Origin of the sequence: Saccharothrix saharensis (genome assembly GCF_006716745.1) — a bacterium.
In the GTDB taxonomy this organism is placed as follows: Bacteria; Actinomycetota; Actinomycetes; order Mycobacteriales; family Pseudonocardiaceae; genus Actinosynnema; species Actinosynnema saharense.
In genome coordinates this window covers 1-57,671 of the sequence record NZ_VFPP01000001.1, presented here as the reverse complement: position 1 = coordinate 57,671, position 57,671 = coordinate 1, and the positions used below count along the sequence as shown (strand labels likewise).

Genomic DNA, 57,671 nt, shown 5'->3' with positions numbered 1-57,671 from the left:
CCGTGGTCGGTGCCGGCGGGCACGGTGCCCGTCCGCACCGCGCGAAGGACCCGATCCCGGCGGCGTGCGAGATGGTCACCGCGTTGCAGACCCTGGTCACCCGACAGCACGACATCTTCGACCCGGTGGTGGTGACCGTGGGGTCGTTCCACGCGGGGACCAAGCGCAACGTCATCCCCGACAGCGCGCGCTTCGAGGCGACCGTGCGCACGTTCTCCGCGCCGGCCAAGGCCAGGGTCGAGGACGCCGCGGTCACGCTGGTCCGGTCCATCGCGCGGGCGCACGGCCTGCGCGCCGAGGTGGAGTTCCGCGACGGCTACCCGATGACGGTCAACGACGCGCACGAGACGGCGTTCGTCACCGACACGATCACCGACCTCTTCGACCACCGCTTCCGCCCGTTGCGCAACCCGATGCCTGGCGGCGAGGACTTCTCCCGCGTCCTGCGCGAGGTCCCCGGCGCGTTCATCCCGTTCGGCGTGGGTGACGGCACCACGGACAACCACTCCCCTCTCGCGCGGTTCGACGACGCCCTCCTGGCCGACGGCGCGACCGTGCTGGCCGAGCTCGCGCTGCGCCGGATCGGGCGGTGAGACCGGTCAGGCGGGCGGGAAGCCGAGGGCCGGGAGGAGGGCTTCGTCGACGATCGCGGCCACGTCGGCGGCCGTCGGGATGCGGCCGAGGTCCAGGGTCAGCTTGAAGACCAGGGCCTCCCCGATCTGGGTGGTGATCGGGGTTAGCCGGCGGCGGTCCAGGCCGCCGTGGGCGGCGTAGTGCCGCAGGACCGTGGCGGTGAACGTGCCACCCCTGGGGTCGAAGACGTCGCGGTAGAGGGCTTCGGCGAGATCGGGGTAGCGGTGGCGTTCGGACATGACCGCCAGCACGGCGGTGGCCGCCGGTGTCGCCATCCAGTCGGTCAGCACGGTGAGCGCCGCGACCAGGTCTCCGCGCAGGTCGTCCGCCGCCGGGGTCGGCACCTCCACCGGGTGCGCCCGGGCCACGGCGTCGACCAGCAGCTCGTGCGGGCTCGCCCAACGGCGGTAGAGGACGGTCTTCGCGGTGGCCGCGCGGCGGGCGATGCCCTCCATGCTGAGCTGGCCCAACCCGACCTCGGCGAGCTCGGCGAGCGCGGCGTCGTGGATGGCGCGCACCAGTGCCTCGCCGCGCCGCCGTTCCGTCGTCCTGGCAGCCGCTTTCTCCATGTCACTTCCACTTCAAGACACGGTGCCGTATCTTATCGGCCAGATAAGCTACGGTCTCGTATCCAATTGAGGTGTTCTGTTGTCCACATCTTCCGCCATGGTCGACCGGCCGCTCGCCGGCGGACGCGCACTGGCGCCCGACGTCGCACGCGGCGCGATGCTGTTGATGATCGCGCTCGCCCACGCGCACATGTACCTGTACGGCCACCCGACCGGGTTCCGGGCCTACGCGCTGGACGGCGGCCCGCTCGACCGCGTCGTGACCGGGCTCCAGGTCGCGCTGGTCGACGGGCGGGCCATGCCGATGTTCGCGGCGCTGTTCGGCTACGGGTTCGTGCAGCTCGCGAGCAAGCGGACCGACGACTGGCCGACCACCCGCCGGGTGCTGCGCAGGCGGAGCCGGTGGCTGCTGTTGTTCGGGTGCGGCCACGCCGTCCTGCTGTTCTTCGGCGACATCCTGGCCGCCTACGGGCTGGCCGGGCTGCTGCTGGTCGGCGTCCTGCGGTGGCGTGACCGCACGGTGCTCGCCCTCGCCGGCGCCTGGCTGCTCGTGCACGCCGCCGCGTCGCTGATGACCGGCCTGCGGATCGCCGAGTTCGGCGGCGCGTCGAACATGGTCGCCACCGCGGACCCGGTGGCGGCACTGGGTGAGCGGGTGGCGCTGTGGGCGGTGCTGACGCCGTTCCTGGTGGTGGAGCTGGTGGTCCCGGTCCTGCTCGGCGTCTGGGCCGCCCGCCGTCGCCTGCTGGACGAGCCGGGCCGCCACGTCACCACGTTGCGCCGGACCGCGTGGTTCGGCCTCGGGTCGGCCGTGCTCGGCGGGCTGCCGCTGGCACTCGTGGACGCCGGGGTGTGGACGCCCGGCGGTCTCGCGGTGCCGGCGTACGTCCTGCACGGCATCACCGGGCTGGCGGGTGGCCTGGGGTACGCAGCACTGGTGGGGCTCGTCGCGGCACGGGCCACCCGGCCGGGCCGGGTGCTGACCGGGCTGGCCGCGTGCGGACGGCGTTCGTTGACCTGCTACCTCTTGCAGTCCGTCGTGTTCGTGGCGGTGTTCGTGCCGTACGCCGGAGGCCTGGGCGCGGAACTGGGCACGGCGGCGGCGTCCGGGATCGCGGTGCTCACGTGGCTGGCCGCGGTCGTGCTCGCCGACGCGCTGCGCCGCGCGGACCTCGGTGGTCCGGCCGAATGGTTGCTGCGCCGGCTCACGTACGGCCGCAGGGGTTTCGAAAAGGTTCGATAATCATTGCCCGACGCGGTGGCGCGCGCCCATGGTGGAGCGCCACCGCGTCGGAAGGGGACCGTCGAAGTGCGAAAGCCCTCAGTAGCGTCCTTCATCACCGCGTCCTTGGTCGCGGCGCTCGTGCTGCCCACCAGCCCGGCCGCCGCCGAGACCGCCGGCACCACCCTCGCCTCGGCCGCCGCGCGCAGCGGCCGGTACTTCGGCGTGGGCGTGCAGGGCCACAAGCTGTCCGACCCCACGTACGCGGGCATCCTGGACCGCGAGTTCGCCGTCGTCACGCCCGAGAACGAGATGAAGCTCGACGCCACCGAGCCGCAGCAGAACCGCTTCACCTTCACCGCGGCCGACCGGGTGGTGGGCCACGCCGAGCAGCACGGCAAGCAGGTGCGCGGCCACACGTTGCTCTGGCACGCGGGGCAGCCGTCCTGGCTGGCCGCCCTCCGGGGTTCGGCGCTGCGCCAGGCGATGCTGAACCACGTGACCGGGGTGATGTCCTACTACAAGGGCCGCATCCACTCCTGGGACGTGGTCAACGAGGCGTTCGCCGACGGCACGACCGGTGCGCGCCGCGACTCGAACTTCCAGCGCACCGGCGACGACTGGATCGAGGCGGCCTTCCGCACCGCCCGCGCGGCCGACCCCGCCGCGAAGCTCTGCTACAACGACTACAACGTGGAGAACTGGGCGCACGCCAAGACGCAGGCCGTCTACCGGATGGTGCGCGACTTCAAGTCCCGCGGGGTGCCGATCGACTGCGTCGGCCTCCAGTCCCACTTCACCACCCACCACCCGGTGCCGGCCGACTTCACGACCACGCTGCGGAACTTCGCCGCCCTGGGCGTGGACGTGCAGCTCACCGAGCTGGACGTGGAGGGTTCCGGCGCGGCCCAGGCGGACAGCTACCGGCGCGCCGTGCAGGCGTGCCTGGCGGTGAGCCGGTGCACCGGCATCACGGTGTGGGGCGTCCGCGACAGCGACTCGTGGCGCGCCTCGGCCACACCGCTGCTGTTCGACGGCACGGGCGCGAAGAAGCCCGCGTACACGGCGGTCCTGGACGCCCTCGACGCCGGCTCGTGCGGGCTCGCCGCGATGCCGCCGCACAAATAACGAAAAGCCGGGTGACCTGGTTCACAGTTCGGCAAACAAGATTGACAGACCCCCATTCCGGGCGGACCGCGGATTCATTTCCGCGCAATCCGACCGATCAGCGGTATCGCACCTCCGGGAGTCGTGGTTCGGTAAGAATACGGGACCACCACCTGGGGAGTGGAGCGGCATGCTGACGTTGGGCATAAGCGGTCATTTCGATTTGCTGCCGGCGTTGTACCGGGCTTACATGCACGACGCCGCCGCATGCCTGGTGGCCGACGGGGAACTCGTCGCGGCGGTCGAGGAGGAGCGGTTCAACCGGATCAAGAAGACGAACCGGTTCCCGGCCGGCGCCATTCGCGCCTGCCTCGACCTGGCGGGCGTGGCGCCGGGTGACGTCGACGCCATCGGCTACTACTTCGACCGCGACCTGGTCGACCTCGGGTTGGGCAACTTCCACGTGGCCACGCCGGTGCAGCCGGTGCGCTGGGGCGTCGACCTGCTCCAGGAGCGGCTGCGCGAGCACTTCGACTGGGAGGTCCCCGCCGACCGGATCATGTTCACCCGGCACCACCTCGCGCACGCGTGGTCGTCGTTCGCGCGGTCGGGCATGGCGGACGCGCTGGTCGTCGTGATGGACGGTCGCGGCGAGAACGTGTCCACCACGGTCCACCTGGCCGGGTCGGGTGAAATGCGGGAGCTGAAGTCGTACTCGGTGCCGCAATCGCTCGGGCTGCTCTACCAGGAGGCGATCGGGCACGTCGGCTACGGTTTCGGCGACGAGTACAAAGTGATGGGGTTGGCGCCGTACGGCGACCCGGCGACCTATCGCGAGCAGTTCCGCAGCCTTTACGCGCTGCGACCCGACGGCGAGTACGACATGACGCCGCCGATCCCGGACATCAACCCGACCGTGGCACCGTTCTACGAGGTGGGGTTCCGGGCGCGGCGCGCGGGCGAGCCGGTGACGCAGGAGCACAAGGACTTCGCCGCGGGCCTCCAGGAGACGCTGGAGGTGCTGGCCATGCACGTGATCACGCACTGGGCGCGGCGGACCGGCGCGAAGCGGCTGTGCTTCACCGGCGGTGTCGCGCACAACAGCAGCCTCAACGGGCTGCTCCTGCGGTCGGGCCTGTTCGAGGAGGTCTTCGTGCACCCGTCGTCGCACGACGCGGGAGCGGCGGAGGGCGCGGCCATCGTGGCCGCGGCCCGCCTGGGCACGCCGCACACCCGGGTCGAGCGGCTGGTGAGCGCGAGCCTCGGGCCCGACCTCGGCACGTCCGACGAGGTGGAACGGACTCTGCGCGCCTGGGACGGGATCGTCGAGGTCGAACGGCCCGCCGACGTCGTGGGCGCGACGGCCGAGCTGCTCGCGGGCGGCGCGGTGGTCGGGTGGGCGCACGGGCGCTCGGAGTTCGGGCCGCGCGCGTTGGGCAACCGCAGCATCCTGGCCGACGCGCGTCCGGCGCACAACCGGGACCGGATCAACGCCATGGTGAAGAAGCGGGAGGGGTTCCGGCCGTTCGCGCCGGCCGTGACGCCGGAAGCAGCCACCGACTACTTCGACCTCACCGCCACCGAAGCCGACCACGGGTTCATGTCGTTCGTGGTGCACGTGCTGGAGGACCGGCGCGCCGAGCTGGGCGCGGTCACGCACGTGGACGGCACGGCCCGGGTGCAGGTGGTCACGCCCGCGGCCAACGCGCGGTTCCACGAGCTGATCACCCGGTTCGGTGAGCTGACCGGCACGCCGGTGCTGCTCAACACGTCGTTCAACAACAACGCCGAGCCGATCGTGCAGTCCGTGCACGACGTGCTCACCACCTACCTGACCACGGAGATCGACGTGCTGGTGGTGGAGGACTTCCTGGTGCGGCGGCGGCAGCCGGTGACGATGGCCCTGGACGACCTGGTGCTGAAGGTGCGCCCGATGACCCGGTTGCGGCAGGACTGGCGGCCGGGCGAGGAGGTGAGCGGCGAGGTGTACCTGGACTACTCGTTCGGCCCGTCGGCGAAGGTCTCCCCCACCGTGTTCAACCTGTTGGCGGCGGCGGACGGGGAGAGCACGGTCGCCGCGCTCGCCGGCACGCTGACCGACGAGGTGCGCGAGGAGCTGGTGTCGTTGTGGCAGCAGCGGTTCTTCGCGCTCTCCCCCAAGCCCTGACGGCGGCGCCGGTGGTCCCGGTCGAGGGGCCACCGGCGCCGGCTCAGCCCACCAGCTCCTCGATCGCGTCCGCCGCCGCGGGCGCGCCGCCGGCGGAGCGGACCACCTCGCGCATCGCCTCGACGGCCGCCCGGTTGGCGTCCGCCGCCGACACCGCCGCACGCAGCGCGTCCGGCGTCAGGTCCTCCAGCGTCACGCCCAGTCCCAGCTCCGCGGCCCGCGCCGCGATGGCCCGCTGCTCGGGGATCTGCGGCACCGTCACGAACGGCACGCCGTGGTACAGCGACTCCATCACCGAGTTCATGCCCGCGTGGCTGAGGAACACCGACGCGTGCCGCAGCACGGCCACCTGCGGCACGCGGGCGTGCGCGGTGACGTTCGCGGGCAGCGGGCCGAGTTCGGCGGGGTCGAGGTCGCCGATCGACATCACCACCTCCCACGGACCGTCGCCGAACGCCTCCGCGCACGCCCGGTAGAAGTCGGGGCGGGAGTTGAACACCGTGCCCAGCGACACCAGCAGCACCGGCTTCTCCGACGACGGCGACCACTGCTCGGCGTGCTGCCAGCTGCCCAGCGACGGCCCGACGAAGTGGAACCGCTCGTCGAAGGTCTCGGCGGACAGCTGGAACGCGCGCGGCACGAACACGACGCTCGTCGGCGCGACGTGGCCGAACATCAGGTTCGGGTCGTCCAGGAACGTGAAGCCGGAGGCGAACCGCGCCATCCGCCCGATCGCCGCGACCAGCTCGGGGTGCTGGTGGTCGAACGACGGCGGCAGGTAGACCTGCGTCGCCGAGAACTTCTCGTTCTCCGCGAACGTGGGCACCAGCGCCACCTCGGGCACGCCGAGCAGGTTGGCCAGCATGCGGCCGGTGAACGTGACCGAGTCGTAGCACACCGCGTCCGGCCGGTCGGCCTCGAAGTGCGCGGCCAGCACCGGGAACGACACCTCGGCGTCGTCGAGGAAGTGGTTCAGGGTCACCGCGAGCTGGTCGGCGGTGAACTCGCCCCGCGCGTCGAGGTCGGGTGGCAGCTCGGACGGCAGCACGACCGGTGTCGCGCCCGCCTGTGCCGCGCCGTCGGCGGTGGCGGGCCCGGTGGCGTAGCTGACCCGGTGGCCGCGCCGGACCAGCTCCTCGACCAGCGGCAGGGTCGGGTTGACGTGCCCGGCGGCGGGCGCGCTGACGAAGGCGAAGTGCGCCATGTTCAGTCCTCCTCCAGCACCACGGGCAGCGTCTTGTGCCCGTTGGTGAAGAACGACCCCAACGGTTCCAGTTCGGCCGGCGGCACGGCGAGCCGAAGGTTCGGGAACCGCTCGAACAGCGCGCGCAACGCCACCGTGGCCTCGGTCCGCGCCAGCGGCGAGCCCAGGCAGTAGTGCACGCCGTGGCCGAACGCCAGGTGGTCGCGCCGGGACGGCCGGGTCACGTCGAACTCCTCGGCGTTCGCGCCGTGCCGGGCCGGGTCGCGGCCGGCCGCGCCGAACGACACCAGGATCGCCTCGCCCTTGGCGATCGGCACGCCGTCCACCTCGACGTCCTCCACCGCGTACCGCAGCGGCAGGTTCGGCACGGGCGCCTGCCAGCGCAGCGTCTCGTCGACCACGTCGTCCCACGTGCTCGCGCCGGTGGTGACGAGGTCGAGCTGGGTCGGGTGCGTGGCCAGCGCGTGGACGGCGCTGTCGAGCAGGTTGACCGTGGTCTCGAAGCCCGCGCTGATGGTCAGCAGCAGCGTGTCCAGCAGCTCCTGCTCGCTGAGCCTGCTGCCGTCCTCCTCGCGGGCCGTGATCAGGTCGGTGGTCATGTCGTCGCCGGGGTTGGCGCGCTTCTCCGCGACCAGGCCCTTGAGCAGCATGTAGAGCTCGGCGGACGCGCCCTGCACGCCGTCGGGGTCGGCGTCGAGGCTGAACACGGCCTCGACCAGGCGGCGCAGGTCGGCACCGGTCCGCTCGGACAGCCCGAACAGGCCGCTGATCACCCGGATCGGGAGCTGGAACGCGAACTCGGCGCGCAGGTCGACCACCGCGCCGCGGGGCACGGCGGCGAGCCGGTCGACCAGCTCGGCGGTGATGGCCTCGACCCGGGGGCGCATGGCGTCGATGCGCCGGGCGGTGAACGCCTTGGCGACCAGCTTGCGCAACCGGGCGTGGTCCTCGCCGTAGGCGGTGAACATGTTCTTCATCGCCACCCACATGATCAACGGCCAGTCCGGGGGGATCTCGCCGTTGCGCCACGCGGGCCAGTGCCGGTTGGCGTCCTTGGAGACGTTCGGGTCGAGCAGCACTGCCTTGACGGCGTCGTGGCCGGTGACCGCCCACGCGCCGACGCCGCCGGGCAGCTCGACGGGCGTGGTGTGGCCGCGTTCGCGCAGCCGGGCGGCCTCGCCGAAGATGTCGCCGCCGGCCGGGTCGAGGGTGTACCGCTCGACGGCCGGGATCTCGACGGCCTGCTCCACGAACGTCGTGCCGCGCCGGGGCGGTTCGGTGACCTCCAGCAGGGCGGCGGTGAAGCGGGAGCCCATGCCCAGGCCGATGACCATGATGGTGTCGCCGGGGTTCAGGTCGGCGTCGTTGAGCAGGTGGTCGACGCCGAGCAGCTGGTCGCACGGCCCGACGTGGCCGAGCTCGCGCAGGAACGGCCAGGTGGTGCGGTCCAGGTCGATGCCGAGCGGTTCGAGCACGACCACCTGCAGCTGCGCCAGGCCCAGGCCGGTGATCACGAACCGGGTGATGTCCGTGATCGCGACGTTGGCCTCCTTCGCGGCCTGCTCGACCGCGCCGACCAGCGCCTCGCTCATCAGCGTGAGGTAGGGCGCGAGGCCGGTGACCTCGATGGGCGTGCGGTTGCGGTGGCCCAGCGGGTCGGGGATGGACGGGGTGGCGAGCACCTCCATCTGGGTGGCGGAGCTGTTGGCGGTGGCGACCAGGCGGGCCCGGCCGCCGTCGCGGGTGAGCACGGCCGCCGCCGCGCCGTCGGCGAGGAAGATGCCGACGGTGGGCTGCCAGCGCTCCCAGCGCGGCGGCAGGAACCGGGCGGTCGCGGTGACCAGGGTGGCGGTGGCGGACCGGTCGGCGACGAGGTGGGCGGCGGCGGCCTGGAGCGCGGCCGAGCCGCCGTTGCTGGTCGCCTCCACCTCGTAGACCAGGGCGTGGCCGAGGCCGAGGACGCGCTGGAGGTGGCACGAGGACGCCATGTGGTCCTGGTGGTCCATCTGGGCGTAGGCGGCCATGGCGATGTCCGCGCCGGTCAGCCCGGACTGCCTCAGCGCGCCGATCGCCGCCCGGACCGCCATGGCGTGCTCGGTGAGGTCGTCGCTGCGGGTGAACGAGGTGAAGTCGGACAGCGCGAGCAGCCGGCGCATGGTGTCGGTGTCGGGCACGGCGTCCGTCGCCTGCGTGCGCGGCGGCAGGTGTCGGCCGGTGCCGCCGATGAACACGTCATCCCAGATCATGGACGTCCCTTTCCCTCAGTTCGGACAACCCGGCGCCGTACCCGCGGAAGTCCGTGAGCCAGCTGCTGATCGCCAGCGCGGTGGCGGCGGAGTGCTGTTCCAGCAGGGAGAAGTGGTCGCCCGGGACGACCACCGACTCCTGTCCGGACGGTGGTCGTTCGTGCGCGGTGCCGACGTGCAGCACCGGCGCGGTGGTCGGCGCCGGCCGCCACCGCCGGGCCAGGTCCAGGTAGTGGCCCATGGCGACCAGCCGGTCGTCGTCGACGGGGTGGACCTGGTGCTCGGGGTCGAGCACGCCGGCGAGGGCGGGGCCGTCGGTGGGCGTGATCAGCACGACCGCGGCCGGTGTCACGCCGCGTGCTTCGAGGCGGCCCGCGACGGCACGGGCGAGCCACGCCCCGACCGAGCGGCCGACCAGCGCGAACTCCCCCGGCGCCGCGTCGGCGACCGCGTCGGTCAGCGCGTCCACCAGCGCCTCGGCGGTGGCGGGCAGCGGGCCGCCGGTGAAGCCGGGCAGCGGCACGGCGACCACGTCCCGCATCGCCTCCAGGGCGGCGGCGAACCGCGCGTACTCCTCCACGCCGGTGAACGCCAGGGCGGACGGCAGGCAGACCAGCGCGGGCGGCACGAACCCGGTGGTGAGCTTGACCGGCGTGACGTCGGGTCGGTCGGCGAGCGGGCCGAGGCGGGCCGCGGCCGCCAGCAGGTCGACGCCGTCGCGCGCGCGGTCGACGTCGATCGCCTTGCGCAGCAGGGTTTCCAGCGGTCCGGGTTCCCGGTTGGCCGTGCCGCGCAGCTGCCCGTAGAGGTGGTTGGCCAGCTGGGCGGGCGTGGGGAAGTCGAACACGGCGGTGGCCGCCAGCTCCAGACCGGTGGCCGCGTTGAGCCGGTTGCGCAGCTCGATCGCGGTCAGCGAGTCCACGCCGTGGTCGCGGAACGCCTGCTGCGGGTCGGCGGTGAGCGGCGTGGTGTGGCCGAGGACGGCCGCGCTGTGCGTGTTGATCACCTCCAGCAGCAGGGCGCGCTGCTCGGGTTCGGCCAGTGCGGCGAGGCGGCCGATCAGGTCGGACGGGGTGACCGCCGGCGCCTTCGCGCGCGGTGACCGCTCGCGGCGCAGCAACGGCGTGCGGGCCGTGGCCGGGTCCAGGTGCGCGGGCACCAGCACGGGCGGGCCGGCGGCCAGGCCGAGGTCGAACAACGCCAGCGCCCGGTCGGTCGGCAGGGCGTGGAGGCCGGCTCGGGCGAGCCGGAGCCGGTCGGCCTCGGTCAGGCGGCCGGTGATGCCGCTGTCCTGCGCCCACTGTCCCCACGCCAGCGACACGGCGGGCAGCCCGGCCGCGTGCCGGTGGCGGGCCAGCGCGTCCAGGAACGCGTTGGCCGCCGCGTAGTTGGCCTGCCCGGGACTGCCCAGCACGCCCGCCGCGGACGAGAACAGCACGAACGCGTCCAGGTCGCGGGTCAGCTCGTGCAGGTGCCAGGCCGCGTCGACCTTGGGCCGCAGCACGGCGGCCAGCCGGTCCGGGGTGAGGCTCGCGATCACGGCGTCGTCCACGACCCCGGCGGTGTGCACGACCACGCGCAGGTCGTCGATCGTGGCCAGCAGCGCGGCGAGCGCGTCCCGGTCGGCGACATCGCACGCGGCCGCGGTGGTGGTCGCGCCGAGTTCGGCCAGCTCGGCCCGGAGTTCGGCCGCGCCGGGGGTCGCGTCGCCCTGCCGGCCGACCAGCACCACGTGCCGCACGCCGTGCGCGGTGACGAGGTGGCGTGCGGTGAGGCCGCCGAGGACGCCCAGGCCGCCGGTGATCAGGGCGGTGCCGCGCAGCGGGCGGGGTGCGACGTCCCGGTCGGCCTTGGTCAGCCTCGGGGCCAGCGGCGTGCCGTCGTGGAGCCGCAGGTGCGGTTCGGCTTGGGCGAACGCGGTCCGGACGGCGGCCGGGAGCGCCTCGCGGGACGCCTCCGTGCCGTCGTGCTCGACCAGCAGGAACCGGCCGGGGTGCTCGGCCTGCGCACTGCGGACCAGGCCCTGGGCCGCCGCGGACGGCAGGTCGTCGATCCGGGTGACGATCACCAGCCGGGTGTCGTCGGCCAGCGCCCGCTGCACGTCGGCCAGCACTTGGCGGGTGAGGGCGTGGGTCCGCTCGACCGGGTCCGCGCCGGTCGCCGCGAGCTCCCGCGACCGGGCCGGCACGTCCGGCGCGTCGGTGAGCGGCACCGGCGTCCAGTCGAGGGCGAACAGCGAGTCCGGGTGTCGGGTGACGGCGAGGCCGCCCAGTTCGACCGGGCGCAGCACGAGCGAGTCGACGCTCGCGACCGGTGTGCCGGCGGTGTCCGTGACGCGGATCGCGTAGGTGTCCGGCGCGGTGGGCGACAGCACGACCCGCAGGGTGGTGGCCGTGCCGGTGATCGACACGCCCGAGAACGAGAACGGCAGCCGGGCCAGGCCCTGGCCGGGTCCGTCGACCTCGGCGGTGATGCCGGTGAGCAGGGTGAGCGGCTGGATCGCCGCGTCCAGCAGGGCCGGGTGCAGGCCGTAGCCGGACAGGTGGGCGTGGTCGGCCGGGAAGGCGACCTCGGCGTGCAGGTCGTCGCCGTGCCGCCAGATGGCGCGCAGGCCCCGGAACGTGGGGCCGTAGTCGTAGCCCGCGTCGGCGAGCGTGTCGTAGAGGGTGGTGATGTCGACCGGGGTGGCGCCGGCGGGCGGCCAGGTGGTGGGCCCGCCGGGCGGGGTGGCCGGTTCGGGGACCAGGGCTCCGGTGGCGTGGCGGGTCCAGTCGTCCGGGTCGGTGGTGGTGCGGGAGTGGAGGGTGACGGCGCGTCGGCCGGTGGGGTCCGGCGCGCCGACGGTGACCTGGACGTGCGTGGTGTCCTGCAGCGGCAGCGGTGCTTCGAGGACGAGTTCGGCCAGCACCGGGCAGCCGACGTGCCCTCCCGCGTGCAGGGCCAGTTCCACGAACCCGGTCGCGGGGAGCAGGGCCGTGCCGAGGACGGTGTGCTCGGCCAGCCACGGGTGCGTGGTCGCCGCCAGCACGCCGGTCAGCACCACGCCCTGCCCGTCCGGCAGCTTCACCGCGGCCCGCAGCAACGGGTGGTCCACCGGGTCGAGCCCCGCCCCGGCTACGTCCGCCGGCACGCTCGGCACCAACCAGAACCGCTCGTGCCGGAACGGGTGCGCGGGCAGGTCCAGGTGGGCGCGCGGTGCCGGTGGCCGCCAGTCCGCGCCCTGTTCCCAGAGCCGACCGAGGGCGGCGAGGACGCGTCCGGGCTCGTCGTGGTCCCGCCGCATCACACCGGTCGGCACGAGCGTGGGGTGGGGCCCGATCTCCAGGAACGCCGTGACACCGCGTTCGCGCAACCAGTCCACGGCCTGCGCGAACCGCACCGCTTCCCGCGCCTGCCGCACCCAGTACCCGGCATCGAACACCGTGCCCGCGGAAGGGTCCCCGCCCAGGGGATCCCTGTTCTCCACGCTACTCGAACGGTCCGACAACACCGTGGACACGATCGGGATCTGTGGATAACCGAACGTCAGCCCCGCCACCACCTGCGCGAACTCCGCCAACATCGGCTCCATGTGCGCCGAGTGGAACGCGTGGCTCACCGAAAGCCGCCGGGTCTCGCGCCCGCGTTCCCGCCACACCTCGGCGATCCGCAGCACCGCGTCCTCGTCACCGGAGATCACCACCGAATCGGGTCCGTTGACCGCGGCGATCGAGACACCGTCAACCAGCACGACCTCCGCCTCCGCGGCCCGGATCGACACCATCGCGCCGCCCGCCGGCAACTCCTGCATCAACCGACCCCGCGCCGACACCAACGCACACGCGTCATCCAGGGTCAGCACCCCCGCGACGTGCGCGGCGGCGATCTCACCCACGGAATGACCCACCAGGTAGTCGGGACGCATCCCGAGCGACTCCACCAACCGGTACAGCGCCACCTCGATCGCGAACAACGCCCCCTGCGTGAACCGGGTCTGATCCAGGTCCACCTCCCACAACGCCAACCCGAGCCGCTCACACACCTCGTCCAACGCCACCGCGAACACCGGATACGCCGCGTGAAGCCGCCGTCCCATACCACGCCACTGCGCACCCTGACCCGAGAACACGAACGCCGTCTTGCCGTTCCGGGCTCTCTCGATCGGGGCGTCGACCACCGCGTCCAGGTCGGCCAGGATCGTCGTCGGATCGGTGAGGGCGGCCCGGTAGGGGAACCGGGTCCGGGACGCGAGGGCCGCGCCGACCGCCGGGTCGTCCGCGAAGTCACGCAGGCGGCGGGCTTGGGCGCGCAGGGCGTCCGGGGTCTTGGCGGACAGCAGCCACGGGACCGACTCGGTCACGTCCACCGGCTCGGCGGGCACCTGTTCGAGGATCACGTGCGCGTTCGTACCGCTGATCCCGAACGCGGACACGCCGGCCCGGCGCGGGCGGTCGACGGCGGGCCACGGCCGCGCCTCGCCGAGGAGCCGGACGTGCTGCCACTGCACGTGCGGGGTCGGCTCGTCCACGTGCAACGACTTCGGCAGCACGCCGTGCCGCAGGGCTTCGACCATCTTGATCACGCCCGCCACGCCCGCAGCCGCCTGCGTGTGGCCGATGTTCGACTTCACCGACCCCAACCACAACGGCTCCGAACGATCCCGACCATAAGTCGCCAACAAGGCCTGGGCCTCGATCGGATCACCCAACGTCGTACCCGTACCGTGCGCCTCCACAGCGTCCACATCGGACGGTGTCAACCCGGCGTTCGCCAAAGCCTGACGGATCACCCGCTCCTGCGACGGACCGTTCGGCGCGGTCAACCCGTTCGACGCGCCGTCCTGGTTCACCGCCGAACCCGCCACCACCGCCAACACCCGGTGACCGTTGCGGCGCGCGTCCGACAACCGCTCCAACAACACCAACCCGGCACCTTCACCCCAACTGGTGCCGTCAGCCGCCGCGGCGAACGACTTGGCACGTCCGTCGGCGGCCAGGCCGTGCTGCCGGGAGAACTCCACGAAGCTCGCCGGGGTGGCCATCACCGTGACACCACCGGCCAGCGCCAGGTCGCACTCACCGGAACGCAACGCCTGCGCCGCCAGGTGGATCGCCACCAACGACGACGAACACGCCGTGTCCACCGACACCGCCGGACCTTCCAACCCCAACACATACGACACCCGCCCCGACGTCACGCTCGTCGCCGTACCGGTGGCCAGGTAACCCTCGACGTCCCGGGACACCTGGTCCACGCCGCCCGCGTACCCGGACGCCCAGCTACCGGTGAACACGCCGGTCCGGCTGCCCGCCAACGACGTCGGGTCGATGCCGGCGTGCTCGAACGTCTCCCACGCCGTCTCCAGCACCAACCGCTGTTGCGGGTCCATCGCCAACGCCTCACGCGGCGAGATCCCGAAGAACGCCGCGTCGAACCCGCCGACGTCGGCCAGGAACCCGCCGGACCTGGTGTAGGTGGTGCCGGGTCCGCCGTCCGGGTCGTACAGCCGGGCCACGTCCCAACCGCGGTCCGCGGGGAAGTCGCCGATCGCGTCCACTCCCCCGGACACCAGCCGCCACAGGTCCGCCGCCGACGTCACGCCGCCGGGGAACCGGCACCCCGTGCCGACGATCACGATCGGGTCGTCGCCGCTGGGCACGGCCACCGGCGCGACGGTCCGCCGGGCCGTCCCGAGCAGCACTTCCCGCAGGTGATCGGCCAGGCGCGTCGGGGTGGGGTGGTCGAACGTCATGGTCGCGGACAGCCGTACGCCGACGGCCGCGGCCAGCCGGTTGCGCAGTTCCACCGCCGTCAGCGAGTCGAAGCCGAGGTCGGAGAACGCCCGGTCGGCGTCGACCCCGTCGGTGCGGCCGAGGACGGCCGCGCTGTGCGTGGTGATCAGCTCCAGCAGGGCAGCGCGCTGCTCGGCTTCGGGCAGCGCGGTGAGGTCCCGTGCCAGACCTGACGTGCGTGCGGGTCGGCGGCGCGTCAACGCGCGCAACACCGGCCGGTCGCCCAGGGCGGACACGCGCAGCCCGGCGGCCACCAGGGTCGGCTCGGGTGCGGTGAGGGCGGCGTCGAACAGGGCCAGGCCGTGCCCGGTGGACAGCGGCACGACCCCGGACCGCGCGAGGCGGCGGTGGTCGCCGTCGTCCAGGTGTCCGGTCAGGCCGCTGGCCTGCGCCCACTGCCCCCACGCCACGGACACCGCGGGCAGGCCCTGCCCGCGGCGGTGCTCGGCCAGGGCGTCGAGGTAGGCGTTGGCGGCGGCGTAGTTGCCCTGGCCCGCGCTGCCCAGGACCCCGGCGGCCGAGGAGAACAGCACGAACGCGCTCAGGTCCAGGTGGCGGGTCAGCTCGTGCAGGTGGTGGGCGGCGTCGGCCTTCGCGGCGCGGACGCCGGCGAGCCGTTCGGGGGTCAGCGACCCGATCACGCCGTCGTCCAGCGCGCCGGCCGCGTGGACCACGGCGGTGAGGTCGGGGATGCCCGCCACGACCTCGGCCAGCGCCTGCCGGTCGCGGACGTCGCACGTGACTGCGGTGACGTCCGCGCCGTCGATGACCGGCGCGGCCCCGGACCGGCTCACCAGCACGAGCTTCCGCACGCCGTGCGCGGCGGCGAGGTGCCGGGCGACGTGCCCGCCCAGCGTGCCCGTGCCTCCGGTGATCAGCACGGTGCCGTCGGGGTCGAGCGGCGCGGGCACGGTCAGCACGATCTTGCCGACGTGCCCGGCCTGGCTCATGTGCCGGAACGCCTCCGGCGCGCGCCGGACGTCCCAGGCCGTGATCGGCAACGGGTGGAGCACGCCTGCCACGAGCAGCCGCACGACCTCGGCCAGCACCTTGCCGAGCCGTTCCGGGCCCGCTTCGGCCAGGTCGAACGCCCGGTAGCCGGGAACGTCCCGCGGGTCGGCCTTGCCCATGTCCACGAACCGGCCGCCGTCGGCCAGCAGTCGCAGCGACGCGTCGGTGAACTCGCCGGTCAACGAGTTCAGCACCACGTCCACGCGCGGGAACCGCTGCTCGAACTCCAGCGTGCGCGAGGAGGCGATGTGGTCGTCGGGCACGCCCGAACGGCGCAGCACGTCCCACTTGCCGGGGCTCGCGGTGGCGAACACCTCCGCGCCCAGGTGCCGGGCGAGCTGGATGGCGGCCAGGCCGACACCGCCCGCGCCGGAGTGGATGAGCACCCGGTCGCCCGGGCGCAGGCCGCCGAGGTCGACCAGGCCGTACCAGGCGGTCAGGAACGCCACCGGGACGGCGGCGGCCCGGCTGAACGTCCAGCCGTCGGGCACGGGCACCACCACCCGGTGGTCGGCGACCGCGTGCGGTCCGAAAGCGCCGGACAGCAGGCCGAGCACGCGGTCACCGGGACGCAGGCCGGTGACGTCCGAGCCCACCTCGGTGACCACACCCGCGCCTTCGCTGCCGAGCGTCGCCGGGCCGGGGTAGACGCCGAGGGCGATCAGGACGTCCCGGAAGTTCATCCCGGCCGCCCGCACCCGCACGCGGACCTCGTGCGGCCGCAACGGGACTTCGTCGGTCTCGGCGAGCACGAGGTCGTCCAGGTTCCCGGTGGCCGGCGGCACGAGCGAGCCGGTGACGTCCGCGTGCGCGGTGGCCCGGACGAGCCGCGGCACGTGGACCACGCCACGGCGGACGGCCACCTGGTCCTCGTCGTCCAGGAGGACCGGCGGCGAGTCGTCGGTGTCCACCAGCACGACCCGGCCGGGGTGTTCGGCCTGCGCGGCGCGGACCAGCCCCCACACGGCCGCGCCGTCGAGGTCGTCCACGTGGTCGCCGGGTGCCACCGCCATCGCGTTGCGGGTGTGCACGACCAGGCGGGCGTCACCGTCCTCGGCCAGGAACCCCTGGAGCAGCTCCAGCGCTTCTTCGACCGAACGCGGTGCCACGACCCGGTCGGGTGCGGTCGTGCCGCCGTCACGGCGGATCCAGTCCAGCTCGAACAGGGCGTCGTCGGCCTGCCGCGCCATCGGGCGGGTGGTGACCGAGCCGATCGTGGCGATGGGCGCGCCGGAGTCGTCGGCGAGCGCGACCGAGTAGCCCTGCGGCGTGCCCGCGAGCCTCACCCGGGCGGTCGACGCACCCGCGCGGTGGACCGTGATCCCGTGGAGCGAGAACGGCAGCCGCACCCCGCCGGTCGTGTCGGTGCCGGTTGCTCCGGCCGACAACGCCAGCGGTTGCAGCGCCGCGTCCAGCAACGCGGGGTGCACGCCGTACCGGCCGCCGTCGTCCACCGCGACCTCGGCGAACACCTCGCCACCCGCACGCCACACCGCCCGCACGCCTTGGAACGCGGGACCGTGCTCGTACCCGGCGCCGGCCAGCACGTCGTACAGGTCGACCACGTCGACGGGTCGTGCGCCGGGCGGCGGCCAGCTCGTCGGGAAGGCCGGGGCGGTGACCGGTTCGACGGCGAGCGTGCCGGTGGCGTGCCGCACCCAGTCGTCCTGTCCCCGGGAGCGGACCTCCACCGGGTGGCGGCCCGTCCCGTCCGCCACGCCCACGACGACCTGCACCCGCACCGGAGCGTCGAGCACCAGGGGCGCTTCGAGGACGACTTCCTCGACCGCCGCGCACCCGACCACGCCCGCGGCGTGCGCGACCAGCTCCACGAACGCCGCCGCGGGCAGCAGCACGGTCCCGAGCACCGCGTGGTCTGCCAGCCACGGGTGGGTGTCCGTCGACACCGTGCCGGTCAGCACCACGGCCCGGTCGCCGGGCAGCTCCACGGACGCGCCGAGCAGCGGGTGGTCGACCGGGTCCAGGCCCGCGCCGGTCACGTCACCGGAACCACCGGGCGCCAGCCAGAACCGCTCCCGCTGGAACGGGTACGTCGGCAGGCCGGCCGGCGCGGTGGATGCCACGCCCCAGTCGACGTCCACGCCGAGCACGAACAGCCGTGCGGCGGCGGCCAGGAACTCGTCCCGCCCGCCGCGGTCGCGGCGCAACGTGCCACCGGCCGTCGCGTCCAGCTCCGCCAACGCCGGTGTCAGCACCGGGTGCGGGCTGACCTCCACGAACACCGGCGAGCCGCTGGCCGCCACCGCGCGGGCCGCCCGCTCGAACAGCACCGGCTCGCGCAGGTTGCGGTACCAGTAACCGGCGTCGAGCCCGGCGGTGTCGACCACCTCACCGGTCACCGCGGAGTGGAACGGGACCGTGCCGGACGTCGGCGTGATGTCGGCGAGGTCGGCCAGCAGCCGGTCGCGGATGGCCTCCACCTGTGCCGAGTGGGCGGCGTAGTCCACCGGCAGGCGACGGGCGCGGATGTCGCCGGCACCGGCCAGCAGCTCGTCCAGCGCGTCGTCGTCGCCGGACACGACCACCGAGCCGGGGGCGTTGACGACCGCGACGGTCAGCCGCCCGCCCCACCGCGCCAGGTGGTCGGTGGCCTGCTCGGCGGACAGGCCGAGCGACACCATGCCGCCCCGGCCCGAGATCGCGACGAGTGCCTTGCTCCGCAGCGCGACGACCCGGGCGGCGTCCGCCAGCGACAACGCGCCGGCGACGTGCGCGGCGGCGATCTCGCCCTGCGAGTGGCCGACGACGACGTCCGGCTCGACGCCGACCGACCGCCACAACCGGGCCAGCGCCACCATCACCGCGAACAGCGCGGGCTGCACCACGTCGACCCGGTCCAGCGACCCGCCGCCCAGGACGTCGACCAGCGACCAGTCGACGTGCGGCGACAGGGCCCGCTCGCACTCGTCGATCGCGTCCCGGAACACCGGCTCGGCCGCGTACAGGTCCCGGCCCATGCCGACCCACTGCGCGCCCTGTCCCGGGAAGACGAACACCGTGCGGTCCGGTGTGCCCGCGATCCCGGAGACGACCTCGCCGCCGAGGACGGCCGCGCGGTGCGGGAACCGGGCGCGACCGGCCAGGGCGTGGCCGATGCCAACCGCGTCGGGGTGGACCGCCGCGAACTCCCGGAGCCTGCGGACCTGCTCCCGCAGCGCGGGTCCGGTCTTCGCCGACACCAGCCACGGCACCTCGCCGGCCGCGGTCGTGCCGTCCTGGTCGGGCGCTTGCTCCAGCACGACGTGCGCGTTGGTCCCGCTGATCCCGAACGACGACACCGCGGCTCGCCGGGGACGCCCGGTCTCCGGCCACGGCACCGGTTCGGTGAGCAGCCGCACGTCGCCCCGGTCCCACGCCACGTGCGGTGTCGGCGCGTCCACGTGCAGCGTCTTCGGCAGGCGGCCGTGCCGCAGGGCTTCGACCATCTTGATCACGCCCGCCACGCCCGCCGCCGCCTGCGTGTGGCCGATGTTGGACTTCACCGACCCCAACCACAGCGGCTCGGCGCGGTCCTGGCCGTAGGTCGCCAGCAACGCCTGCGCCTCGATCGGGTCACCGAGCGAGGTGCCCGTGCCGTGCGCCTCCACGGCGTCCACATCGGACGGTGTCAGACCCGCGTTCGCCAGGGCCTGGCGGATCACCCGCTCCTGCGACGGACCGTTCGGCGCGGTCAACCCGTTCGACGCACCGTCCTGGTTCACCGCCGAACCCGCCACCACCGCCAACACCCGATGACCGTTGCGGCGCGCGTCCGACAACCGCTCCAACAACACCAACCCCGCGCCCTCGCCCCAGCTCGTGCCGTCGGCGGAAGAGGAGAACGGCTTGCACCGGCCGTCGGCGGCCAGGCCGCGCTGGCGGGAGAACTCGGTGAAGCCGACCGGGGTGGCGATCACGGTGACGCCGCCGGCCAGCGCCAGGTCGCACTCGCCCGTGCGCAGCGCCTGCGCGGCCAGGTGCAGCGCGACCAGCGACGACGAGCAGGCCGTGTCGAGGGAGACCGCGACGCCCTCCAACCCGAGCAGGTAGGCGATCCGGCCGGACACCACGCTGGTGGCCGCGCCGGTGCCGAAGTACCCCTCGACCTCGGCGGGTGCGCCGTACCCGGAGGCCCAGATCCCGGTGAACACGCCCGTCCGGCTGCCCCGCAACGACGTCGGGTCGATGCCGCCGTGCTCGAACGTCTCCCAGGCCGTCTCCAGCAGCACGCGTTGCTGCGGGTCCATGGCCAGCGCTTCACGCGGCGAGATGCCGAAGAAGTCGGCGTCGAACCCGGCCACGTCCGCCAAGAACCCACCGGAACGGGTGTAGCTCGTGCCCGCGTGGTCGGGATCGGGGTGGTACAGGCGGTCCAGGTCCCAACCACGATCGGTCGGGAAGTCCGTGATGGCGTCCACGCCGTCCGACACCAACCGCCACAGGTCACCCGGTGACGCGACCCCACCGGGCAGGCGGCAGCCCATGCCGACGATCACGATCGGGTCGTCGTCCACCGGGCGCGCGACCGGCTCGGCAACGGCGGGACGCGCACCGACGATCTCGTCGCGCAGGAACCCGGCCAGGCGTGCGGGTGTGGGGTGGTCGAACGTCACCGTGGCGGGCAGCCGCAGGCCGGTGGCCGTGCCGAGTCGGTTGCGCAGCTCCACGGCGGTCAGCGAGTCGAAGCCGAGGTCCTTGAACGGCTGCCGGGTGTCGATCGCGTCCGGCGAGGCGTGCCCCAGGACCGTGGCGGTGTTCGCCGTGACGACGTCGAGCACCGCGGCCACCTGCTCGGCTGCCGGCAGTGACCGCAGCCGGTCGGCCAGCGCGCCCCGGTGGGCGGGACGTCGGGCGTGCTTGCGGCTCACCAGCCCGCGCAACGCCGACGGCGGCACGGGTGTGCGGGCGAGGGCGGGCAGGTCCAGCGCGACGGGCGCGACGGCGGCCCGGTCGGCGGCCAGCGCCGCGTCGAACAGGTCCAGCGCGTGCTCGGTGGTCAGCGGCACGACACCGGCCCGGGTCAGGCGGTGCCGGTCGGCGTCGGTGAGGTGCCCGGTCATGCCGGACGCCTCCGCCCAGTAACCCCAGGCCAGCGACACGGCCGGCAGGCCGAGGGCACGTCGGTGCACGGCCAGGGCGTCCAGGAACGCGTTCGCGGCGGCGTAGTTGGCCTGGCCCGGGCTGCCCAGCACGCCGGAGGCGGACGAGAACAGCACGAACGCGCTCAGGTCGAGGTGGCGGGTCAGCTCGTGCAGGTGCCAGGCGGCCCGCGCCTTGGGCGCGAACACGTCGGCCACCTGCCGGGGCGTCAACTCGGTGACCACGGCGTCGTCCAGCACGCCCGCCGCGTGCACGACCGCCGTCAGGTCGGGGATCGAGGCCACCAGCGCCGCGACCTGCTCCCGGTCGGAGACGTCGCACGCGACCACGCGCACGTCCGCGTCCAGTTCCGGCGCTTCGCCGCCGCTGCGGCCGACCAGCACCAGCCGCCGCACGCCGTGCCGCGCGACCAGGTGGGCGGCCACCGCCCGGCCGAGCGTGCCGGTGCCGCCGGTGATCAGCACCGTGCCGTCGAGGGCGGCGGGCAGGGCGAGCACGATCTTGCCGATGTGCTGCGCCTGGCTCATGTGCCGGAACACGTCGACCGCGTCGCGCACGCCCCGGACGTCGAGCGGCAACGGCGTCAGCACGCCGTCGGCGAAGGCACGCAGCACCTCGGCCAGGATCGCGCCGAGCCGCTCGGGGCCGGCGTCGGCGATGTCGAACGCGGTGTAGTCGACGCCGGTGTCGGCGCGGATGTCGGTCTTGCCCATCTCCACGAACCGGCCACCGGGCGCGAGCAGCCTCAGCGACGCGTCGGTGAACCCGTCGGCCAACGAGTTCAGCACCACGTCCACCGGCGGGAAGGCCTGCTCGAACTCCAGCGTCCGCGAGGAGGCGATGTGGTCGTCGCCCAGGCCGAGGCCGCGCAGCACGTCCCACTTGGCCGGGCTCGCGGTGGCGAAGACCTCCGCGCCCAGGTGCCGGGCGAGCTGGATGGCGGCCATGCCGACGCCGCCGGTGCCCGCGTGCACGAGCACCCGGTCACCCGGCCGCACGCGGCCCAGGTCCACGAGGCCGTACCAGGCGGTCAGGAACACCACCGGCACCGAGGCCGCCCGCGCGAACGCCCAGTCCTCGGGCACCGGCGCGAGCACCCGGTGGTCGGCGACGGCGATCGGCCCGAACGCGCCCGGCACCAGGCCGAACACCCGGTCGCCCGGCCGGAACCGATCGACGCCCGGCCCGACGTCGAGCACGACGCCCGCCGCCTCGCCGCCCATCAACGCCTCGCCGGGGTACACGTCGAGCGCGATGAGCACGTCGCGGAAGTTCAGCCCGGCGGCACGCACGGCGATGCGCACCTGTCCCGGGGCCAGCGGTCCGGTCAGCTCCGGTCGCGGCACGAGCGCCAGGTCGTCGATGCCGCCCGTGCCGACGTCCTCCAGCCGCCACGGCCCGTCCGGCGGGGTCAGCGCGCGCTCCACCCGGCCGAGCCGGGGCGCGAGCAGGGTGCCCCGGCGCACGGCCAACTCCGACTCGTCGGCCACCGTGCCGTCCCACGAGCCGTCCGCGTCCACGAGCACGAACCGGCCGGGGTGCTCGGCCTGGGCCGACCGCACCAGGCCCCACACCGCGGCGTGGGCCGGGTCGACCACGTCGCCCGCGACGGCGGCGACCGCGTTGCGCGTGACGACCACCAGCCGGTCGTGGTGGCCTCGGACGGCGTTCAAGGCTTCGCGGAGCGCCGCCAAGGCCCGCTCGGGGGTGTCGCCGGGGTGCTCGGCCACGTCGTGGCGGGTTTCGGCCGCGAGGTCACCGCTGACCGGCACCCACCTGAGGTGGAACAGGTCGTCCGGGGTGTCGGCGAAAGCCCGCACCGACAGGGACGCGATCGAGGCGACCGGCGTCCCGTCCGGTTCGGCGAGCGCGACCGAGTACGTGTCGGGGCCGCCGGACAGCCGCACCCGCAGCACGCGCGCGTCGGTGGGGCGCAGCACCGCGCCGGTGAACGCGAACGGCAGCTTGGCCGGGCCGTCCGGGTGCAGCAGTGCCATCGGGTGCAGGGCCGCGTCGAGCAGGGCCGGGTGCAGGGCGAAGTGCTCCCCCGCGGGTGCCTCCACCTCGGCGTGCACCTCGTCACCGACCCGCCACGCGGCCGTGACGCCTTGGAACGCGGGGCCGTAGTCGTAGCCGAGGGCGGCGAACGCGTCGTAGAGGTGGGTGACGTCGAGCGGTTCGGCGTCCGGTGGCGGCCACGGGCCGTCCCACGCGGGTTCCGGTGCGTCGCCGAGCGTGCCGGTGGCGTGCCGGACCCACTCGCCGGCGTGCGAGTGCACGGAGAGGAGCCGCAGGCCGGTGTCGTCGGGCGGTCCGACCACCACTTGGAGCCGCACCCCGTCCTGGTCGAGGACCAGCGGGGTTTCCAGCACCAGCTCGTGCACGGCCCGTGCGCCGACCTGCGTGGCGGCGTGGGCGGCGAGTTCGAGGAACACCGTGCCGGGCAGCAGCACGGCACCGCGCACGGCGTGGTCGGCCAGCCACGGGTGGGTGGACGGCGACACCTTGCCGGACAGGGCCGCGCCGCCGTCGGGCAGGTCGATCACGGTGGTCAGCAGCGGGTGGTCGCCGGTCTCCCCGGTCGTGGGGCGCAGCCAGAACCGCTGCCGCTGGAACGGGTAGGCGGGCAGCTCCGCGGGCGTGAGGCCGGCCGGGAACGGCCAGTCGACGGGCACGCCCCGGACGTGCAGGCGGGCCAGCGCCGCGCGGAACCCGTCCGGCTGGTCGCGCCGCAGCGTCCCGGTGACCAGGACGTCGGCGTCCTCGGCCGTCTGCTCGACCGCGGACGTCACCACCGGGTGGGGGCTGACCTCGACGAACACGCCGTGCCCGGCCGCCAGCAGGGCGCGCGTGGCCAGGTCGAACCGGACCGGCTCGCGCAGGTTGCGGTACCAGTGCCCGGCGTCCAGGTCGGCGGCGGGCGCGCCGGTGACCGTCGAGTACAGCGGGATCGCGGCGGGTCGCGGCGTGATGCCGGCCAGGTCGTGCCGCAGCCGGTCGCGGAGGACCTCGACCTCCACCGAGTGGGCCGCGTAGTCGACCGGGAGCGCGCGGGCGCGGATGTCGTCGGCGGCGCACGCGGCGACCAGTTCGGCGAGGTCGTCGGTGTTGCCGGAGACGACGACCGTGCCGGGCGCGTTGACGACGGCGACGGTGAGCCTGCCCGCCCACCGTTCCAGGTAGTCGGCGGCGCGCTCGGGCGACAACGCCACGGACACCATGCCGCCCCGGCCCGCCAACGCCACCAACGCCTTGGCGCGCAACGCGACGACCTTCGCGGCGTCCTCCAGCGACAGGATGCCCGCGACGTGCGCGGCGGCGATCTCGCCCTGCGAGTGGCCCACGACCGCGTCCGGGACGACGCCGTGCGCGCGCCAGAGCCCGGCCAGCGCCACCATCACGGCGAACAGCGCGGGCTGCACGACGTCCACGCGGTCGAGCGGGCCGTCGCGCAGGACGTCGACCAGCGACCAGTCCACGTGCGGCGCGAGGGCTTCGGCGCAGGCGTCGACGTGGGCGCGGAACACCTCGGACGACGCGTACAGCTCGCGGCCCATGCCCGGCCACTGCGCGCCCTGGCCGGGGAACACGAAGACGGTCTTGCCGGGTACGCCCACCGCTCCGGTGATCAGGCCGGGCGCGTCCCGGCCGGCGGCCAGTGCGGCCAGGCCGGCGCGGTGGTCGTCCAGGATGACGGCGCGGTGCTCGAAGTGGGTGCGGCGGGCGAGGGCCCGGGCGACGTTCGGGGCGGGTGCGTCGACCACCTGGAGGCGTTCGGCGTGGGCGGCCAGGGCTTGCGGGGTGCGTGCGGACACCAGCCACGGCAGGTCGACGTCCGCTGTGGACGGTTCCTCGGCCGGGACGTGCTCGAGGATGACGTGGGCGTTGGTGCCGCTGATGCCGAACGACGAGACCCCCGCGCGGCGCGGCCGGTCGGCGTGCGGCCACGGGGTCGGCTCGGTGAGCAGCGTGACGTCGCCCGCCGTCCAGTCCACGTGGTCGGTGGGCCGGTCGACGTGCAGGGTGCGCGGGAGGACGCCGTGGCGCATCGCCTGCACCATCTTGATCACGCCCGCGATGCCGGCGGCGGCTTGGGTGTGGCCGATGTTCGACTTCACCGAGCCCAGGCGCAGCGGTTGGGCGCGGCCCTGGCCGTAGGTGGCCAGCAGGGCCTGCGCCTCGATCGGGTCGCCGAGCGTGGTGCCGGTGCCGTGCGCCTCGACCGCGTCCACGTCCGACGGTTCCAGCAGCGCGCTCGCCAGGGCTTGCCGGATCACGCGCTCCTGGGACGGGCCGTTGGGTGCGGCCAGGCCGTTGGACGCGCCGTCCTGGTTCACCGCGCTGCCGCGCACGACGGCGAGCACGCGGTGGCCGTTGCGGCGCGCGTCGGACAGGCGTTCCAGCAGGACCAGGCCCGCGCCCTCGGCCCAGCTCGTGCCGTCGGCGGCGTCGGCGAACGACTTGATCCGCCCGTCCGGGGCGAGGCCGCGCTGCCGGGCGAACTCCACGAACCCGGCCGGGGTCGCCATGACCGTGACGCCGCCGGCCAGCGCCATCGTGCACTCCCCCGCGCGCAGCGCCTGCGCGGCCAGGTGGATCGCGACGAGCGACGACGAGCAGGCCGTGTCCACCGACACCGCCGCGCCCTCCAGGCCGAGCAGGTACGACACCCGGCCGGAGGTGGTGCTGGTGGCGATGCCGGTGGCCAGGAAGCCCTCCAGGTCCGGCGGCGGTTGGGCGGCGTAGCCCGAGGACCACACGCCGGTGAACACCGCGGTCCGGCTGCCGCGCACCGCGGTCGGGTCGATGCCGGCGTGGTCGAACGTCTCCCACGCGGTCTCCAGCAGCACCCGTTGCTGCGGGTCCATCGCCAACGCCTCGCGCGGCGAGATCCCGAAGAACCCCGCGTCGAACCCGGCGCCGTCGGCCAGGAAGCCGCCCGACCGCGCGTAGGTGGCGCCGGGCTTGTCCGGGTCCGGGTCGTAGGGGACGTCCCAGCCGCGGTCGGTCGGGAAGTCGCCGATCGCGTCCACGCCGTCGGCGACCAGCCGCCACAGGTCGTCGGGCGACCCGACGCCGCCCGGGTAGCGGCACCCCATGCCGATGATGGCGATCGGCTCGCGCGCGGCCTCCTCCACCTCGGCCAGGCGCTTGCCCATCACCCGCAGGTCCGCGGTGGCGCGCTTGAGGTAACTGCGGAGCTTGTCTTCGTCGGCCGTCACGGTTGCTCCCCCGCGGTGCGGTACTCGCCTGATCGGATGACCTGGGTCCGGCGGTGCTCGTCGTCGAGGATGCTGAACAGCTCGCTGTCGGTGGCGTCGTCCAGGTCGTCCTCGGGTGTGGCGCGTTTGGCGGTCCACGTGGCCAGCAGCGCTTCCAGGCGGGCCGCGACGGCGTCGTGGTCGGCGTGCTCGGCGCGGTCCAGCGCGGACTTGAGCTGGTCGAGTTCGGCCAGCAGCGGGTCGGGCGTGGTCTCGGCCAGCCGTTCCCGCAGGTGGTCGGCCAGCCGGGCGGGTGTCGGGTGGTCGAACGTGAGCGTGGCGGGCAGGCGCAGCCCGGTCGCCGCGTCGAGGTGGTTGCGCAGCTCCACGGCGGTGAGCGAGTCGAAGCCGAGGTCGGAGAACGCGCGGTGCGGGCCGACGGCGTCGGTGGACGCGTGGCCGAGCACTTGGGCGACCGCGCGCCGGACCAGCTCCAGCACGTCGTGCGTCGGCTGGGTCGGGTCGCTCGGGCGGGCGGGCGTCGCGCGGCGGTCCAGGCGGACCGGCGCCAGCACGGGTTCGCCCGCGGTGAGGGCGGCGTCGAACAGGGCCAAGGCCTCGTCGGTGGTCATCGGCAGCACGCCCGCCTTGGCCATCCGCCGCCGGTCGGTCTCGGTGAGCTTGCCGGTCATGCCGCTGGTCTGCGCCCAGTGCCCCCAGGCCAGGGACACCGCGGGCAGGCCGTTGGCGTGCCGGTGGGTGGCGAGGGCGTCGAGGAACGCGTTGGCGGCGGCGTAGTTCGCCTGCCCCGGCGCGCCGAGCACGCCCGCGACCGACGAGAACAGCACGAACGCCTCCAGGTCGCCGGCCAGTTCGTGCAGGTGCAGCGCGGCGGCGGCCTTGGGCTGCCAGACCGCCGCGAACCGCTCGGGGTCGAGCGACTGCACCACCGCGTCGTCCAGCACGCCGGCCGCGTGCACGACGGACGTCACGGGGTGCTCGGCCAGGAGCCGGGCCACGGCGTCGCGGTCGGCCACGTCGCAGGCCACCACCGTGACGTCGGCCCCGGCCAGTTCCCCGATGAGGTCTTCGGCACCGGGGGCGGCCGGCCCGCGTCGGCTGGCCAGGACGAGCCGCGTGACGCCGTGGCGGGCGACCAGGTGGCGGGCTATCGCCGCGCCGAGCACGCCGGTGCCGCCGGTGACGAGCACCGCGCCGTCCGGGCTGAGCGTGGACGGCAGGGGTGCGACGTCGGCGCGGTCCAGGCGCGGCACGTGGAGTTCCCCGTCCCGGACGGCCACCTGCGGCTCATCGCCCAGGGCGGGCAGCGGCCCGTCGGTGTCGACCAGCACGAACCGCCCGGGGTGCTCGGCCGACGCCGAGCGCACCAGGCCCCACACGGCGGCGGCGCGGAGGTCGGTCACGTCCTCACCCCGCACGGACACCGCACCCCTGGTCACCACGACCAGCCGGGAGTCACCGGGCGCGGCCAGGAACTCCTGCACCGCGCCCAGCGTCTCGACCGGGTCGGTGGCGTGGTGGAGCCGGTCGTCGTGCGCTGCCGGTTCGATCTCGGTGGCGTGCCAGGTGAGTCGGTGCAGGTCGCGCGGCCGGGGCGCCGCCGGGGCGCGCAGGGTCAGCGAGTCGACGGTGGCGATCGGCTCACCGCCCGGGCCGGCCAGGCTGACCCGGTAGGTGTCGGGCCCGGTGGCGGTGACCTTCGCCCGCGCGGTGGTGCTCCCGGTCCGCCAGACCGTGACGCCGGTGAACGAGAACGGCAGCTTGGGCCGGTCGTCGGCGATGGTGACGGCGTGCAGCACGGCGTCCAGCAGGGCCGGGTGCAGGGCGAACCGGTCGCCGTCGGAGGGCAGGTGGACGTCGGCGTAGAGGTCGTCGCCGTGCCGTCGGACGGCCCGCAAGCCCTGGAACGTCGGGCCGTACTCGAACCCGGCGTCGGCCAGCGACTCGTAGAAGCCGGCCAGGTCCACCGGTTCGGTGTGGGGCTCGTGCCACGGGACGGGCGCGGAACCGGTGCCGAGCACGCCGGTGGCGTGCCGCACCCAGTGGCCTTCCGACCTGGAGTGGATCGTGACGGTCCGGTCGGCGCCGACCGCGACCCGCACGTCGACCGGCCCGGCGAGCACCAGCGGCGTCTCCAGGGCCAACTCCTCGACCGCCGGGCAACCCGCCTGCGCGCCCGCCCGCAACGCCAGCTCCACGAACGCCGCGCCCGGGAGGAGGACCTGGCCGAGCACGGTGTGCTCGGCGAGCCAGGGTTGCGCGGCCGGCGAGAGCTGCCCGGTCAGCACCACGCCCTGCTCGTCGGGCAACTCCACCACCGCGCCCAGCAACGGGTGGTCGACCGCGCCGAGCCCGGCACCGGTGACGTCGGTCGCCGCCGCGGGCACCAACCAGAACCGCTCGCGCTGGAACGCGTACGCCGGCACGTCACCGTGCGCGGCGGGCAACGTCCACTCCGCGCCGTCCACCCACACCTTGCCGAGCGCGGCGAGCAACCGTCGCGGCGAATCGTCCTCCCGCCGCATCACACCGGTCGGCACGAGCGTGGGGTGCGGCCCGATCTCCAGGAACGCCGTGACACCGCGTTCGCGCAACCAGTCCACGGCCTGCGCGAACCGCACCGCTTCCCGCGCCTGCCGCACCCAGTACCCGGCATCGAACACCGTGCCTGCGGAAGGGTCCCCGCCCAGGGGATCCCTGTTCTCCACGCTACTCGAACGGTCCGACAACACCGTGGACACGATCGGGATCTGTGGACGACCGAACGTCAGCCCCGCCACCACCTGCGCGAACTCACCCAACATCGGCTCCATGTGCGCCGAGTGGAACGCGTGGCTCACCGAAAGCCGCCGCGTCTCGTGCCCCAACGTCCGCCACAGGTCCGCGGCCTCCAGCACCGCGTCCTCGTCACCGGAGATCACCACCGCCTCCGGCCCGTTGACGGCCGCGATCGAGACGCCGTCGGGCAGCGTCTCCGCCACTTCCGCGGCCCCGGCCCGGATCGACACCATCGCGCCGCCCGTCGGCAACTCCTGCATCAACCGACCCCGCGCCGACACCAACGCACACGCGTCGTCCAGGGTCAGCACCCCCGCGACGTGCGCGGCGGCGATCTCACCGACGGAATGACCCACCAGGTAGTCGGGACGCACGCCCAGCGACTCCACCAACCGGTACAGCGCCACCTCGATCGCGAACAACGCGGGTTGCGTGAACCGGGTCTGATCCAGGTCCACCTCCCACAACGACAACCCGAGCCGCTCACACACCTCGTCCAACACCACCGCGAACACCGGATACGCCGCGTGAAGCCGCCGTCCCATACCACGCCACTGCGCACCCTGACCCGAGAACACGAACGCCGTCTTCCCGGTGCCGGCCTCACCGATCGGCGCGTCGCCGCGGGCCACGGCGTCGAGGTCGGCCACGAGGCTGTTCCGATCGGTCAGTGCGATGCGGTAGGGCAACCGGGCACGTGTCGCCAGCACGGCACCCACTGACGGGTCATCGGCGAAGTCCCGCAACCGCCGCGCCTGCGCCCGCACCGCCTCCGGCGACTTCGCCGACAACAGCCACGGCACCGGCTCGGCCACGTCCACCGGCTCGGCGGGCACCTGTTCGAGGATCACGTGCGCGTTGGTGCCGCTGATGCCGAACGACGACACCCCGGCCCGGCGCGGGCGGTCGACGGCAGGCCACGGCGTGGTCTCGGTGAGCAGCCGGACCTCGCCCGCCGCCCAGTCGACGTGCGTGGTGGGCAGGTCGACGTGCAGCGTGCGCGGGAGCGTGCCGTGCCGCATCGCCATGATCATCTTGATCACGCCGGCGATGCCCGCCGCCGCCTGAGTGTGGCCGATGTTCGACTTCACCGACCCCAACCACAACGGCTCCGAACGACCCCGACCATAAGTCGCCAACAAAGCCTGCGCCTCGATCGGATCACCCAACGTCGTACCCGTACCATGCGCCTCCACAGCGTCCACATCGGACGGCGACAACCCGGCGTTCGCCAAAGCCTGACGGATCACCCGCTCCTGCGACGGACCATTCGGCGCGGTCAACCCGTTCGACGCACCGTCCTGGTTCACCGCGCTGCCCCGCACGACCGCCAACACCCGATGACCGTTGCGGCGCGCGTCCGACAACCGCTCCAACAACACCAACCCGGCGCCCTCGGCCCAACTGGTGCCGTCGGCCGCGTCGGCGAACGACTTGATCCGCCCGTCCGCCGCCAACCCCCGCTGGCGCGAGAACTCCACGAACCCGGACGGCGTCGCCATCACCGTGACACCACCGGCCAGCGCCAGGTCGCACTCACCGGAACGCAACGCCTGCGCCGCCAGGTGGATCGCCACCAACGACGACGAACACGCCGTGTCCACCGACACCGCCGGACCTTCCAACCCCAACAAGTACGACACCCGCCCCGACGTCACGCTCGTCGCCGTACCGGTCGACAGGTAGCCCTCCAGGTCCGGCGGCTGGGCCCCACCGCCGTACCCGGACGACCAGATGCCGGTGAACACGCCGGTGTGGCTGCCCTGCAACGACGTCGGGTCGATCCCCGCGTGTTCGAACGTCTCCCACGCGGTCTCCAGCAACACCCGCTGCTGCGGATCCATGGCCAACGCCTCGCGCGGCGAGATCCCGAAGAACCCCGCGTCGAACCGAGCGGCGTCGCGCAGGAACCCACCCGATCGCGTGTAGCTGGTGCCGGGTCCACCCGCCGGGTCGTACAGCCGGTCGAGGTCCCACCCGCGATCGGTCGGGAACTCGCCGATCGCGTCGACGCCGTCGGCGACCAGTCGCCACAGCTCCGCCGCCGAACCGACCCCGCCGGGGAACCGGCACCCCATCCCGACCACCACGATCGGATCGTCGGTGGCGGCCACGGCGACCGGCGCGGTGGTCGGCCGTTCCCGGCCGAGCAGCAGGCCCCGCAGGTGGGCCGCCAGCGCGTTCGGCGTCGGGTGGTCGAACGTCAGCGTCGCGGGCAGCGTCACACCCAGTGCCCCGGCCAGCCGGTTGCGCAGCTCCACCGCCGTCAGCGAGTCGAACCCGAGGTCGGAGAACGCGCGTTGCGCGGCCACCCCGTCGGTGCGTCCCAGCACGACGGCCGTGTGCGTGCGGACCAGGTCGAGCACCGCGGCGTGCTGATCGGCCTCGGACAGCGACGCGAGCCGGTGCGCCAGTCCGGTGTCCGCGATCCGACGCGCCCGCCGCGTCAACCCGCGCAACGACGGCGCGGTGAGGTCGAGCCGGGCGGGCACCAACGCGGGCTCACCGCCTGCCAACGCCGCGTCGAACAGCGCCAACGCGTGCTCCGTCGACATCGGCACGACCCCGGACCGCGTCAACCTGCGCTGGTCGGCGTCGGTGAGGTGGCCGGTCAGCCCGCTCGCCTGCGCCCACTGCCCCCACGCCAGCGACACGGCGGGCAGGCCCAGGGCGTGCCGGTGGGCGGCGAGGGCGTCGAGGAAGGCGTTGGCCGCCGCGTAGTTGCCCTGGCCCGCGCCGCCGAGCACACCGGCCGCCGACGAGAACAGCACGAACGCGACCGGACCGAGGTCACGGGTCAGCTCGTGCAGGTGCCACGCCGCGTCCACCTTCGGCCGCAGCACGGCGTGCAGTCGTTCCGGGGTCAACGACATCACCACGGCGTCGTCCAGCACACCGGCCGCGTGCACGACGGCCCGCAGGTCGGGGATGGTCGCGAGCACGTCCGCCAGCGCCGCCCGGTCGGTCACGTCGCACGCCACGACGCGCACGTCCGCGCCCTCGACCACCACCTCACCGCCGCTCCGGCTGAGCAGCACCAGTCGGCGGACGCCGTGCCGGGTGACCAGGTGACGGGCCACCAGCACGCCCAACGTGCCCGTGCCGCCGGTGATCAGCACCGTGCCGGCCAGGTCGGGCGCGACCGCCGATCCGGGCACGCGGTCGAGCCGCGGCGCGAGCACCCGACCACCGCGGACCGCCACCTGGAACTCGTCGGCAGGCACGTGGACCTCGCCGCCGTGGTCCACGTCGACCAGCGCGAACCGGCCGGGGTGCTCGGCCTCGGCCGCCCGCACCAGGCCCCAGACAGCCGCCGCGGGCAGGTCGGTCACCTCACCCGGGCCCGCCGCGCCGCGCGTGACGACGGCGAGCTTCCCGTCGTCGGACGTGCGCAGGAAGTCCTGGACGACCGCCAACGTCTCGGCCACCACGGCGTGCGTGGCCTCGATCGGGTTCGCGTTCGGCGCGCTGACGACGTGGTGCACGGCGGTGTCTTCGGTCGAAGGCGTGACAGGCACCCAGTCGAGCCGGAACACCCGGTGGTCGCGGGCCTGGAAGTCCGCCGTCATCGGCCGCACGGTCAACGCCTCCACCACGGCCACCGGCTCGCCGTCGGAGGTGGTGAGCAGGACCCGGTAGGTCTCCGGCCCGGTCGGGGTGAGGCGGACCCGTGCCGCCGACACCCCCGTCCGCAGCACGGCGACCCCGGCGAACGAGAACGGCAGCCGCCCCGCCGCGACCAACGTCAACGGCTGCAACGCCGCGTCCAGCAGCGCCGGGTGCAGGTCGAACCCGGCCGGGTCGGGCAGGGCGACCTCGGCGAACAGCTCGTCGCCGTGCCGCCACACCGCCCGCACGCCCTCGAACGCCGGCCCGTACTCGTAGCCGCGCGCCGCGAGGTCGTCGTAGAAGCCGGTGAGGTCGACCGGCCGTGCGTCCGCCGGCCAGGTCGGCTCGGGTGCCGGCGGTGGCGTCACGCCGAGCGTGCCGGTGGCGTGCCGCACCCAGTCGCCGTCGACCCGGGAGTGGATGGCGACCGCCGTGCCGTCGACCACCACCTGGACCGGCACGGCGTCCCGTGCGGGCAGCACCATCGGGGTTTCCAGCAGCAACTCGTCCAGCACGGGCCGGCCGACCTGCGCGCCCGCCCTCAGCGCCAACTCCACGAAACCCGTGCCAGGCAGCAGCACCGAGCCGTGGACCGCGTGGTCGGCCAGCCACGGGTGGGTCGCTGTCGACAGCCGTCCGGTGAGCACCACGCCCTCGCCCGCCGCGAGCTCCACGGCGGCACCGAGCAGTGGGTGGTCGGCCGGGTCGAGACCCGCGGCGGTGACGTCGGCGGTTCCCGGCGCGGGTTCCAGCCAGAAGCGCTCGTGCTGGAACGGGTAGGTGGGCAGGTCGATGTGATCGGCGTCCGGCACGGGCCAGTCGACGTCCACGCCCGCGACGAACAACCGTGCGGCAGCCGCGGTGAAGTCGGGCTGGTCGCGGCGAAGGGTGCCGGTGGCGACCGGGACGTCCAGCGCGGGCACCAGCACCGGGTGCGGGCTCACCTCGATGAACACCTCATGCCCGGCGTGCGTCAACGCTTCCACGGCCCGGTCGAACCGCACCGGCTCACGCAGGTTCCGGTACCAGTAGGCGGCATCGACCGTCTCGACCAGCCCCTCGGTCACCGTCGAGTAGAACGGCACCCGCGCCGGCAACGGAGTGATGTCCGCCAGATCAGCCAACAACCGCTCCCGCACCGCCTCCACCTGCGCCGAGTGCGCCGCGTAGTCCACCGGGAGGACACGCGCCCGGATGCCGTCGACCTCACAGGCCGCCACGAGTTCAGCCAGCGCACCCGGTTCGCCGGACACCACCACGGAGTCCGCCGCGTTGACGACCGCGACCGACAGCCGGTCGTCCCACCGGGACAACAACTCCGAGTCCGGAGGCAACGACACCGACACCATCCCACCCTGACCGCTGATCGCGACCAGAGCCCTGCTCCGCAACGCCACCACCCGCGCCGCGTCCTCCAACGACAATGCCCCAGCCACACACGCCGCCGCGATCTCACCCTGCGAATGCCCCACCACTGCATCCGGCTCGACACCATGAGAACGCCACAACGCAGCCAAAGACACCATCATCGCGAACAACGCCGGCTGCACCACGTCCACGCGATCCAACGACCCGCCGCTCAACACCTCGACCAACGACCAGTCCACGTGCGAGCTCAGCGCCTGTTCACACGCGTCCACGGCCTCACGGAACACCGGCTCGGACGCGTACAACTCACGCCCCATCCCCACCCACTGCGCGCCCTGGCCCGGGAACACGAACACCGACCTGCCCAACGTGGAAGCCGTGCCGGTCACCACCCCCGGATGCTCACGGCCCTCCGACAACGCACCCAAACCAGCCGGATCCAACACCACCGCACGGTGGTCGAACCTCGCCCGACCAGCCAGCGCACGGGCCACGGCGGACGCGTCGCCGTCAACCTGGTGCACCCTGCGAGCCTGGTCGCGCAGCGCCTGCCCGGTCTTGCCCGTGATCACCCACGGGGTGCGGCCGGTGTGCGCGCTGGGCGCCGCGGCCGTCACAGGTGCCTGTTCGATGATCACGTGGGCGTTCGTGCCGCTCACGCCGAACGACGACACGCCGGCCCGGCGTGGGCGGTTGACCGCGGGCCACGGCACGGCGTCCGTGAGCAGCCGCACGTCCCCTGCCGTCCAGTCCACGTGCGGGGTCGGCTCGTTCACGTGCAGCGTTCTGGGCAAGCGCCCGTGCTGGAGCGCCAGCACCATCTTGATCACACCCGCGACACCCGCCGCCGCCTGCGTGTGGCCGATGTTCGACTTCACCGACCCCAACCACAACGGCTCCGAACGATCCCGACCATAAGTGGCCAACAAGGCCTGCGCCTCGATCGGATCACCCAACGTCGTACCCGTACCGTGCGCCTCCACCGCGTCCACATCGGACGGTGTCAAACCGGCGTTCGCCAAAGCCTGACGGATCACCCGCTCCTGCGACGGACCATTCGGCGCGGTCAACCCGTTGGACGCGCCGTCCTGGTTCACCGCACTGCCCCGCACCACCGCCAGCACGCGGTGATCCTTGCGGCGGGCGTCCGACAACCGCTCCAACAACACCAGACCCGCGCCCTCGCCCCACCCCGTGCCGTCGGCGGCAGCGGCGAACGGCTTGCAGCGGCCGTCGGCGGCCAGGCCGCGCTGCCGCGAGAACTCGGTGAACCCCAGCGGGTTCACGATCACCGTCACGCCGCCCGCCAACGCCAGGTCGCACTCCCCCGACCGCAACGCCTGCGCCGCCAGGTGGATCGCCACCAGCGACGACGAACACGCGGAGTCCACCGACACGGCCTGCCCGCGCAACCCGAGCAGGTAAGCCACGCGCCCGGACGTGACACTGGGCGAGATGCCGGTCGCCAGGTACCCCTCGGCGTCCCGCGGAGCCTGGTCGACCACGCCGCCGTACCCGGAGGACCACAGCCCGGTGAACACGCCGGTCAGGCTGCCCCGCAACGACGTCGGGTCGATCCCCGCGTGTTCGATGGTCTCCCACGCCGTCTCCAGCAGCACCCGCTGCTGCGGGTCCATCGCCAACGCCTCGCGTGGCGAGATCCCGAAGAAGTCCGCGTCGAACCCGGCCGCGTCGGTCAGGAACCCACCGGAACGGGTGTAGCTGGTCGCGGGGTGGTCGGGATCGGGGTGGTACAGGCGGTCCAGGTCCCAACCACGATCGGCCGGGAAGTCCGTGATGGCGTCCACGCCGTCCGACACCAACCGCCACAGGTCGTCCGGCGACCCCACTCCACCGGGCAGGCGGCAGCCCATGCCGACGATCACGATCGGGTCGTCCTCCACCGCACGCACGACCGGTTCCACGGCAGCGGCACGCGTGCCCGACAGCTCCAGCCTCAGGTGCTCGGCCAACTCCTCCGGTGTGGGGTGGTCGAAGACGAGCGTCGCGGGCAGGCGCAGGCCGGTGGCCGCCGCGAGCCGGTTGCGCAGCTCCACGGCCGTCAGCGAGTCGAACCCGAGGTCGCGGAAAGCCAAGCGGGGTTTGACCGCGGCCGGGTCGGTGTGCCCGAGCACGGCCGTGGTGTGCGTCGTGACCAGCGCAAGCAGGTCGGCTTCGGGTGCGGTGGGTGGTGGCAGCGCGCGAGCCGTGCGGGTGGTCAGGTGCGCGGTCGTCACCGCGGGCAGGCCGCTCGCCAGGGCGGCGTCGAACAGCGCCAGCGCGCGCTCGGTCGTCATCGCCGCGATGCCGGCGCGGGCGAAGCGGTCCTTGTCGGTAGCGGTGAGGTGCGCGGTCATGCCGGACGCCTCGGCCCAGTAGCCCCACGCCATCGACACGGCGGGCAGGCCGAGGGCGTGCCGGTGCCGCGCCAGGGCGTCGAGGTAGGTGTTGGCCGCCGCGTAGTTGGCCTGGCCGGCGTTGCCGAGGACGCCCGCGGCGGCGGAGAACAGCACGAACGCGTCCAGGCCGGCGGTCAGTTCGTGCAGGTGCCAGGCGCCGTCGACCTTGGGCCGCAGCACGTCGTCCAACTGTCCGGGCGTGAGCCGCTGCACCACCGCGTCGTCCAGCACGCCGGCCGCGTGCACCACCGCCGTCAGGTCCGGGACGGAGGCCACCAGCGCCGCGACCTGGTCCCGGTCGGACACGTCGCACGCGACCACGCGCACGTCCGCGTCCAGATCCGGCGCTTCACCGCCACCACGGCTCACCAGCACCAGCCGCCGCACGCCGTGCCGCGCGACCAGGTGCGCCGCCAAGGCCCGGCCGAGCGTGCCGGTGCCGCCGGTGATCAGCACCGTCCCGTCGGCGAGCCGCGGCACGGTCAGCACCAGCTTGCCGACGTGCCCGGCCTGGCTCATCAGCCGGAACGCGTCCGCGGCCCGCCGCACGTCGTGGGTGGCGACGGGCGGCAACCGCAGCACGCCGTCCCCGACCAGCCGCAGCACCTCGGCCAGCACGTCACCGAGGTGGGCGGGGTCGGCGTCGTTGAGGTCGAACGCCCGGTAGTCCACGCCTCCCGGGGCGCGGACGTCGGTCTTGCCCATCTCCACGAACCGGCCACCGGGCGCGAGCAGGCGCAACGACGCGTCGGTGAACTCGCCGGCCAACGAGTTCAGCACCACGTCCACGCGCGGGAACCGCTGCTCGAACTCCAGCGTGCGCGACGACGCCAGGTGGTCGTCGTCCAGGCCGAGCTCCCGCAACGCGTCCCACTTGCGCGGGCTCGCCGTGGCGAACACCTCCGCGCCCAGGTGCCGGGCCAACTGGACCGCCGCCATGCCCACGCCACCCGCGCCGGAGTGGACCAGCACCCGGTCGCCCGGCCGGACCCGGCCCAGGTCCACCAACCCGTACCACGCGGTCAGGAACGCCACCGGCACCGCCGCGGCTTGCGCGAACGACCACCCGCCCGGGATCGGGCCGAGCAACCGCTGATCAGCGACGGCGCGCGGCCCGAACGTCCCCGACGCCAGCCCCAGCACCCGGTCGCCGACCTGCCACCGGGTGACGCCGGGCCCGACTTCGAGGACCGTGCCCGCCGCCTCACCGCCCAACAACGCCTCGTCCGGGTACATGCCCAACGCGATGAGCACGTCCCGGAAGTTCAACCCCGCCGCACGCACCGCGAGCCGCACCTGGCCCGGTTCCAGCGGCGGCTCGGCCACCTCGGCGAACTCCAGGTCGTCCAGGCTCCCGGTGCCGGACTCGACCAGCCGCCACGCGCCGTCGACCGACGACGGCCGCGGCGTGAACGGGACCTGCCGCGGCACGACCACCTCGTCGCCCCGGATCGCCAGCTCGACCTCGTCACCCGCCACGGCCGCCGCGTCCGCCGCCCGCGCCACCGTCGCGTCCCGGTCCAGCTCCACCGCCACGAACCGGCCGGGGTGCTCGGCGGCGGCACTGCGGACCAGGCCTCGCACCGCCGCACCGGCCGGACCGCCATCGGTCGGCACGACCAAGCGCGCCGGATCGTCGGACGCCAGGTGCTCCTGCACCAGCGCGAGTGCCCGCCGGGCGAGGTCGTGCACGGACGTGGCGTCCGCGGACCCCGACAGGAGGGGTGCGACGCGGACCAGCGCCGGCTCGGCCTCCACCAACGGCACCCATTCGGTGCGCAGCAGCGTCGTGCCCGCCCCGGAAGCCGGTCGCACGGTCAGCGTGTCGATCGTGGCCACCGGCACGCCGGCCGGGTCCGTCAACGCGACCGTGTACGCGTCCGGGCCCTTTCGGGCGAGGTGGACGCGGACCGCCGAGGCTCCCGTGACGTGCACGGCGACGCCGGCGAAGGAGAACGGCAGCCGAAGGCAGTTGTCCGGGTGCAGCAGGATTACCGGTTGCAGCGCCGCATCGAGCAGGGCCGGGTGCAGGCCGAACCTACCGCCGTCGGGCACCCGCACCTCGGCGAACACCTCGTCGTCGCCGTGCCACAACGCCCGCACGCCCCGGAACGCCGGACCGTACTCGTAGCCGAGGTCGGCGAGGTGGTCGTAGAAGCCGCCCGGGTCGACCCGTTCCCCCTCGGGTTCCCCCGCGGAGCCGACCGGGTGGTGGTCCCGGTCGAGCGTGCCGGACGCGTGCCGGACCCACTCGCCGTCGATCCGGGAGTGCACCGCGACCGGTCGACGGCCATCGCCGTCGGCCGCGCCGACGGACACCTGCACGTGCGTGGGGCGTTCGGTCACGGTCAGCGGCACGTGCAGCACCAGGTCCGCCACGGTGGGACAGCCCGCAGCTCGTCCGGCCTCGGCGACCAACTCCAGGAACGCCGTCCCGGGCAGCAGCACGGTCCCGTTGACGGCGTGGTCGGCCAGCCACGGGTGCGTGCGGGTCGACAGGCGTCCGGTCAGCACGGAACCCTGGTCGTCCGGCAGGTCCACGAACGCGTCCAGCAGCGGGTGGCCGAGCGCGGAATCCGCCGTCCCCGGCGTGAGCCAGAAACGCGTGCGCTGGAACGGGTAGGTCGGCAGCGCGAGGCGGCCCGGCGTCGGCCGGGGCAGCTCGACACCGCGCACGACCAGGGTGGCCAGTGCGGTGCGGAAGTCGCTCCGGTCGCGGCGCAGGGTGCCGGTGGCGACCGGGACGTCCAGCGCAGGTGTCAGCACGGGGTGCGGGCTGACCTCGACGAACACGTGGTGCCCGGCCTGCGTCAACGCCTCCACGGCCCGGTCGAACCGCACCGGCTCACGCAGGTTCCGATACCAGTAGTCGGCATCGACGGTCTCCACCAGACCTTCGGTCACCGTCGAGTAGAACGGCACCCGCGCCGGCAACGGCGTGATGTCCGCCAGATCAGCCAACAACCGCTTCCGCACCGCCTCCACCTGCGCCGAATGCGCCGCGTAGTCCACCGGAATCCGCCGAGCGTGCACACCCTCCCGCTCGCACAACTCCACCAACTCGTCCAACGCCGCCGGCTCACCCGACACCACCACCGTGGACGCCGAATTCACCACCGCGACGCTCAACCGGTCGTCCCACCGCGACAACAACTCCGAGTCCGGCGGCAACGACACCGACACCATCCCGCCCTGACCGCTGATCGCGACCAAAGCCTTGCTGCGCAACGCCACCACCCGGGCGGCGTCCTCCAACGACAGCGCCCCGGCCACGTACGCCGCCGCGATCTCACCCTGCGAATGCCCCACCACCGCATCCGGCTCGACACCGTAAGAACGCCACAACGCAGCCAAAGACACCATCATCGCGAACAACGCCGGCTGCACCACGTCCACGCGATCCAACGACCCACCGCTCAACACCTCGACCAACGACCAGCCCACATGCGGAGCCAACGCCCGTTCACACGCGTCCACCGCGGCGCGGAACACCGGCTCGGACGCATAGAGATCGCGGCCCATACCAACCCACTGCGCGCCCTGACCCGGGAACACAAACACCGACCTGCCGAGCACCGACGCCGAACCCGTCACCACCCCCGGATGCTCACGACCCTCCACCAACGCACCCAAACCAAACGGATCCAGCACCACAGCACGATGATCGAACCGCGCCCGACCAGCCAGCACGCGGCCGATCTCGTCGTCCTCCCCGGGGTGGTCGGCGACGAAGTCCCGCAGCCGCCGCGCCTGCTCGCGCAGCGCTTCGGGCGTCCTGGCCGACAGCAGCCACAGCTGCTCGGCCGCCACCGGCCGCGTGTCCTCCGGAGCCTGTTCGATGATCGTGTGCGCGTTCGTGCCGCTGATGCCGAACGCCGACACGGCCGCCCGCCGGGGACGGTCGCCGTCCGGCCAGGCGACGGGGTCGGTCAGCAGCCGGACGTTCCCGGCCGTCCAGTCCACGTGCGGCGTGGGCTCGTCCACGTGGAGGGTCTTGGGCAGCACGCCGTGCCGCATCGCCATGACCATCTTGATGATCCCGGCAACACCCGCCGCCGCCTGCGTGTGACCGATGTTCGACTTCACCGACCCCAACCACAACGGCTCACCACCACGACCCTGACCGTAAGTCGCCAACAACGCCTGCGCCTCGATCGGATCACCCAACGTCGTACCCGTACCATGCGCCTCCACCGCGTCCACATCGGACGGTGTCAGACCGGCGTTCGCCAAAGCCTGACGGATCACCCGCTCCTGCGACGGACCGTTCGGCGCGGTCAGGCCGTTCGACGCGCCGTCCTGGTTCACCGCGGTGCCCCGGACGACGGCGAGCACGTGGTGACCGTCGCGGCGGGCGTCGGACAGGCGTGCCAGCAGGAGCAGGCCCGCGCCCTCGGCCCACCCGGCGCCGTCGGCGGCAGCGGCGAAGGACTTGCTGCGGCCGTCCGGTGCGCTCGCGCCCTGCCGCGACATCTCGGTGAACAGCGACGGCGTGGCGTTGACCGTGACGCCGCCGGCCAGTGCGAGATCGCACTCACCGGACCGCAGCGCCTGCGCGGCCAGGTGCAGCGCGACCAGCGACGACGAGCACCCGGTGTCCAGCGACAACGCCGGCCCGACCAGCCCGAGCAGGTAGGACAGCCGGCCGGAGCCGATGCTGGTGGCCGTCCCGGTGACCTGGTAGCCCTCCAGGTCGTCGGGAACGGGACCGGCGGCGTAGCCGGTGGACCAGATGCCGGTGAACACGCCCGTCCGACTGCCCTGCAACGACGTCGGATCGATCCCCGCGTGCTCGAACGTCTCCCACGCCGTCTCCAACAGCACCCGCTGCTGCGGGTCCATCGCCAACGCCTCACGCGGCGAGATCCCGAAGAACGCCGCGTCGAAGCCCGCCGGGTCGGCCAGGAACCCGCCGTTCCGGGTCGAGGACGTGCGGGGTCGGGCCGACGTGGGGTCGAACAGCCGGTCCAGGTCCCACCCCCGGTCGTCGGGGAACCCGCCGATGGCGTCCACGCCCCCGGCCACCAGCCGCCACAGGTCGTCCGGTGACTCGACGCCACCGGGGAACCGGCAGCCCATGCCGATGATCGCGATCGGCTCGTCGGTCGCCACCGCGGACACCGGTGTCCCGGGCGCGGCGTCCCCGCGCAGGTGTGCGGCGAGCCGCTCGGGCGTGGGGTGGTCGAAGACCAGGGTGGACGGGAACTGCCGGCCCAACGCGGCGGTGAGCCGGTTGCGCAGGTCGACGGCGGTCAACGAGTCGAACCCGAGGTCCTTGAACGCACGTCCGGTGTCGATGGCCTCCGGCGAGGTGTGGCCCAGCACGGCGGCCGTGTGCGTGGTGATCACGTCGAGCACGTCGACACCGGACGGCACGGCCGGCTCGACCGGTTCCTCCCGGACCCGTGCTTCGGGCAGGTCCGCGAGCAGCCGGCTCGGCCGGACCCGGGTGAAGGCGGGCGCGAACCGCGCCCAGTCGACCGGGGTGACCACGGCGTGCGGCACGTCCTGGTCGAGCACGTCCCGCAGCGCGGCCAAGGCCCGCCCGGACGGCATCTCGCCCAGGCCGAGGAGCTGCCGTTGCCGCTGCACCGACTCCAACGCGGCCATGCCGCCCTCGGCCCAGATGCCCCACGCCACCGACGTCGTCGGCCTGCCCTGCGCGCGGTGCCGGGCGGCGAGGGCGTCGAGGAAGGCGTTGCCCGCCGCGTAGGCCGCGCCGTGCCCGTCGCCCCACACACCGGCCGTGGACGAGAACAGGACCAGCGCGTCCAGGTCGGGCAGCAGGTCGGCGAGGTGCGTGGCACCGGTGACCTTGGCGGTGATCACGTCGGCGAACCCGGCCAGGTCGTCGTCGGCCAACCGGCCGGACCTGATCACGCCCGCCGCGTGGAACGCGGACCGGACGTCACCGACCTCGTCCAGCAACGCCGCGAGCGCGGCCCGGTCCGCCACGTCGCAGGCGGCCACCGTGACCCGGGTACCGGTGGCGACCAGCTCGTCGTGCAGCTCGGCCGCGCCGGGGGCGTCCGGCCCGCCGCGGCTGACCAGCACCAGGTGCTCGGCCCCCTGCTCGGCGAGCCACCGCGCCACCCGGGCACCGAGCGCACCCGTGCCGCCCGTGACGAGCGTGGTGCCTTCCGGCCGCCAGGTCCGGACCGGCGGGGTCGGCCCGGCCCGGCGCAGCCTGCGGGCGAACACGCCTCCCGCGTGGATCGACACCTGGTCTTCCCGGCCGCCGAGCACGGCGAGCAGGCGGCGCACGCTCGACGCGTCCGGGGTGGGCGGCACGTCGACCAGCCCACCCCACCGCTCGGGGAACTCCAGCGCGGCCGAGGTGCCGGTCCCCCACACCAGCGCCTGCCGGGGGCGATCGCCGAACGCGCCGCGCGTCACGCACCACAGCGGCGCGTCGAGGTCGCGCACCGCCTCGATCGTCCGCACGAGCCCGACGGTCAGCGCCGGGTGGTCGGGGTGCGGCGACTCGTCCAGAGCCAGGAACGACAGCACGCCGTCGACCCGGTCGGCCGTGTCGACCACGTCGACACCACTGTCCCGCAACGCCTCCACCGCCGCGTCGACCCACGGGTGCTCGCCGTTCGGGCGCAGCACCAGCCACCGGCCGGAGGGTGTCGACGTGGGCGTGACCGGCGCCCACGTGACCTCGTACCGCCACGGGTCCGTCGCCGGTGCGGCGGGGGTGAGCCAGTACGGCTCGTGCTGGAAGGCGTAGGTCGGCAGGTCCACGCGACCGGCCGGTGGCAGGGCGGGTGACCAGTCGACGTCCACGCCGGCCACGAACAACCGGCCGGCCGCCGTCAGGAAGTCACCGCGTCCGCCCTGGTCACGGCGCAGGGTGCCGGTGGCGACCGTGACGTCCAGCGCAGGTGTCAGCACGGGGTGCGGGCTGACCTCGATGAACACGTCGTGCCCGGCCTGCGCCAAGGCTTCGACCGCCCGGTCGAACCGCACCGGCTCACGCAGGTTCCGGTACCAGTAGTCGGCATCGACGGCCTGCACCAGACCCTCGGTCACCGTCGAGTAGAACGGCACCCGCGCCGGCAACGGAGTGATGTCCGCCAGATCCGCAAGCAGCCGGTCCCGCACCGCCTCCACCTGCGCCGAATGCGCCGCGTAGTCCACCGGAATCCGCCGAGCGTGCACACCCTCCCGCTCGCACAACTCCACCAACTCGTGCAAGGCAGTCGGCTCACCCGAGACGACCACCGTGGTCGCCGAGTTCACCACCGCTACGGTCAGCCGGTCGCCCCACCGGGACAGCAGCTCCGCATCCGGCGGCAACGTCACCGAGACCATGCCGCCCTGACCGCTGATCGTGACCAAAGCCCTGCTCCGCAACGCCACCACACGCGCCGCATCTTCGAGTGACAACGCCCCGGCCACACACGCCGCCGCGATCTCACCCTGCGAATGCCCCACCACCGCATCCGGCTCGACACCGTAAGAACGCCACAACGCAGCCAAAGACACCATCATCGCGAACAACGCCGGCTGCACCACGTCGACCCGATCCAACGACCCACCGCTCAACACCTCGACCAACGACCAGCCCACATGCGGAGCCAACGCCCGTTCACACGCGTCCACCGCGGCGCGGAACACCGGCTCGGACGCGTAGAGATCGCGGCCCATACCAACCCACTGCGCACCCTGACCCGGGAACACGAACACCGACTTGCCGGCCGTGACCGGTGGGGCGGTGGCCAGTTCGGCGTGGTCCGCGCCGACCAGCACCGCGCGGTGGCGGAACCGGGCTCGGCCCGCGAGCTCGGCGGCGATGGCGGCGGCCGGCACGTCCGGGCGGGTGAGCGCGAACTCGCGCAGCCGTTCCACCTGGGCGCGCAGGGCCGCCTCGGTCTTCGCGGTCACGAGCCACGGCACGGTCCGGTCCTCGCCGACCGCTTCCTCCGCGTCGTCCGGTGACTGCTGGAGCACGAGGTGGGCGTTGGTACCGCTGATGCCGAACGCGGAGACGGCCGCGCGCCGGGGCCGTCCGGTCTCGGGCCAGTCCAGGGCTTCGGTGAGCAGGCGGATGTCGCCCGTCGTCCAGTCCACGTGTGGTGTCGGCTCGTCCACGTGCAGCGTCTTCGGCAACCGCCCGTGCCGCAGGGCCTGCACCATCTTGATCACACCGGCGACACCCGCCGCCGCCTGCGTGTGACCGATGTTGGACTTCACCGAACCCAGCCACAGCGATTGCGACCGTTCTCGGCCGTAGGTGGCCAGCAGCGCCTGAGCCTCGATCGGGTCGCCCAACGTCGTGCCGGTCCCGTGGGCTTCGACCGCGTCCACATCGGACGGTGTCAGACCTGCGTTCGCCAGGGCCTGGCGGATCACCCGCTCCTGCGACGGGCCGTTCGGCGCGGTCAACCCGTTCGACGCACCGTCCTGGTTCACCGCCGAACCCGCCACCACCGCCAACACCCGATGACCACGCCGACGCGCGTCCGACAAACGCTCCAGCAACACCAACCCCGCGCCCTCGCCCCAGCTCGTGCCGTCGGCGGAAGAGGAGAACGGCTTGCTGCGCCCGTCCGGCGCGAGCCCGCGCTGGCGGGAGAACTCGGTGAAGATCACCGGTGTCGCCATGATCGTGACCCCGCCGGCCAGCGCCAGGTCGCACTCCCCCGACCGCAAGGCCTGCGCCGCCAGGTGGATCGCCACCAACGACGACGAGCACGCCGTGTCCACCGACAGCGCCGGTCCGCGCAGGCCGAGGTGGTAGGCGACGCGCCCGGACGTCACACTGGTCGCCGTGCCGGTGACCAGGTAGCCCTCCACGTCCTCGGGAACCGGCGTGCCGACCGCGTACCCCGAGGACCAGATGCCGGTGAACACCCCGGTCCGGCTGCCGTGCAACGAGGTCGGGTCGATCCCGGCGTGCTCGAACGTCTCCCACGCCGTCTCCAGCACCAGGCGTTGCTGCGGGTCCATCGCCACGGCCTCGCGCGGCGAGATGCCGAAGAACCCGGCGTCGAACCCGCCCGCGTCCGCCAGGAACCCGCCCCGGCCGACGGCGCTCGTGCCGCCGCTGCGCAGCTCCGGGTCGTACAGCCGGCCCAGGTCCCAGCCGCGGTCGGCCGGGAAGTCGCCGATCGCGTCGACCTCGGCCGTCACCAGTCGCCACAGGTCGTCCGGTGACGTCACGCCGCCGGGGAAGCGGCAGCCCATGCCGACGATCACGATCGGGTCGTCGGTCACCGCCACGGCGGCCTCCGGCGCGTCCACGGCGCCGTCACGCAGGTGCGCCAGCAGGGCCGCGGGCGTCGGGTGGTCGTAGATCAGGCCGGAGGACAGCCGCAGGCCCAGCGCGCTGTTGACGCGGTCGCGCAACGCGACGCCCATGACGGAGTCGAAACCGAGGTCCTTGAAGGTGAGCGTGGGGTCGATGTCGGCAGGGTCGGCGTACCCGAGCACGGCCGCGATGGCGGCGACGACCCGCTCGGCGGGATCGGCCGACGGCGCGGCGGGCTCGGGCGTGACGTCGCGGTCGCCGTCGCCCAGCCAGTACCGGCGGCGTTGGAACGCGTAGGTCGGCAGGTCGACCGGCCGGACGCCCGCCGGGAACGCGGGCGTGAAGTCGACGTGCCCGCCCGCGACGAACACCCGGCCCAGCGCGGCCCGGAACTCGTCCCGGCCGCCGTGGTCGCGCCGCAGGGTGCCGGTGGCGAGCGCGACGTCCAGGGTCGGCGTCAGCACCGGGTGCGGGCTCACCTCGACGAGCACGTCGTGGCCCGCCTCCGCGAGCGCGGCGGTCGCCAGGTCGAACCGGACCGGCTCGCGCAGGTTGCGGTACCAGTAGTCGGCGTCCAGGGCGGCGGTGTCGAGCAGACCGCCGGTCACCGCCGAGTAGAACGGCACCTCACCCGACCGCGGCCGCACGTCGGAGAGGTCGTCCAGCAGCCTTCGGCGAATGGCCGACACCTGCGCCGAATGGGCGGCGTAATCCACCGGAACGGCGCGCGCCCGAATGCCCTCCGCCGCGCACGCGGCCGACAATTCGGCCAGCTCAGCCGGTGAACCGGACACCACCACCGCACCGGGCGCATTCACGACCGCTACGGTCAAACGGCCGCCCCAGCGCGCCACGAATTCCTCGGCCACCTCGACCGGAAGTGTGACGGAAATCATTCCGCCCTGTCCGGCCAAGGCGACCAGGGCCCGGCTGCGCAATGCCACCACGCGAGCCGCGTCGGCCAACGACAATGCGCCCGCGACGTGCGCGGCCGCGATTTCGCCTTGGGAATGGCCGACCACCGCGTCCGGTTCGACGCCGTGCGCCCGCCACAGCGCGGCCAACGACACCATCACCGCGAACAGCGCCGGCTGCACCACGTCGACGCGGTCCAGCGGGTCCCCCAGCAGGACGTCGACGAGCGACCAGTCGGTGTGGGGAGCGAGCGCGGCGGCGCACGCGTCTATCGACTCCCGGAAGACCGGCTCGGTCGCGTAGAGCTCGCGCCCCATGCCGGCCCACTGCGCGCCCTGGCCGGGGAACACGAACACCGTCCGGCCCAGGTCGGCGACCCGCCCGGTGACCAGGTCGGGGGCGGGGCGGCCGGCGGCGAGCGCGGCCAGCGGCGCCCGGTCCAGCAGCACGGCGCGGTGGGTGAAGTGGGTGCGCGTGGTCGCCAACGCGTAGCCGACCTCGGTGGAGGTCGGCCCGGGGTGCGCGGCCAGGTGGTCGCGCAGCCGTTCGGCCTGGGCCCGCAACGCCTGCTCGCTCTTGCCCGACAACACCCAGGGCACCGCGTGGGACTCCGGCTCGACCTGCCCGACCGGTTCCCGCTCCGGGGCTTGAGCGACCACCACGTGCGCGTTCGTGCCGCCCATCCCGAACGCCGACACTCCGGCGATCAGCGACCGGTCGGCGCGTGGCCACCCGGTCAGCTCGGTCTGGACCCGCACCTTCAGCTCCGCGAACGGGATGCCCGGGTTGGGCGTCACGTGGTGCAGGCTGGCCGGCAGGGCGCGGTGGCGGATGCTCAGCACGGCCTTGAGCAGGCCGACGACGCCGGCCGCGCCCTCCAGGTGGCCGACGTTGGTCTTCGCCGAGCCGACCCGCAGCTCGGTGACCCGCCCGGCGTGCGCGGCACCCAGGCCGGCGGCTTCCACCGGGTCGCCGACCGGTGTGCCCGTGCCGTGCAGCTCGACGTACTGCACCTCGTCCGGGTGGACGTCGGCGTCGGCCAAGGCGTCCCGGATGACCTGCGCCTGCGCGTCCGCGCTGGGCACGGTGAGGCCGCGGGTGGGGCCGTCGTTGTTCAGGGCGCTGCCGAGGATCACCGCGTGCACCCGGTCGCCGTCCGCGAGCGCCCGGGCCAGCGGCTTCAGCACGACCACGCCGCCGCCCTCACCGCGGGCGAACCCGTTGGCGTCGGCGTCGAAGGTGCGGCTGCGGCCGTCCGGGGACAGCCCGCCGAACTCGACCCCGCTCGCCTCGCGGCCCGGGGCCAGGTTGAGGTTCACCCCGCCCGCCAGCGCGAGCGACGACTCGCCCCGGCGCAGGCTCTGCACCGCCAGGTGCACCGCCACCAGCGCGGACGACTGCGCCGCGTCCACCGTCAGGCTGGGTCCGCGCAGGCCGAGGAAGTGCGACACGCGGTTGGCGATCAGGCCCCGGTTCGTGCCGGTCATGGTGTGCGGGGTGACGTGCGCCGGGTAGCTCAACGTCGCGTAGTCGTCCCAGGTCGCGCCGAGGAACACGCCCACCCGGCCACCCGCGTGCGCGTCGGGGACGATCCGCGCGTCCTCCAACGCCTCCCACGCCAGTTCCAGCGCCAGCCGCTGCTGCGGGTCCATCGCGGCGGCCTCGCGGGGCGAGACGCCGAAGAACGCCGCGTCGAACGCGTCGACCTCGTCGAGGAAGCCCGCGGGCAGCTCGCCCGCGCGCCCGGGCGGCGGTGCGGTGATCGCGTCACGACCGTCGCGCAGCAGCCGCCAGAACGCGGCCGGGTCCGGCGCCTGGGGCAGCCGGCAGGACATTCCGACGATCGCGATCCGGTTGTCCGCGCGCACCATTCCCCCACCCATCGGGTCACCTGTTCCGCTCGCGAGAATTCGAGTCGGTTCCCGGACGAAAGCAATGCGGCCCACAACCACCGCGCGGTCGAGCGTCGTTCCCCGAAGGCGGTCAAGACGACCCGAACGTACCTCGGTTACGCGCGGCCCGGCTACCGGTGAAACGCTTACCAAGCGCCCGCGCATCGGGTTTCCGATCGTGCCACTGGCACCGGCGACGCGATTCGGCTTCAATGCCGCGCCACCGCTCGCGAGGTGCGCACCAGCACTGATCCTGGTATCCGCGGTACTGGCATTCGCGCTCACCCTATTAGTTCCAGCGGGTGGTTCCGAAGCGCCGAACGGCCCCGCCGCGACAGGTGGGCCGGCCCCCTTCGGTGCGCCGCGCAGGACAGCATCATGGAAGTTGTCGCGGCGGCGCGTCGCCCAGGACATTGAGTCGACCGAAGCGCGCTCCGACTCGCAACGAGGTGAACGCCCATGGCCCACGTCCGGCCCGTCACCGGGACCGAACGCACCACCGGATCGGGACGGCTGATCGTCGGCAGCGTGATCGCCGGCGTGCTGCTGTCCGTGCTGTGGTCCTACGAGTTCGTCGACCACGTGATCGGCGCGAACGTGGCCAACGCCCTGCTCGGGGAGGAAGCCGCGACCGCCTCGATCGCCGGCACCGCCGCCGGCCTGGCGTTCGCGTTCGTCTCGGGGCTCGCGGGCACGTTCACCGCGTGCAACATCGCCATGGCGGCGTCGATCGGGCCGATGAGCGAAGCCGGCGGGACGTCGACGGGCGCGTTGAGGTCCCTGTTGCGGCCGTTGGGCTTCTTCACGGCGGGAATGGTCGCGGTGTCCGCGGTGTACGGGGCGGTCGGCGTGCTGGTCGGCCCGGGCATGCCGCAGCTGTCGAACGCGATGGTCGGCACGATGCCGGTGCGGCTGCTGCAATCGGCGATCGTGTTCGGCGTGGTGGGCCTGGCGATGACCTACCTCGGGTTGGCCGCCCTGGGCGTGCTGCCCGACCCGTTCCGCGGCCGGCCGGTGGCCCGCGTCGTGGTGCTCGGCGCGCTGGTCGGCGCGTTCCTGATCGGCCGGCCGTACCCGATGTTCATCAAGCTGTTCCGCTCCGCCGTCGACTCCGGCAACCCGTTGTTCGGCGCGGGCACGTTCGTGCTGCAGTCCGTGGGCAACGTCGTGCTCGTCACCGCCGTGTTCGCGGCTCTCGCCCTGGGCACCAAGGGCCGCTTCCTGCGGTGGTTCAGCGGCGACGGCCGGCGTTCCACCGCGGTCAGCGCGGCGCTGCTGATCGCCCTCGGTGTGTTCCTGCTCGTGTACTGGGACGTCCGCGTCCCGTCGATCTTCGGGTTCGGTTGGTTCCCGACCATGCCCTACAACTGACGAAGGAGCTGATCGTGTCCGCGACAATCGCTGTCCCGATGACCACCAGGTCGGAGTCACCCATCCGCAACGGGGCGCTGGCCGGGCTCGCCGGCGGCCTCGTGTTCGGCCTGCTGATGGCCGGGATGGGTTCCCTGCCCATGGTCGGCATGCTGATCGGCGTCGAGAACGCCGTCGTCGGCTTCATCGTGCACATGGTCATCTCGGCCATCGCCGGCGCCGGGTTCGGCGCGCTGACCCGCAAACTGGGCGCGGTGCCGCCCGTCTACGCCGCGAGCATGCTGTACGGCGCGGTCCTGTGGGTCCTCGGCGCGCTGATCATCATGCCGCTGTGGCTGAGCGTCACCGCGGACCCCATGATGAGCGACATGGTGTTCGTGGTCGGCAACGCCCAATGGGTCAGCCTGTTCGGCCACGTGGTCGGGTTCGGGATGACGACCGGCGCCGTGCTGCTCATGCTGCGCGGCCACGCCAAGTAGGGCCACAGCGCCCGGTTGCCCGCCGCACCCCCTCGCGGCGGGGCCGGGCCGTCCACTGCGGGATCACGCAGCGCGGCCGTTCACCGATCACCCCCCGAGTGGTCGGTGAACGGCTAGCGTGCTCCCATGGCGCACATCGACCTCGGCATGGACGAGACCCTGTTCCCCGGTATCACCGGGCTGATGAAGTTCCGGCCCGAGACGGCCAAGCCGCTCAACGCCCTGGCCGAGGCCCTGCTGCGCGCGCCGAACTCGCTGCCCGCCGGCGAGCGCGAGCTGATCGCGGCCTACGTGTCCGCGTTGAACGAGTGCCGGTTCTGCCGTGACTCGCACTCGGCGTTCGCCGCCGCGCAACTGGACGAGGGCATGACCCTGGTGCACCAGGTGCGGGCGGACCTGGACACCGCGCCGGTGTCGGAGAAGCTGCGGGCGTTGCTGCGGATCGCGGCCGCCGTGCAGCAGTCGGGCCGCGCGGTCACCACCGACCTGGTGGACCGGGCTCGCGCGCAGGGCGCCACCGACGTCGAGGTCCACGACACCGTGCTGATCGCGGCGGCGTTCTGCATGTTCAACCGGTACGTCGACGGCCTGGGCACGTTCGCGCCCGACGGGACCGACGGCTACGCCGTGTCCGCGCGGCGGATCGTGGCGCACGGCTACACCGACTCGGTGTAGTCCTCGGCGTGCCGGTCGCGGGCCGACCGGCGCCGCCGCACCACCGGGTAGGACAGCAGCACCAGTGCCACGAACGGCACGCCGACCTGCCACGCCGGGCCGAACGCCTCGGTGAACGCCGTCGCCACCAGCACCAGCACCACGTACAGCACGCTCAGCACCGCGGTGACCGGCGCGCCCGGCAGCCGGACCGGCGACGGCGGCAGGTGGCGGCGGGCGCGCCGGAACGCCAGGTGGCTCACGAAGATCAGCAGCCACGCGGTCATGCCGCTGAACAGCGCGATGCCGAGCAGCACGGGGAACGCCGCGTCGGGTGACAGCGCGGCGGCCACCGCCGCGACGGCCAGACCCGCGGTCGAGGCGAGCACGGCGTTCACCGGGCTCCCCCGGTCGGTCACCGCGGCGAGGGCCTTCGGCGCGTACCGGTCGAGCGCCAGCGAGTGAGCGGTGCGCGACGCCAGGTAGAGGGTGGTGTTCGCGGCCGACAGCGCGGCGGTGAGGACGACCAGGTTCATCACGCCCGCGGCGGCCGGCACGCCGATCGAGGCGAACAGCGTCACGAACGGGCTCTCCGCGACACCGTCGACCGCCGCCGCCTCCGTCCACGGCACGATCGCCACGATGATCCCGGTGGCCAGCACGTAGAACAGCGCCAGCCGCAGCACCACCCGCCGGGCGGCGCGCGGGATGTCACGGGCGGGGTCGCGCGACTCGGCGGCCGTCATCGCCACCGACTCCACCCCGCCGTAGCCGAACGTCGCCACGCTCACCGCCAGCAGCACGCCCACCAGGCCGTGGGGCATGAACCCGCCGTGGTCGGTCCACGCCGACAGCCCGGCGGCGTCCCGCCCCGGCAGGCCGAACACGACGTACAACCCGCCGAGCACCACGAAGACGACCAGCGCCGTCACCTTGACCATCGCGAACCAGTACTCGACCTCGCCGAACAGCCGCACGGCCGCGAAGTTGACGCCCAGGATCGCCAGGGAGAACAGGCACACCGACGCCCACAGCGGCACCTGCGGCCACCAGTACCGGACGTACAGCCCGGCCGCGACGACCTCGCCGCCGACCGTGATCACCTGCGTGGCCCAGTAGCACCACCGCTGCACGTACCCGACCATCGGGCCGGCGTACCGCGCGCCGACCGCGCCGAACCCGCCAGCCCCGGGGTGCGCCACCACCATCTCGGCGACCGCGTAGGCCACCGCGACGGCCGCCAGCGCACCCACCAGGTAGACCAGCACGACCGCGGGTCCGGCCATCGAGATGGCGAGGCTGGACCCGAGGAACAGCCCGGTGCCGATGGTGCCGCCGAGCGAGATCATGCCGATCTGGCGGCTGGTCAACTGCCGCAGCAGCCCGCCGTTGTCGTGGTCGGCCATGGCACCCTCTTCAGGTCGCGCGGTCCGCGGGCAGCGCGACAGTGCCAGGCGCGGGGTGCGCGCGCCATCACCGGGAGAGCCGCCGATACGGCCGCCCGAAGCACCGTGTCCTCAGTGGACGGCGGTTCGCTCGAACCGGAACGGGGCCAGGGCGTCGTCGCGGTCCTCGCCCAGCACCTCCGCCGCGACCAGGCCGCCGGCGTGCAGGCTCAACGTCGCGCCGCTGTGCGAGACGGCGAAGTGGAAGTTGGGCAGCTCCGCCACCCGCCCCAGCACCGGCAGGCCGTCGGCCGGAATGGGCCGTTCGCCCACTCGGACGCTCTCCGCGGTCATCCCCCGGGCGCCGGGGTAGAGCGCGCGGCCCGCCTCGACCACCACGTCCACGGCCGCCTGGTCGACGGTGACCGCGCCGGTGTCGGACACGTGGGCCGCTCCGTCCACGTCCGGGGTGTGCAGCAACAGCCGTCCCCCGCCGTCCGGGCGCAGGTGGACCTGCGGTGCGTGGACGACGCGGCTCACCGCCACCGCGACCGGCGAGGTGTAGACGAGCACGCCGCGGGTGTTGCGCATCGGCAGCGCCAACCCCGCCAGTGCGGCGATCCGGGCGGCCTGCGGTCCCGCGCAGTCCACCACCGCGTCGGTGGTCAGCCTCCGCCCCGAGGCGAGCCGGACCGCGCGCACCCCGCCACCGGTCACCTCCAAACCGGTCACCGCGTCGTCGCGCACGACCTCGGCGCCCGCCGCGACCGCCGCGGCCAGCAGGTGGGCGACCAGGCGGGTCGGCTCGACCCAGCCCTCGCGCGGGAAGTAGGCGATCCCGTCCTCGGGCAGCGCGGCCGGGTCCAGGTCGGGTTCGAGTGCCAGCGCCTCGGCCCGGTCGAGCCACCGCGCCTCGTAGCCGTAGGCGAGGACGGTCGCCACCTTGCCGCTCAACGCCTCCCGGTCGGCTTCGGCAGCGGCCCACTCCAGGTTGCCGGTCTCGTGGTACCAGTCGCCGTGCGGCACGTCGGCCGCCAGCCGCCGGTGCGCTTCCATGCCCGTGACGTTGAGGTCGTGGTAGGACCGCGGTTGCTTGCCGCAGGAGTTCGTCCACGAGAACGTCGCGCCGGACGTGCCGCCGGCGGGCGCGCCCGCGTCCACCACGGTGACCCGCGCCCCTCGGCGCGCCAGCGCGGCGGCGACCGACGAGCCGTAGACACCCGCACCGATGACGACCACGTGCGCGACCATGCCGAGTGCCTCCCCGATCCGCCGGAGCCGTCCTCCTTGTGGCACTCCAGGTATAACACGCGGTTCCGGCCCGTTCGGGTGGTCGGGCAGGCACGTCCGGTCGTGCCTTGACCAGGGCCGAGCCGAACGCCACCGCGGCGACCGCGAACAGGACGACGGGCGGCACGGGCAGCAACCGCAGCGACAGGCCGAGGACGACCACCGACGCGGCCGCGCCCAGCCCGCTCACCGCCCGCGCCCGGGTGACCAGCTCGGGCGCGGACCGCCCGACGAGCAGGCACACCACCCCGCCGAAGATCAACGCCGCCGCCATCAGGAGCGACATGCCCCGGTCGAGGTCGTGCAGGCTGCGCCGTGGCCGCGACCACCCTCCGAGTTGACCATGCACAGCTGTGTGGTTCGTCCGTACAGCTGTGCATGCTCGATCGGATCGTGCGGTCACCGCTCGCAGGCGATGACCTCTGGCGCCTCGGTGCCCACCGCGCTCGTCCACTCCTCGGGAGTCAGGTCGCGGCCCGCGCTCGCGCACGCGGCGTCGATCCAGGCGTCGGGGTGGAGGTGCCAGCGGGTGATCGTGCCGTTGCCGGTGGCCGCGAGCAGTTCCCTGCCGTCGGCGCTGGCGGCCAGCGCCGTGTTGAGGTCCGCCCTGCTGTCCGGCAGCGTCACGGAACCGACCTGGTCGCCCGTGTCCACGTTCCACAGCTTCACCGTGCCGACAGCGGTCAGGCGGGCCACGAGCCGCTGCCCCTCGATTCCGATCATGACCGACGTGTAGCCGGCGTCGGCGGCGATGGTGCGCAGCAGCCGCTCACCGGCGGAATCCCACACCTCCAGGCTGTTGTCGGCCCGCGCGAGCAGCAACCGGTCCTCGACGTAGGCGACCGCCGACGCGGCGGTGCCCGGCAGTCGGTGCTGCCGCCCGGATGCCGTCTCGGTCAGCCACACCTCGCCGTCGGCGCGGACGGTGGCGACGCGCGACAGGTCGGCGCTGATGGCCCGCCGCCCGCCGGACCCGTCCGCGGGCTGCGGCGCACCGGGCGCGCTCGACAGGACGGCCCCGTCGCCGAACGCGCGCACGTCGACCTCGCCGTGGTCGCTCACGACCACCACCCGCTGCCCGTCCGCGGAGGTGCGCGCGGCGACCGGCTTGTTGCGGTTCGGCTCGCGCCACACCTCGGTGAAGCCACCGTCCGGGGTCCGCGCGTGGGCGCCGCTCGGCGTCAGCAGCAGCAGGCGCGTGCCGTCCCGGCTCCACACCGGCAGCCCGTCGTCGGCGGGCTTGGCGACCTGGTCACGCGTCGGCGGTGCGACCCCGAAGTCCGCGACGACCAGGTTCTCCCGTCCCCACCCCGACACGGCCAGGTGGGCGCCATCCGGTGAGACGTCCAGGAAGGGCCGGTCCCCCGCTTCGGGCGCCGACGTCGCGTGCATCGTCGGGCCGGCGGCGAGGCGCGAGGCCTGGGACATGTCCCAGTGGATCAGGTCCGTGCCGCTTGCCGAGACCAGTTGCCGGTCGCGGCCGACGAACGCGACCGCGTCGACGTTGCCGGTGCCCAGGAGCCGCGTCGGCGCAACGGGTGCGTTGCCGTCGAAGCGGGCGGCGTAGAGGGCGCCGCCGCCGGCCGCGGCGACCTCGGTCCCGTCGGCACCGACCGCGAACCGGTCCGGCTCCGCGATGGGCATCGACACGGGGAAGAACTCGTCGGGAGCCGAGTACGGGTGGGCGGGGTTGTCGGGGCTCACGTGCGTGGTCCCGCCCTTGGCCCAGGCGGTGAAGCTCGCGTCGAAGGAGTACCCGCAGCAGGCGAAACCGTCTGCCGGGACTTGCAGCCAGACGCCTTCTGGTTCGATCTCCACAGTGGACAGCGACATCCGGCTCACCGTCGCCACGGGCCCGTCGCCGATCACGTTCGCGGTCGTGTCGTCGACCAGCCCGATCGCCCGCCGGCCGGCCGGGATGTCGGCGCGGCGCCGCTCGCGTCCCGTCGCACCGTCCAACAGCACCAACTGCGCTTCCTCGAACGTCACGCCGTGGATCACGGCGATCGTGTTGCCCGACGGCGAGACGGCCAGGTACTTGCCGAAGCCGGCCGGGGCGGGCCGGTGGACGTCCAGCCCGGTCGGCCGCGCGCCGTCCTCGCCGTTCCACAGGAACACCCGGTCGCCGTCCGAGGCGACGATCCTCGACCCGGTCAGGTCGGTGGCGATCTCGACGACCGGGCCGCTCCCCAAGGCGGCTTGGGTGGTGACGCCGGTGTCGAGGTCCCAGCGCAGGAGCCTGCCGTCCGCGGTGCCGACCACGGCGACGTCGCGGCCCGGTGCACCGGACACGACCGTCGCCCGGACGCCCATCGGCACGACGCGCACGAGGTGCGGGCTCGCCGCGACCGTCTCGAACAGGGCCGCTCGCGTCCGCGCGTCGGGGTGCGTGCGGTAGGCCGCCACGGCTTGCAGCTGCGCGAGGTCGAGCCTGCTGTCGATGTTCGACACGGCCAAAGCGGCCAGTTGACGCGCGCGTGCCACGGTGGCCTCGTCGATCGCGTTGTCGCGCTGGACGACCGCGAAGCCTGCGGCGACGAGCGCCAGCGCGGCCAGCGCCGCGAGAGCCGTGACGACACCGCGGCGCGTCCACCGGCGGCGGACCTGTTGGCGGACGTCCTCGCTGTCGAGGTCGTCCTTGGGGACGCCGTGGATGGCCGCCGCCAACGTCCCGACGTCGTTGCGGAACCCGGCGTTGTCCAGGGTGAGCTGGGTTTCGGTGCGCGCCCAGCTCAGGTCCACCCAGAGGGGCTCGCGTGCGAACCAGCCCCGCAGCTGCTCAGGCAGGGCGGTGGTGCGGCCCCAGTCGAAGTCACCGCGGGCCTCGTCCCAGTGGATCCAGCCGTCGGTGAGCACGATCAGGAAGGTGTCGCGTTCCCGGTGCTGCCGCCAGAACTCGACCTCGCGCCGCACCCACGGCGACCGGGCCGCGTCGGGCGAGGCCAGCAGCACGAAGTACCGCGACCGCCGCAGCGCCACTTCGATCGTGGCCCACAGGTCGGGGCCGGCCGCGAGGCTGGTGCCGTCCCGGAACACGTCGAGGGCCGACCGCAGGTTCGCGGGCCTGGCGAGCTTGTGCAGCCCCCTCTGGAGGGCGGGCGCGAGCCGGTTGTCCGCGGCGTGGCTGTAGGAGATGAACGCGTCGTAATCGCGGCTCCCACCCCGCCGACCGACGCGTAGATCACCCTCTTCCCGGTGGGTGGCTGACTCCACAGGCGGACTTCCTCACTGAACGCGGCGGCGTGATCGCGGTTGCGTCAACCGGCGATATCCACGGGATCCACCCGCGTGTTACGACACTTCGGCGCCCGATCGAGTGGGACGCGTCGTCGCCGCGCCGATCCGCCGTCACCCGACCGAGGTGAGCCGGTCGATCAGGTGCTGCAACGCCGCACGCCCGCGCTGCCCCTCGCCCGACACCTCCGGCACCGCGGCGGTGGCGACGCGACGCAGTTCGGCCCACCCGAGGTAGGCGGGCCCGGCGATCACCTCCGGGCCGAGCGCGGTCCGCAGCCCCTCGCGCAGCTTCTCCTCCGGGTCCTCCAGGACCGCGAGCCGGGCGATGAGGTCGGCGGTGGTCCGCTGCTCCCGCAGCTCCACGGCCGCCACGAGGAGCGCTTCGCGGTCCTCGAAGTGCCAGTGGACGCTGCCGCGGGTGATGTCCGGTTCACCGGCGAGCGCGTCGACGGGCACCGCCGCCACCCCACCCCGGGCCAGGGCGCGCAGCGCCGCCATCGCCCAGTCCTCGCGGGTGACGCGTCCTCTCGTCATGGCCGGAACAGCAGTGTCGCGATCGGAGCCGTTTCACCGCGGCGCGGCGGATCATTCTTGCGCAATTCCCGCGCCCGTGGTGGCCGGAATCACACCCGCTAGCATGCGTGAATGAACGATTCCGGTTTCGTCGCGCGTCGGGTGGACCCGGCGTTCCCGGGCCGGACCGCCCCGCTCACGGAGATCACCGCGCGCACCGGGCAGGCGCCGCCGTTCGAGTTGTTCCGCCTGGTGGTGGAACTCGTCGTCGGC

16 protein-coding genes and 1 pseudogene (1 of these 17 running past the window's edge) are annotated in these 57,671 nt (G+C 73.7%); 7 read left to right on the top strand and 10 right to left on the bottom strand.

The genetic code is table 11. The features are described 5' to 3' along the window. Window positions 1–593: the 3' portion of a M20 metallopeptidase family protein gene (locus FHX81_RS00115; protein WP_141974620.1), read on the top strand. 577 nt of this gene lie to the left of the window's left edge; only the last 593 of its 1,170 coding nucleotides appear in the window; its start codon lies beyond the left edge, outside the window; the stop codon is at window positions 591–593. Between the two features lie 6 nt (window positions 594–599). Here FHX81_RS00115 and FHX81_RS00110 read toward each other — a convergent pair whose 3' ends face one another. After that, window positions 600–1,202: a TetR/AcrR family transcriptional regulator gene (locus FHX81_RS00110; RefSeq protein WP_141974619.1), complete on the bottom strand. Its 603-nt coding sequence runs from the start codon at window positions 1,200–1,202 to the stop codon at window positions 600–602. Window positions 1,203–1,281: 79 nt separating this feature from the next. Between FHX81_RS00110 and FHX81_RS00105 the strand changes: the two genes are divergently transcribed. From FHX81_RS00105 to FHX81_RS00095, 3 genes are all read left to right on the top strand, one after another. Then, window positions 1,282–2,445 carry a DUF418 domain-containing protein gene (locus FHX81_RS00105; RefSeq protein WP_246107534.1) on the top strand — a complete coding sequence of 388 codons (1,164 nt, stop codon included), beginning with the start codon at window positions 1,282–1,284 and terminating at the stop codon, window positions 2,443–2,445. 105 nt (window positions 2,446–2,550) lie between these two features. After that, window positions 2,551–3,552, top strand: a complete 1,002-nt coding sequence (locus tag FHX81_RS00100; RefSeq protein ID WP_246107533.1) for a glycoside hydrolase family 10 protein — start codon at window positions 2,551–2,553, stop codon at window positions 3,550–3,552. Between the two features lie 229 nt (window positions 3,553–3,781). Beyond that, a complete protein-coding gene (locus FHX81_RS00095) occupies window positions 3,782–5,698 on the top strand; it encodes a carbamoyltransferase family protein (protein WP_246107532.1) in 1,917 nt (638 codons plus the stop codon). Between the two features lie 43 nt (window positions 5,699–5,741). Here FHX81_RS00095 and FHX81_RS00090 read toward each other — a convergent pair whose 3' ends face one another. The 4 genes from FHX81_RS00090 to FHX81_RS41615 are packed head-to-tail and all read right to left on the bottom strand — an operon-like array spanning window position 5,742 to window position 48,460. After that, a complete protein-coding gene (locus FHX81_RS00090; RefSeq protein WP_141974616.1) occupies window positions 5,742–6,902 on the bottom strand; it encodes a macrolide family glycosyltransferase in 1,161 nt (386 codons plus the stop codon). 2 nt (window positions 6,903–6,904) lie between these two features. Beyond that, window positions 6,905–9,148, bottom strand: coding sequence for a cytochrome P450 (locus FHX81_RS42765; RefSeq protein ID WP_141974615.1), 2,244 nt, complete (start codon window positions 9,146–9,148; stop codon window positions 6,905–6,907). Continuing rightward, the gene (locus tag FHX81_RS41620; protein WP_281291710.1) at window positions 9,135–26,252 is read right to left on the bottom strand and encodes a type I polyketide synthase; all 17,118 of its coding nucleotides are present in this window, start codon (window positions 26,250–26,252) and stop codon (window positions 9,135–9,137) included. Before FHX81_RS41620 ends, FHX81_RS42765 begins: the two co-directional genes overlap by 14 nt. Further along, window positions 26,249–48,460 carry a type I polyketide synthase gene (locus FHX81_RS41615; protein WP_281291709.1) on the bottom strand — a complete coding sequence of 7,404 codons (22,212 nt, stop codon included), beginning with the start codon at window positions 48,458–48,460 and terminating at the stop codon, window positions 26,249–26,251. The genes FHX81_RS41620 and FHX81_RS41615 overlap by 4 nt, the downstream gene beginning before the upstream one ends. Window positions 48,461–48,928: 468 nt before the next feature. On the opposite strand from FHX81_RS41615, the gene FHX81_RS00040 reads away from it, so the two are divergent. From FHX81_RS00040 to FHX81_RS00030, 3 genes are all read left to right on the top strand, one after another. Then, window positions 48,929–49,840 carry a fused MFS transporter/spermidine synthase family protein gene (locus FHX81_RS00040; protein ID WP_141974612.1) on the top strand — a complete coding sequence of 304 codons (912 nt, stop codon included), beginning with the start codon at window positions 48,929–48,931 and terminating at the stop codon, window positions 49,838–49,840. A 14-nt stretch (window positions 49,841–49,854) separates the two neighbouring features. Beyond that, the gene (locus tag FHX81_RS00035) at window positions 49,855–50,319 is read left to right on the top strand and encodes a hypothetical protein (protein WP_246107531.1); all 465 of its coding nucleotides are present in this window, start codon (window positions 49,855–49,857) and stop codon (window positions 50,317–50,319) included. A 126-nt stretch (window positions 50,320–50,445) separates the two neighbouring features. Further along, a complete protein-coding gene (locus tag FHX81_RS00030) occupies window positions 50,446–50,994 on the top strand; it encodes a carboxymuconolactone decarboxylase family protein (RefSeq protein WP_141974611.1) in 549 nt (182 codons plus the stop codon). Here the strand turns inward: FHX81_RS00030 and FHX81_RS00025 are convergent. The 5 genes and pseudogenes from FHX81_RS00025 to FHX81_RS00005 all read right to left on the bottom strand — a co-directional run bounded on the left by FHX81_RS00025 (window position 50,976) and on the right by FHX81_RS00005 (window position 57,419). Next, a complete protein-coding gene (locus tag FHX81_RS00025; RefSeq protein ID WP_141974610.1) occupies window positions 50,976–52,379 on the bottom strand; it encodes an amino acid permease in 1,404 nt (467 codons plus the stop codon). The genes FHX81_RS00030 and FHX81_RS00025 overlap by 19 nt on opposite strands. A 111-nt stretch (window positions 52,380–52,490) precedes the next feature. Next, entirely contained in the window at window positions 52,491–53,609 is a 1,119-nt protein-coding gene (locus FHX81_RS00020) for an NAD(P)/FAD-dependent oxidoreductase (RefSeq protein WP_141974609.1), read from the bottom strand. 169 nt (window positions 53,610–53,778) lie between these two features. After that, window positions 53,779–53,997 (bottom strand): annotated as a pseudogene (locus tag FHX81_RS42895) (LIC_13387 family protein); the annotation flags it as partial. Window positions 53,998–54,047: 50 nt separating this feature from the next. Next, window positions 54,048–56,861, bottom strand: coding sequence for a TIR domain-containing protein (locus FHX81_RS00010; RefSeq protein ID WP_141974607.1), 2,814 nt, complete (start codon window positions 56,859–56,861; stop codon window positions 54,048–54,050). A gap of 135 nt (window positions 56,862–56,996) precedes the next feature. Beyond that, the gene (locus tag FHX81_RS00005; RefSeq protein ID WP_141974606.1) at window positions 56,997–57,419 is read right to left on the bottom strand and encodes a TetR/AcrR family transcriptional regulator; all 423 of its coding nucleotides are present in this window, start codon (window positions 57,417–57,419) and stop codon (window positions 56,997–56,999) included. Window positions 57,420–57,671: the final 252 nt, after the last annotated feature.

Coding starts and splice junctions, on each gene's coding strand:
- FHX81_RS00110 (WP_141974619.1), bottom strand. CDS start 1,202: ATGGAGAAAGCGGCTGCCAGGACGACGGAACGGCGGCGCGGCGAGGCA.
- FHX81_RS00095 (WP_246107532.1), top strand. CDS start 3,782: ATGCACGACGCCGCCGCATGCCTGGTGGCCGACGGGGAACTCGTCGCG.
- FHX81_RS00090 (WP_141974616.1), bottom strand. CDS start 6,902: ATGGCGCACTTCGCCTTCGTCAGCGCGCCCGCCGCCGGGCACGTCAAC.
- FHX81_RS42765 (WP_141974615.1), bottom strand. CDS start 9,148: ATGATCTGGGATGACGTGTTCATCGGCGGCACCGGCCGACACCTGCCG.
- FHX81_RS41615 (WP_281291709.1), bottom strand. CDS start 48,460: ATGGGTGGGGGAATGGTGCGCGCGGACAACCGGATCGCGATCGTCGGA.
- FHX81_RS00040 (WP_141974612.1), top strand. CDS start 48,929: ATGGCCCACGTCCGGCCCGTCACCGGGACCGAACGCACCACCGGATCG.
- FHX81_RS00030 (WP_141974611.1), top strand. CDS start 50,446: ATGGCGCACATCGACCTCGGCATGGACGAGACCCTGTTCCCCGGTATC.
- FHX81_RS00025 (WP_141974610.1), bottom strand. CDS start 52,379: ATGGCCGACCACGACAACGGCGGGCTGCTGCGGCAGTTGACCAGCCGC.
- FHX81_RS00020 (WP_141974609.1), bottom strand. CDS start 53,609: ATGGTCGCGCACGTGGTCGTCATCGGTGCGGGTGTCTACGGCTCGTCG.
- FHX81_RS00005 (WP_141974606.1), bottom strand. CDS start 57,419: ATGACGAGAGGACGCGTCACCCGCGAGGACTGGGCGATGGCGGCGCTG.